The organism is Nocardia rosealba (genome assembly GCF_020216065.1).
GTDB classification, from domain to species: Bacteria; Actinomycetota; Actinomycetes; order Mycobacteriales; family Mycobacteriaceae; genus Nocardia; species Nocardia rosealba.
Genome location: NZ_JAIWNA010000004.1, coordinates 397,216 through 453,584, shown reverse-complemented (window position 1 = coordinate 453,584; position 56,369 = coordinate 397,216). Strand labels below are relative to the sequence as shown.

General features: G+C 68.6%; 54 protein-coding genes and 1 other RNA gene (2 of these 55 only partly in view). 28 read left to right on the top strand and 27 right to left on the bottom strand.

The genetic code is table 11. The features are described from left to right. Positions 1-616, top strand: the end of a protein-coding gene (locus tag LDL21_RS19010; protein WP_225281171.1) for an N-acetylglucosamine-6-phosphate deacetylase. 668 nt of this gene lie to the left of the window's left edge; only the last 616 of its 1,284 coding nucleotides appear in the window; the start codon falls outside the window, past its left edge; the stop codon is at positions 614-616. After that, positions 616-1,395, top strand: coding sequence for a glucosamine-6-phosphate deaminase (gene nagB, locus LDL21_RS19005; protein ID WP_225281170.1), 780 nt, complete (start codon positions 616-618; stop codon positions 1,393-1,395). Before LDL21_RS19010 ends, nagB begins: the two co-directional genes overlap by 1 nt. 2 nt (positions 1,396-1,397) lie before the next feature. On the opposite strand, the gene LDL21_RS19000 is transcribed toward nagB, so the two are convergent. Further along, positions 1,398-2,039, bottom strand: coding sequence for an HD domain-containing protein (locus LDL21_RS19000; RefSeq protein ID WP_225281169.1), 642 nt, complete (start codon positions 2,037-2,039; stop codon positions 1,398-1,400). 71 nt (positions 2,040-2,110) lie between these two features. Further along, complete coding sequence (locus LDL21_RS18995) at positions 2,111-2,773, bottom strand: class I SAM-dependent methyltransferase (RefSeq protein WP_225281168.1); 663 nt, start codon at positions 2,771-2,773, stop codon at positions 2,111-2,113. A 98-nt stretch (positions 2,774-2,871) separates the two neighbouring features. Between LDL21_RS18995 and LDL21_RS18990 the strand changes: the two genes are divergently transcribed. Beyond that, positions 2,872-3,453, top strand: coding sequence for a TetR/AcrR family transcriptional regulator (locus tag LDL21_RS18990; RefSeq protein ID WP_225281167.1), 582 nt, complete (start codon positions 2,872-2,874; stop codon positions 3,451-3,453). Here the strand turns inward: LDL21_RS18990 and LDL21_RS18985 are convergent. Then, positions 3,386-3,682 carry a hypothetical protein gene (locus tag LDL21_RS18985; protein ID WP_225281166.1) on the bottom strand — a complete coding sequence of 99 codons (297 nt, stop codon included), beginning with the start codon at positions 3,680-3,682 and terminating at the stop codon, positions 3,386-3,388. The two genes, LDL21_RS18990 and LDL21_RS18985, sit on opposite strands and share 68 nt — an antisense overlap. A 134-nt stretch (positions 3,683-3,816) precedes the next feature. On the opposite strand from LDL21_RS18985, the gene LDL21_RS18980 reads away from it, so the two are divergent. From LDL21_RS18980 to LDL21_RS18970, 3 genes are all read left to right on the top strand, one after another. Then, a complete protein-coding gene (locus tag LDL21_RS18980; protein WP_225281165.1) occupies positions 3,817-4,770 on the top strand; it encodes an NAD(P)H-dependent flavin oxidoreductase in 954 nt (317 codons plus the stop codon). A 38-nt stretch (positions 4,771-4,808) separates the two neighbouring features. Next, positions 4,809-5,363, top strand: a complete 555-nt coding sequence (locus tag LDL21_RS18975) for a TetR/AcrR family transcriptional regulator (protein WP_225281164.1) — start codon at positions 4,809-4,811, stop codon at positions 5,361-5,363. 73 nt (positions 5,364-5,436) lie between these two features. After that, positions 5,437-7,146: an alpha/beta fold hydrolase gene (locus LDL21_RS18970; RefSeq protein ID WP_225281163.1), complete on the top strand. Its 1,710-nt coding sequence runs from the start codon at positions 5,437-5,439 to the stop codon at positions 7,144-7,146. On the opposite strand, the gene LDL21_RS18965 is transcribed toward LDL21_RS18970, so the two are convergent. Both LDL21_RS18965 and glnA (LDL21_RS18960) read right to left on the bottom strand, forming a co-directional pair. After that, on the bottom strand, positions 7,143-8,795 hold the full coding sequence (locus tag LDL21_RS18965) for a CocE/NonD family hydrolase (RefSeq protein ID WP_225281162.1): 1,653 nt from the start codon (positions 8,793-8,795) through the stop codon (positions 7,143-7,145). The two genes, LDL21_RS18970 and LDL21_RS18965, sit on opposite strands and share 4 nt — an antisense overlap. A gap of 185 nt (positions 8,796-8,980) precedes the next feature. Next, positions 8,981-10,417 carry a type I glutamate--ammonia ligase gene (gene glnA / locus LDL21_RS18960; protein ID WP_067487357.1) on the bottom strand — a complete coding sequence of 479 codons (1,437 nt, stop codon included), beginning with the start codon at positions 10,415-10,417 and terminating at the stop codon, positions 8,981-8,983. Positions 10,418-10,670: 253 nt separating this feature from the next. Here glnA (LDL21_RS18960) and LDL21_RS18955 point away from each other — a divergent pair, with 253 nt between their 5' ends. Together LDL21_RS18955 and LDL21_RS18950 are read left to right on the top strand one after the other, a co-directional pair. Next, the gene (locus LDL21_RS18955; RefSeq protein ID WP_181697951.1) at positions 10,671-11,123 is read left to right on the top strand and encodes an RDD family protein; all 453 of its coding nucleotides are present in this window, start codon (positions 10,671-10,673) and stop codon (positions 11,121-11,123) included. A 39-nt stretch (positions 11,124-11,162) separates the two neighbouring features. Then, a complete protein-coding gene (locus LDL21_RS18950; protein ID WP_225281161.1) occupies positions 11,163-11,546 on the top strand; it encodes a DUF2568 domain-containing protein in 384 nt (127 codons plus the stop codon). A gap of 52 nt (positions 11,547-11,598) precedes the next feature. Here the strand turns inward: LDL21_RS18950 and LDL21_RS18945 are convergent, their stop codons facing one another. Beyond that, positions 11,599-12,345, bottom strand: coding sequence for a DUF4191 domain-containing protein (locus LDL21_RS18945; protein ID WP_067487348.1), 747 nt, complete (start codon positions 12,343-12,345; stop codon positions 11,599-11,601). Between the two features lie 100 nt (positions 12,346-12,445). Here LDL21_RS18945 and LDL21_RS18940 point away from each other — a divergent pair, with 100 nt between their 5' ends. Genes LDL21_RS18940 through LDL21_RS18930 form a run of 3 tightly spaced genes read left to right on the top strand, consistent with a single transcriptional unit; the run spans position 12,446 to position 15,213 of the window. Continuing rightward, on the top strand, positions 12,446-13,897 hold the full coding sequence (locus LDL21_RS18940; RefSeq protein WP_225281160.1) for a M20/M25/M40 family metallo-hydrolase: 1,452 nt from the start codon (positions 12,446-12,448) through the stop codon (positions 13,895-13,897). Then, positions 13,894-14,727 carry an alpha/beta hydrolase gene (locus LDL21_RS18935; protein ID WP_225281159.1) on the top strand — a complete coding sequence of 278 codons (834 nt, stop codon included), beginning with the start codon at positions 13,894-13,896 and terminating at the stop codon, positions 14,725-14,727. The genes LDL21_RS18940 and LDL21_RS18935 overlap by 4 nt, the downstream gene beginning before the upstream one ends. Positions 14,728-14,751: 24 nt before the next feature. Continuing rightward, entirely contained in the window at positions 14,752-15,213 is a 462-nt protein-coding gene (locus LDL21_RS18930) for a 6,7-dimethyl-8-ribityllumazine synthase (RefSeq protein WP_181697955.1), read from the top strand. 1 nt (position 15,214) lies between these two features. Here LDL21_RS18930 and LDL21_RS18925 read toward each other — a convergent pair whose 3' ends face one another. Next, positions 15,215-16,666 (bottom strand): neutral zinc metallopeptidase, encoded by a 1,452-nt coding sequence (locus LDL21_RS18925; RefSeq protein ID WP_225281158.1) that lies wholly within the window; start codon positions 16,664-16,666, stop codon positions 15,215-15,217. A gap of 74 nt (positions 16,667-16,740) precedes the next feature. Beyond that, a complete protein-coding gene (locus tag LDL21_RS18920) occupies positions 16,741-17,691 on the bottom strand; it encodes an endonuclease/exonuclease/phosphatase family protein (protein WP_225281157.1) in 951 nt (316 codons plus the stop codon). Between the two features lie 94 nt (positions 17,692-17,785). Between LDL21_RS18920 and LDL21_RS18915 the strand changes: the two genes are divergently transcribed. Further along, the gene (locus LDL21_RS18915; protein ID WP_225281156.1) at positions 17,786-18,043 is read left to right on the top strand and encodes a hypothetical protein; all 258 of its coding nucleotides are present in this window, start codon (positions 17,786-17,788) and stop codon (positions 18,041-18,043) included. Here the strand turns inward: LDL21_RS18915 and LDL21_RS18910 are convergent. Together LDL21_RS18910 and LDL21_RS18905 are read right to left on the bottom strand one after the other, a co-directional pair. Next, positions 18,040-20,556 (bottom strand): GmrSD restriction endonuclease domain-containing protein, encoded by a 2,517-nt coding sequence (locus LDL21_RS18910; protein WP_225281155.1) that lies wholly within the window; start codon positions 20,554-20,556, stop codon positions 18,040-18,042. The genes LDL21_RS18915 and LDL21_RS18910 overlap by 4 nt on opposite strands. Positions 20,557-20,671: 115 nt before the next feature. After that, a complete protein-coding gene (locus tag LDL21_RS18905) occupies positions 20,672-21,667 on the bottom strand; it encodes a hypothetical protein (protein WP_181697960.1) in 996 nt (331 codons plus the stop codon). Between the two features lie 221 nt (positions 21,668-21,888). On the opposite strand from LDL21_RS18905, the gene LDL21_RS18900 reads away from it, so the two are divergent. After that, entirely contained in the window at positions 21,889-22,092 is a 204-nt protein-coding gene (locus LDL21_RS18900; RefSeq protein WP_056821080.1) for a cold-shock protein, read from the top strand. Positions 22,093-22,151: 59 nt separating this feature from the next. Here LDL21_RS18900 and LDL21_RS18895 read toward each other — a convergent pair whose 3' ends face one another. The 3 genes from LDL21_RS18895 to LDL21_RS18885 form a co-directional block, all read right to left on the bottom strand. Next, positions 22,152-25,163 carry a bifunctional [glutamine synthetase] adenylyltransferase/[glutamine synthetase]-adenylyl-L-tyrosine phosphorylase gene (locus LDL21_RS18895; protein ID WP_225281154.1) on the bottom strand — a complete coding sequence of 1,004 codons (3,012 nt, stop codon included), beginning with the start codon at positions 25,161-25,163 and terminating at the stop codon, positions 22,152-22,154. Between the two features lie 76 nt (positions 25,164-25,239). Continuing rightward, the gene (glnA, locus tag LDL21_RS18890) at positions 25,240-26,580 is read right to left on the bottom strand and encodes a type I glutamate--ammonia ligase (RefSeq protein WP_067487327.1); all 1,341 of its coding nucleotides are present in this window, start codon (positions 26,578-26,580) and stop codon (positions 25,240-25,242) included. A gap of 113 nt (positions 26,581-26,693) precedes the next feature. Further along, a complete protein-coding gene (locus tag LDL21_RS18885; protein ID WP_443678045.1) occupies positions 26,694-28,235 on the bottom strand; it encodes an alpha/beta hydrolase in 1,542 nt (513 codons plus the stop codon). A 203-nt stretch (positions 28,236-28,438) separates the two neighbouring features. Between LDL21_RS18885 and panB the strand changes: the two genes are divergently transcribed. The 4 genes from panB to LDL21_RS18865 all read left to right on the top strand — a co-directional run bounded on the left by panB (position 28,439) and on the right by LDL21_RS18865 (position 31,645). Continuing rightward, a complete protein-coding gene (panB, locus tag LDL21_RS18880; protein WP_225281196.1) occupies positions 28,439-29,296 on the top strand; it encodes a 3-methyl-2-oxobutanoate hydroxymethyltransferase in 858 nt (285 codons plus the stop codon). Positions 29,297-29,399: 103 nt separating this feature from the next. Next, positions 29,400-29,831 (top strand): hypothetical protein, encoded by a 432-nt coding sequence (locus tag LDL21_RS18875; RefSeq protein ID WP_181697964.1) that lies wholly within the window; start codon positions 29,400-29,402, stop codon positions 29,829-29,831. Next, complete coding sequence (pip, locus tag LDL21_RS18870) at positions 29,831-30,793, top strand: prolyl aminopeptidase (RefSeq protein ID WP_225281152.1); 963 nt, start codon at positions 29,831-29,833, stop codon at positions 30,791-30,793. The genes LDL21_RS18875 and pip overlap by 1 nt, the downstream gene beginning before the upstream one ends. Positions 30,794-30,796: 3 nt before the next feature. Next, complete coding sequence (locus LDL21_RS18865) at positions 30,797-31,645, top strand: CHAD domain-containing protein (RefSeq protein ID WP_225281151.1); 849 nt, start codon at positions 30,797-30,799, stop codon at positions 31,643-31,645. Between the two features lie 156 nt (positions 31,646-31,801). On the opposite strand, the gene LDL21_RS18860 is transcribed toward LDL21_RS18865, so the two are convergent. Next, positions 31,802-33,259, bottom strand: coding sequence for an RNB domain-containing ribonuclease (locus tag LDL21_RS18860; protein ID WP_225281150.1), 1,458 nt, complete (start codon positions 33,257-33,259; stop codon positions 31,802-31,804). A 19-nt stretch (positions 33,260-33,278) separates the two neighbouring features. After that, the gene (locus LDL21_RS18855) at positions 33,279-33,611 is read right to left on the bottom strand and encodes a hypothetical protein (protein ID WP_067487308.1); all 333 of its coding nucleotides are present in this window, start codon (positions 33,609-33,611) and stop codon (positions 33,279-33,281) included. A 394-nt stretch (positions 33,612-34,005) separates the two neighbouring features. Between LDL21_RS18855 and LDL21_RS18850 the strand changes: the two genes are divergently transcribed. Next, positions 34,006-34,371 (top strand): hypothetical protein, encoded by a 366-nt coding sequence (locus LDL21_RS18850; protein WP_225281149.1) that lies wholly within the window; start codon positions 34,006-34,008, stop codon positions 34,369-34,371. Positions 34,372-34,436: 65 nt separating this feature from the next. Here the strand turns inward: LDL21_RS18850 and rnpB are convergent. Next, positions 34,437-34,846, bottom strand: an RNA gene (gene rnpB, locus LDL21_RS18845) — RNase P RNA component class A. Between the two features lie 36 nt (positions 34,847-34,882). Here rnpB and LDL21_RS18840 point away from each other — a divergent pair. Next, on the top strand, positions 34,883-35,770 hold the full coding sequence (locus tag LDL21_RS18840; RefSeq protein ID WP_225281148.1) for an alpha/beta hydrolase: 888 nt from the start codon (positions 34,883-34,885) through the stop codon (positions 35,768-35,770). A gap of 61 nt (positions 35,771-35,831) precedes the next feature. Here the strand turns inward: LDL21_RS18840 and LDL21_RS18835 are convergent, their stop codons facing one another. The 5 genes from LDL21_RS18835 to LDL21_RS18815 form a co-directional block, all read right to left on the bottom strand. Next, on the bottom strand, positions 35,832-36,536 hold the full coding sequence (locus tag LDL21_RS18835) for a S1 family peptidase (protein WP_225281147.1): 705 nt from the start codon (positions 36,534-36,536) through the stop codon (positions 35,832-35,834). A 98-nt stretch (positions 36,537-36,634) separates the two neighbouring features. Next, positions 36,635-37,957 (bottom strand): bifunctional RNase H/acid phosphatase, encoded by a 1,323-nt coding sequence (locus tag LDL21_RS18830; RefSeq protein WP_225281195.1) that lies wholly within the window; start codon positions 37,955-37,957, stop codon positions 36,635-36,637. 17 nt (positions 37,958-37,974) lie between these two features. Further along, the gene (locus tag LDL21_RS18825; protein WP_181697970.1) at positions 37,975-38,712 is read right to left on the bottom strand and encodes a zinc ribbon domain-containing protein; all 738 of its coding nucleotides are present in this window, start codon (positions 38,710-38,712) and stop codon (positions 37,975-37,977) included. Positions 38,713-38,821: 109 nt separating this feature from the next. Next, positions 38,822-39,937, bottom strand: a complete 1,116-nt coding sequence (locus tag LDL21_RS18820) for a Nif3-like dinuclear metal center hexameric protein (protein ID WP_225281146.1) — start codon at positions 39,935-39,937, stop codon at positions 38,822-38,824. A 95-nt stretch (positions 39,938-40,032) separates the two neighbouring features. Then, the gene (locus LDL21_RS18815) at positions 40,033-41,187 is read right to left on the bottom strand and encodes a pyridoxal phosphate-dependent aminotransferase (RefSeq protein ID WP_504805444.1); all 1,155 of its coding nucleotides are present in this window, start codon (positions 41,185-41,187) and stop codon (positions 40,033-40,035) included. A gap of 71 nt (positions 41,188-41,258) precedes the next feature. Between LDL21_RS18815 and LDL21_RS18810 the strand changes: the two genes are divergently transcribed. Then, positions 41,259-41,762: a low molecular weight protein-tyrosine-phosphatase gene (locus LDL21_RS18810; protein ID WP_225281144.1), complete on the top strand. Its 504-nt coding sequence runs from the start codon at positions 41,259-41,261 to the stop codon at positions 41,760-41,762. Continuing rightward, a complete protein-coding gene (locus tag LDL21_RS18805; RefSeq protein WP_225281143.1) occupies positions 41,762-42,619 on the top strand; it encodes an SURF1 family cytochrome oxidase biogenesis protein in 858 nt (285 codons plus the stop codon). Before LDL21_RS18810 ends, LDL21_RS18805 begins: the two co-directional genes overlap by 1 nt. Before the next feature lie 3 nt (positions 42,620-42,622). Here LDL21_RS18805 and LDL21_RS18800 read toward each other — a convergent pair whose 3' ends face one another. After that, positions 42,623-43,540 (bottom strand): cobalamin biosynthesis protein, encoded by a 918-nt coding sequence (locus LDL21_RS18800; RefSeq protein WP_225281142.1) that lies wholly within the window; start codon positions 43,538-43,540, stop codon positions 42,623-42,625. Positions 43,541-43,650: 110 nt separating this feature from the next. Between LDL21_RS18800 and sigJ the strand changes: the two genes are divergently transcribed. From sigJ to LDL21_RS18785, 3 genes are all read left to right on the top strand, one after another. Next, entirely contained in the window at positions 43,651-44,589 is a 939-nt protein-coding gene (sigJ, locus tag LDL21_RS18795; protein ID WP_225281141.1) for an RNA polymerase sigma factor SigJ, read from the top strand. Positions 44,590-44,787: 198 nt separating this feature from the next. Beyond that, positions 44,788-45,648, top strand: coding sequence for an SDR family NAD(P)-dependent oxidoreductase (locus LDL21_RS18790; protein ID WP_225281140.1), 861 nt, complete (start codon positions 44,788-44,790; stop codon positions 45,646-45,648). Between the two features lie 51 nt (positions 45,649-45,699). Continuing rightward, positions 45,700-46,194 (top strand): nuclear transport factor 2 family protein, encoded by a 495-nt coding sequence (locus LDL21_RS18785; RefSeq protein ID WP_225281139.1) that lies wholly within the window; start codon positions 45,700-45,702, stop codon positions 46,192-46,194. Here the strand turns inward: LDL21_RS18785 and ald are convergent. Next, positions 46,191-47,303: an alanine dehydrogenase gene (gene ald, locus LDL21_RS18780; RefSeq protein WP_225281138.1), complete on the bottom strand. Its 1,113-nt coding sequence runs from the start codon at positions 47,301-47,303 to the stop codon at positions 46,191-46,193. The two genes, LDL21_RS18785 and ald, sit on opposite strands and share 4 nt — an antisense overlap. 60 nt (positions 47,304-47,363) lie before the next feature. Beyond that, positions 47,364-47,963 carry a hypothetical protein gene (locus LDL21_RS18775; protein ID WP_225281137.1) on the bottom strand — a complete coding sequence of 200 codons (600 nt, stop codon included), beginning with the start codon at positions 47,961-47,963 and terminating at the stop codon, positions 47,364-47,366. A gap of 185 nt (positions 47,964-48,148) precedes the next feature. Between LDL21_RS18775 and LDL21_RS18770 the strand changes: the two genes are divergently transcribed. Then, positions 48,149-48,664 carry a gamma carbonic anhydrase family protein gene (locus LDL21_RS18770; RefSeq protein WP_225281136.1) on the top strand — a complete coding sequence of 172 codons (516 nt, stop codon included), beginning with the start codon at positions 48,149-48,151 and terminating at the stop codon, positions 48,662-48,664. Positions 48,665-48,977: 313 nt separating this feature from the next. Continuing rightward, positions 48,978-49,595 carry a TetR/AcrR family transcriptional regulator gene (locus LDL21_RS18765; RefSeq protein WP_225281135.1) on the top strand — a complete coding sequence of 206 codons (618 nt, stop codon included), beginning with the start codon at positions 48,978-48,980 and terminating at the stop codon, positions 49,593-49,595. On the opposite strand, the gene LDL21_RS18760 is transcribed toward LDL21_RS18765, so the two are convergent. Next, positions 49,589-51,583: an N-6 DNA methylase family protein gene (locus LDL21_RS18760; RefSeq protein ID WP_225281134.1), complete on the bottom strand. Its 1,995-nt coding sequence runs from the start codon at positions 51,581-51,583 to the stop codon at positions 49,589-49,591. The genes LDL21_RS18765 and LDL21_RS18760 overlap by 7 nt on opposite strands. 265 nt (positions 51,584-51,848) lie before the next feature. Here LDL21_RS18760 and LDL21_RS18755 point away from each other — a divergent pair, with 265 nt between their 5' ends. Beyond that, positions 51,849-53,660, top strand: a complete 1,812-nt coding sequence (locus tag LDL21_RS18755) for a vWA domain-containing protein (RefSeq protein ID WP_225281133.1) — start codon at positions 51,849-51,851, stop codon at positions 53,658-53,660. A 195-nt stretch (positions 53,661-53,855) separates the two neighbouring features. Next, the gene (locus LDL21_RS18750) at positions 53,856-54,545 is read left to right on the top strand and encodes a nitroreductase (RefSeq protein WP_225281132.1); all 690 of its coding nucleotides are present in this window, start codon (positions 53,856-53,858) and stop codon (positions 54,543-54,545) included. A gap of 76 nt (positions 54,546-54,621) precedes the next feature. Here the strand turns inward: LDL21_RS18750 and LDL21_RS18745 are convergent, their stop codons facing one another. Together LDL21_RS18745 and LDL21_RS18740 are read right to left on the bottom strand one after the other, a co-directional pair. After that, positions 54,622-55,077 carry a winged helix-turn-helix transcriptional regulator gene (locus LDL21_RS18745; protein ID WP_225281131.1) on the bottom strand — a complete coding sequence of 152 codons (456 nt, stop codon included), beginning with the start codon at positions 55,075-55,077 and terminating at the stop codon, positions 54,622-54,624. A gap of 82 nt (positions 55,078-55,159) precedes the next feature. After that, positions 55,160-56,369, bottom strand: partial view of an acyl-CoA carboxylase subunit beta gene (locus LDL21_RS18740; RefSeq protein ID WP_067487425.1) — the 3' portion only. 236 nt of this gene lie beyond the right edge of the window; 1,210 of the gene's 1,446 nt are visible here — the last part of the coding sequence; the start codon falls outside the window, past its right edge; it ends in the stop codon at positions 55,160-55,162.

Genomic DNA, 56,369 nt, shown 5'->3' with positions numbered 1-56,369 from the left:
TACGGCTCCGCAGCCCCTCGACAGCTCCGGAGCGACCCGAACCGAAGCCGGCGGCGCAGTGCGGTTCGGTGGCGAACCGATCACCGCCACCCACCTCTTCAACGGGATGCCCGAGCTGCATCACCGTAGGCCCGGACCCGTTGCCGCTTGCATGGCCGCCGCCGGCCGCGGCGAGATGGTCGTCGAGTTGATCGCCGACGGTGTGCATCTGGCGCCCGAGACCGTCGCGATGGTGTTCGATACCGTCGGCGCCGACCAGATCGCCCTGGTGTCGGACGCGATGGCGGCCGCCGGGATGAGCGACGGTGATTACCGGCTCGGCGCCCTGGATGTGCAGGTGCGGCACGGGATCGCTCGGCTCGCCACCGAGGACGGTTCGCCGGGCGCTATCGCCGGCGGCACGGCAACACTGCTCGAGGTCGTGCGGTGGTCGGTCGAGCATGCGGGTATCCCCCTCGTCGATGCGGTCAGGGCTGCCACGCGCACGCCTGCGCGGGTGCTCGGACTCGAGGCCGAGCGCGGCACGTTGCGGGCGGGTGCGCGGGCCGATGTGCTCGTGGTCGATCGGCAATGGCAGGTGCGGCGGGTGTTCGTCGCCGGAACGGAAGGAAGCTGATGGAAATCGTGATCCGCGCGGACGAACACGAAGTGGCCTCCACGGTCGCCGATATCGTCGGCGGCTATGTGCGCCAGGGCAATGCGATCCTCGGCCTGGCCACCGGGTCGTCGCCGCTCGGCAGTTACCGGGAACTGGCGCGCCGCTACCGCGACGGCGAACTGGATTTCACCACGGCCAGCGGGTTTCTGCTCGACGAGTACGTCGGGCTGCCGAAAAGCCATCCGCAGTCGTACTTCTCGGTGATCCGGTCGGAATTCGTCGATCATGTGAACCTCGATCCTGCGCGTGTGTTGAGCCCGAACGGGGAGGCGGGCGACATCGCGGGCGAAGGCAGGCGTTATGACGCCGCGATCGCCGCCGCCGGCGGGGTGGACGTGCAGCTGCTCGGCATCGGCACCGACGGGCACATCGGCTTCAACGAGCCCGGTTCGTCGCTGACCTCACGGACCAGGGTGAAGACGCTCACCGAGCAGACCCGCCGCGACAATGCCCGGTTCTTCGACGGCCCCGACGACGTTCCGCATCATGTCCTCACCCAAGGACTCGGCACCATCTGCGAAGCCCGGCACCTGGTGATGATCGCGCTGGGCGCGGGGAAGGCCGACGCCATCGCGGCCGCAGCCGAGGGACCGCTGTCGGCCTTCTGCCCGGCCTCGGTGATGCAGTGGCATCCGCATGTCACCGTGGTGATCGACGAAGCCGCCGCGAGCAAGCTGAAGCTGGCCGATTACTACAAATACGCCCTCGCAAACAAGCCTGTGTGGCAGTCGTTCTGAGGTCAGGCGCGTTCGGCCAGGATGCGTTCGGCTTCACCCGGGCCGCACTCGAAGGCGGCGCGCACGGCGGCCACCGCCTGTGCGTGTTCGCCCGCCGCGACGAGCCGGTCGATCTCGGCCCATTGCGCGGACGGCGCGGCCACCTCGGGGTCTAATCGGCGGTCGAGACGTTCCCACATGCGGGCGACCGTCGGGTCGTCGGCGAGCAATCCGCCGAGATGCGCTTTGAAGGTGGGGTGTTCGGTGCGGTACATGCCCATCCAGCTGGAGGCGGGTGGGCTCGCCTCGGCATTGGCCGTGCGGTCGGCGAGTTTGAGGATCACGGCGCGGGGGTGGGCGGTGATCTTGGTGTAGGCGTCGAGGTTTCGCGCCTTGCGGTCGGAACCCACGCCGGTGACCGCCCAGACGAGATCGAGAACCGCACGCCCGAAACGGGATTCGACCTCTTCGGCGGTGACCGGGGTGTCCTCGATGACGTCGTGGAGCCAGGCCGCCACCGCGAGATCGCCGCCGAAGTCGAAGTCGTCGAGCACGCCGCGCACGGCCGCGAGATGGGTGACGTACGGCCGCTCCCCATAACGCTGGTCACCGTGCGCCGCGACGGCGAATTCCCGTGCCTGCGCTTCGCGCTGATCGAACTCCATGCGACACCCCCGTGCTCGATTGCGATCCTGTTGCCCCGACCCTAGCCGAGGGCACCGACAAGTCGGGCCGATCAGCGCTGAGCGGTGCCGGGTTCGGGTTTCACACAGGTGAGAATGCCGGTCTGATAACGGCTCTGGGTGTAGCCGAGCTCGGTGAATCCGATGGCGGCCAGCTGCTCGCGGTAGCGGCGGATATCGACAGCGTCGAAGCCGCCGAACATCGGTGCGAGCAATCGGCGCATCCGTGGCGACGGTGAGGCATCGGCGAGCAGCAACCGACCACCGGGACGCAGCACACGCCACATCTGCGCCAGCGCCTCCACACGGTGTTGCTCCGGGATGTGATGCATGACGAAAGTGCTGGTCACCACATCGAATTCGGCATCGCCGAAAGGCAATCGCTGTGCGGGGCCCTGCTCGTAGCGGTGATGAGGGGTGTGATCGCGCCGCCGGTTGTCATCGATGGCGGCCGCCGACGGGTCGACACCGACAGCAGCACCGGTCGAGCCCGTCGCGATACCGAGAGCGCGGACGAGTTTCCCTGGGCCGCAGCCGATATCGAGCACACGATCACCGGTACGGACACCTGCGGCTGTGACGAGCTCGGTGAGTAGCGCGCGATGCCTGCCGAGGAAGAACACGCTGGTGAATACGTTGTAGCGGCGCAGGCCCGCGATGAGCAGGCCGTCGCCGTCGTCGACGAACATGGGAGTGAGAAGCTGATTTCCTGTCATGAGCCTATGGTCGGGCGAGGTCGTGGCCGCGGCCAGGCGCAAGATATGGCGATCTGTCCGTTTCCGCACAGATCCGGGAAATCCGTCCGGGAGGCACGATGTCCGAGCACACCGATCGCCGCGTCCGGCGCACCCGCGACGCCCTGCACCGCGCGCTGATCGAGCTGATGATCGAGCGTGGCTACGAGCGGGTGACGGTGAGCGACATCATCGAACGCGCCGACGTGGGCCGGTCCACCTTCTACGCCCACTATCGGGACAAGGACGACCTGCTGCTGGTGAGCTGCACCGAATTCCTGCGCCGCGAAATCGCGAACACCGCCGCCGGGGCCTCCCCGCTCGGCCGGCTGCGGGTGCTGTTCCAGCTCGCGGGCCGGTATCCCGAGGTGTACCGGCCGCTGGTCGGGCCCAAGGCGGCGACCACCGTGATCCATGCCTACCGGCGCGGATTGGCGGACCTGATCGCCGAACTGTTCGAAGAATGGCCGACGACCACTGTCGCCTTCGTGTCCTGGGGACTGCTCGGCCTCACCGCGGAGATCATCGACCCGGCCGATCCGCTGCCCGCCGCGCGGGCATGGCAGCAGTTCGAGAAGCTGGTGGTGAACGGGATCAGTAGCGGCGCAGATCCGGCCACGGCGGACGACGCAACAGGGCAAGCGCCAGGATCACGCCGGTGAGCAGACCGATCCACTCCCCCAGTTGGGCAATGCGATTGGCGTCGACCGCCGGTGACCAGTGCGCCCGGCCTTCGTGAATGACGAAGACACCGACGGGCCGCGCGGGCCTGCCGAAGCCGCCGCCGCGAGCGACGGTGATGACGGTGGCACCATCGGCCGTGTCGGTTGGCTCGCCGAAGACCGTCGGCGGTTCGGTGATCGCCTGTTCCAGTCGATCTCTGATCGTCATCCGGACCCCCGTTGGTGTCGATGCGGCAGTGCCGTCGAACATACGCGCACTGGCCGACAGGTCGCGTTCATTCGGGCTGTCATGATGGGAACTGCCGCGCCCGGCGCCCGTCCGGGACGAGAGGAGCCGCGCTGATGACCCCCGATCCGGTCCTGTCCACCGCCTGGTCGCGCTCGCTCGGGCTGCGGGTCCCGATCGTGAACGCGCCGATGGGCGGCGCGGCGGGGGGCCGGCTCGCGGCCGCAGTGTGCGAGTCGGGTGGACTCGGCATGATCGGGATGGGCAGTGCCGGATCGGCGCAGGCACTGCGCCGCGAACTGAGCGAGGCAGGCGGCGCCCCGGTGGGGATCGGACTGGTCGACTGGGTACGCACACGCGAAGCCGACCTGCTCGACACCGCTCTCGCCGCCCGGCCACGTGCACTGTCGATCAGTTTCGGAGCGGACTTCTCCTGGGTGCCCGAGGTACAAGCGGCGGGCATTCTCGCGATCACCCAGGTCTACGACGTGCCCGGCGCGCATCGAGCACAGGAGGCGGGCATCGACGTGATCGTCGCGCGCGGCAGCGAAGGCGGCGGGCACGGCGCCGACCGACTGGCGCTCATGCCGCTGCTCGACGCGGTCCTCGAGATCGCGAGCGTGCCGGTGCTCGCCGCAGGCGGCATCGGTTCCGGACGGACACTGGCCGCGGTTCTGGCCGCCGGGGCGTCGGGCGCGTGGCTCGGTACCTGTCTCGCCGCGGCCGAGGAGTCGCTGCTGGGTGAGAACGCGCGGCGGGCCATGCTCGCCGCCGACTCCACCAGCACCGTGGTGACCACCGAATTCGACGAGGCACTCGACCTGCCGTGGCCGCCGATCTATCCGGCGCGGGTGCTGCGCAACGAATTCACCGATCCGTGGACCAGAGCCGAAGGCGACGAGAACCCGCCCGGTGTCGACGATCTGCGTACCGCCATTGCCGCCGACGACCCACGGATCGCACCGGTCGACGCGGGGCAGGGCGTCGGGCTGGTCACGCATGTGGAACCGGTCGCCGAAACCATCGCGCGCCTTTGCGCTGAGGCCGCGGAGCTGCTCACGGCAGACTGATCCTTGCGAAAATATGTTGACCGGTCTAGTTTTGTCTCGTGGGCGCAAAAGGAGCCGAAACCCGGTGCAAACTGATCAGGACCACCCGGTCACTGATCGAATCACGCGGCTACTTCGGCACCGGCCTGAAGCAGATCGTCGAGGACAGCGGAGCGCCACGCGGGTCGCTGTATTTCCACTTCCCCGGCGGCAAGGACGAACTGATCTCGGCGGCACTCACCGACAGCGGCACCGAGATGGCGCAGCTGATCCGCGCGATCGAGGCGGCCGACGCGCGGGAATTCGCCCACACCATGCTCCGGCTGCTCGGCGACCAACTGGAGGCCTCCGACTGGACCATCGGCTGCCCGGTCGCGGCCGTGGCACTGGATACCGCGTCGACCAATGACGCTGTGCGACAGACCTGCTCGGACACCTACCGCCTGTGGGAGGACGCCATCCGGGAGCGGCTGACCGCGTTCGGCCACCCCGAGCCCGAACGCCTCGCCACGGCGTCGCTCGCCCTGATCGAGGGCGGACTGGTGCTGGCCAGAGCGCACCGCGATCGTCGACCCCTCGATCAACTGGCCGACACCATCGACCTCCTCGTCTGACCCCGCGGCGCCCGCAGCGGGGTTCTCTTATGACCACAAAATATGCCAATCGGTCTACTGAAAGTAGGACATCATGGTTCATACCGATTCGATCGTTTTCGGGGCTGCCGGATTCATCGGCCGCTCACTGGTCGCGGAACTACTGCGCACCGGGCACACCGTCACAGCCGCTGTGCGCGCCGGGAGTGAACACCGCCTGTCCACATGGCTGGCCGAACAGGGCGTGGACACCGCAGACCTGACGATCACCACCACCGATATCGCCGAACCCGATCTCGCACTGGGCGACTCGATCGAAGGGGTACGCGATGTGTACAACGCGGCCGCGTTGATGAAGTTCGGGCTCGACGCCGACGTGGCCCGTCGGGTCAATCTCGACGGTGCGCTGCACGTGCTGGAATGGGCAGCGCGACAGCCGGATCTGCGTCGTATCGTGCACATCACCGGCTACCGCGTGGAGGCCGGACACACCGACTACCGTTCCGGTGCCTACGAGGCCTCGAAGGTCGAAGCCGATGCTCTGCTGCGAAAAGTGGCTGCTCACAAGAACATTCCATTGACCTTCGCCAACCCGTCCAGCGTGGTCGGTCCGGGGCAGTACTTCGGGCCGGCCGACATGATCGACTTGCTGTGGCGTGGCAAGCTGCCCGTCCTGCCCGGGTCGGCCGACACGTTCATCCCGGTCGTCGACCTGGATTACCTCACCCGTTTCATCGTCGGCCTGCCCACCCTGCCCGACACAGCCGGACGTTCCTACCCGATCCTCGACGCCACGACGCCGAATCTTCCCGAGCTGATTCGACTCGTCGCCGACCACTTGCGTGTCCGCGCACCGCGCTTCACTGTCCCCGCCGAACTGTTGCGGCGATTGCCCCGGGCGCTCACGGGGACCGATCCCGAGACGCTGTCGTTTGTCAGCAGCGACCGATACGACACTTCCGCAGGCGACGAAGTCGCCGCACGGCTGGGAATCGAACAACCACCGGTGGGTGATCTACTGCGGGCCTACGCCGACCGGATCGTCGCCACTCGCAACGGAGCCGTCGAGGGGACGTCGGCTTCCGGTTTCCGAGCGGGAACGTGGCTCAGTGGTGCCCACACCGAGCCTGATTATGTGCTGCTGCACGGAATTCCGCTCGACAGCGATTCCTGGTCCGGTCTCGCCGACGCACTGGAAGGTTCTGTCCTCGCCGCGGATCTGCCGGGCCTCGGCCGCTCGGCCCCCTCGGGGATGTCGACCGCCGAGTGGATCGACGATCTCCTCGTGCCCGTACACAGCACACCTGTGCTCGTGGGCCACTCACTCGGCGCCGGCGCGGCTGTCGAATACGCCCTCCGCCACCCGGACCGGGTTTCGCGACTGGTGCTGATCGCACCCTGGTTCCTCCAGTCCCAGCTGCCGTGGATCACCGCTTCGCCCGTCGCTGCCGCTGTCGCGAAGCGGCTTCCGGCCGCGAAACTCGCAGCGCGCCTCGGTATTCCGAACGGTGCGGCGATCGAGTCGGCGGTCGCCGGCCTGCGGCGCAACGGAGTGGCACAGCGAACGTTCGCGATCATGCGGTCGGTACGCCAGGACCGATTCCGTGCCGACCTGGCCGCGAAACTCGCCGAGGTCCGGGTTCCGGTCGATATCGTCGTCGGTGCCGACGACCCGCTGACCCAACCGACCACCCACCGAGTCACCACCATCGCCAGTGCCGGGCACTACCCGCAGCTGACCCATCCCGACCAGGTCATCCGCGTGATCAAGGGCTCGGAAATGGCTGTCGCCCAGCGCCCTTAAGCAGGTAGTTCGACTCGCACGGCCGGATCGTTCAGCAGCGCCTGCCCGAGTTCGACGGTTTCGGCACCGCGCCACCGCGCATGCCAGGTCGGCACACCACCGGACAGGTTCAGCTCGCGGGCGGCGGTGAGCAACGGCAGTTCCACCCGCGCCGCCTCGACGGTGACGCGCGCATTGGTCGGCGTATGCGACCACACGTCGTCGACCACATCGGTGATGCGCGCGCCCAACCGGTGCCCGACAGCCAACCGCGCGTCCTGCCACAGCAGCCGGACCTGGGTTTCGGTGCGAACCGGGGCGATCCCCCGGCTCATCACCGTCGCGCGACCGTCGGGTGCGATGTCGTAGAGCTCGAGCGCGACCGTCGCCTCGGGCGGGCCGGACAACGTCAGGGACGCGGTGGGGCGGCCCGCCAGGTGCACCGGCTGGGTGACCGGATCCGAGATGGACCAGATCTCCCGGTCGGCACCGGGCAGCAGACCGCGATCGACGTAGGTTCCGGTGCGCAACTGGACCGTCGTGCGCCGCGTGTCGACCGGCGGCCACACGTCTTCGCTGCGCCACCCGCCGTCGAACTGGCCGACGGTGACCGGCGGGCCGGGCACCTCGACGTCGGCGCCGGCCACGTGCCGGTCCAGGAATGCGTACAGTTCGGCGGCGAAATGCGGTGTGCCGCACTTCTCCCGGCAATCGGAGTGGCCCCACTGTCCGAACCAGGCACGATGCTCGCCCGGGCCCCGCGCTTCCCAGGCCTCGATGACCCGGTCGGCGCGGGTATTGGCGTCGAGGAAGCCCTGACCGAGGAACAGCGGAGTGGTGTTGCCGCGCAGGTCCTCGACCATGTCGCGTTCCCGCCAGCCGGGGTCGGCACCGTTGTGGTTCATGGTGAGCCCGAGATAGCTGTCGGCGCAGGCCTGGGTCATCTGGACGGCGTTGGCCTTGTACTCGTCGCTGTCGGCCCAGTGTCCGGGGGTCGATGCGATGGCCAGGTGCTCGCCGCCTGCCATGTCGGCGGGGCGCACACCGTCTTCGGTCAGCGGTTTGCCACCGAACTTCCACGAGGTGCCCTGCATGTACAGGTACGAATACGGGTCGACGACCGGCGCGAACGCCGCGACCGCCGCGAGCCCCTTCGGCTTCTCGGCCAGCGCCATCATCCCGGTCCAGCCCTCGTAGGAGGTGCCGACCATGCCGACCCGGCCGGTCGACCACGGCCTGCTCGCCGCCCACTCGACCGCCGCGACCACATCCGAGCGCTCCCCCGGACCGCCGTAATCAGGGCAGCCGTTGGACCCGCCGAAGCCGCGCAAATCCACGATCACATAGGTGTATCCGGCGCGCAGCGCCCACTCGACCGGCAGATTCTCCGTCGACGGGCCACCACCCGGGCGCGGCACGCTCAGATACGCCAGGTGCGCACGGTACGGACTCGCCGTCAGCAGAACAGGGGTGCGGGCGTCAGCCGCCAACCCGGCGGGCCGCAACACATCCGCGTGCAACCGAGTGCCATCGGCAGCGGTGAAATACTCCTGCGTCCAGCTGAACTCGACCTCGATCGGTGGCTCATCCGCCGACACCGGCGTCGCCGCGACACCGAACATCAACGCCACGCCGACCACGGCCCGAGCCACCACAACACCCCATCGCACCCGAGCACTATGACCGCTACCGCCCACCCCGTCCAGCCCCGACATCCGGGGGCGCACAATCGACCGGTCACCGGCGGCGGACCACCACAGACGAAAGTCCCCTCCGACGGTGCCGGAGGGGACTTTCGAACTGCGTACCAGCTGCGAACCGAAGGGCCGATCAGGCCCGTTCGCACAGGTGAGATTTACACGTCGTAGTAGAGCTCGAACTCGTACGGGTGCGGACGCAGGTTCACCGGCGCGATTTCGTTGTCGCGCTTGAGCTGGATCCAGGTCTCGATCAGGTCCTCGGTGAAGACGTTGCCTTCGGTGAGGTAGTCGTGATCCTGCTCGAGGCGGTCGATGACCGTCGCGAGGCTGGTGGGGGCCTGCGGGATGTTCTTGGCCTCCTCGGGCGGCAGCTCGTAGAGGTCCTTGTCGACCGGAGCCAGCGGCTCGATCTTGTTCTTGATGCCGTCCAGGCCGGCCATCATCATGGCGGCGAAGGCCAGGTACGGGTTACCCGAGGAGTCGGGCGCGCGGAACTCGATGCGCTTGGCCTTCGGGTTGTTGCCCGTCACCGGGATACGCACGGCAGCCGAGCGGTTGCGCTGCGAGTACACCAGGTTGATGGGGGCCTCGTAGCCCGGCACCAGACGGTGGTAGGAGTTGACGGTCGGGTTGGTGAACGCCAGCAGCGACGGGGCGTGGTGCAGGATGCCGCCGATGTAGTGACGCGCCAGATCCGACAGGCCGCCGTAGCCGGCCTCGTCGTGGAACAGCGGCTTGCCGTCCTTCCACAGCGACTGGTGCACGTGCATGCCCGAGCCGTTGTCACCGAAGAGGGGCTTCGGCATGAAGGTGACAGACTTGCCTTCCTGCCACGCGGTGTTCTTCACGATGTACTTGAACAGCTGCAGGTCGTCCGCAGCGCCCAGCAGGGTGCCGAACTTGTAGTTGATCTCGGCCTGACCGGCGGTGCCGACCTCGTGGTGGCCGCGCTCGAGCTCGAAGCCCGCGTTCTGCAGGTTGGTCGAGATCTTGTCGCGCAGGTCGACGTAGTGGTCGTACGGGGCGACGGGGAAGTAACCGCCCTTGTTGCGGACCTTGTAGCCCAGGTTGCGGCTGCCGTCCGGGTTGAACTCCTTGCCGGTGTTCCACGAGCCCGAGATCGACTCGATCTCGTAGAACGAGCCGTTCATGCCCGAGCCGTAGCGGATGCCGTCGAAGATGTAGAACTCGGCCTCGGCACCGAAGTACGCGGTGTCGGCGATACCGGTCGAACGCAGGTACTCCTCCGCCTTGCGCGCGATGTTGCGCGGGTCGCGGGAGTAGGCCTCACGGGTGAACGGGTCGTGCACGAAGAAGTTCAGGTTGAGCGTCTTCGCGGCACGGAACGGGTCGATCCGGGCGGTGCTGAAGTCGGGGAGCAGGAGCATGTCCGACTCGTCGATCGACTGGAAGCCACGCACCGAGGAACCGTCGAACGCGAGACCCTCTTCGGCCAGGTCGGCGGTGAACGCCTTGGCCGGGATCGAGAAGTGCTGCTGGACGCCGGGAAGGTCCGAGAAACGGATATCGACGTACTCGATGTCCTGTTCCTTGATGTACTGGATGACCTCTTCGGCCGTGCTGAACGTCACTTGTTCTCCTTACGGATCGGTTCCCAGCCCGTCACGATGCGTGGGTTCGTCGCGACCTGACGTTATGGACGCGGTGTTTCCCTACAGTCAAGGCTGTGTTTCGCCAGTGTTACGCGCATGCCGGGCGACGGTGATGTCTGCCATCCGGGCGCGACCTGCACGCCCAATCCTGCCATCTCCACCCGCGCGCGCTCACGTGACCTCCGTCAATGCGGTCGGGAGCGGGTGCTGACCCGGCTCTATCCTGGAACTCATGGCGCGCATCACCGGCACATGGCTCTCGGGCAATCCCACCGAAGGCGACGACGAGACCTCGGGTTACCCCGGCGAGCTCTACGGGTTGCCTCGCGAGGGCGCGGGGTCGCTTGCCCCGACGTGGCGGCGGGTGGTCGCGCTGTTCGTCGACTGGTTCATCGCGGTGGGCATCGCGGCCGTCATCACCGGCAGTTTCGCGTCGTCGTCGGTGCCGCTGCTGGTGTGGTTCGTGATCGGTGTGCTCGCGGTGACGCTGTTCGGGTTCACCCCCGGCCAGTACTTCCTGCGGATGCGGGTGGCGCGCATCGATGCGCCCGTGCCGGTCGGGTTCGTGCGGGCGCTGGCCCGGCAGGTGCTGGTGTTCTTCGTGGTGCCCGCGCTGTTCACCGATGCCGACGGTCGCGGCATGCACGACCAGGCCACCGGCACCGCCCTGGTCAACGCCCGCTGATCGAGCGCGAGGCGTGCGGCGCGGCCATACGATCAGGCCGTGTCACTGAATCCGGCCCTGCTGGCCGTACGTTTTCTCCTCGAACTGATCGCCATCACCTCGTTCGGAGTGTTCGGCTGGCGTGCCTTCGACTCCCCGTGGCGATATCTGCTCGTCGTGGTGCTGCCGGTCGCGGCGGCTGTGCTGTGGGGCACGCTCGCGGTCCCCGACGACCCGAGCCGCAGCGGTGACGCGCCGGTTGCCGTCCCCGGTCCGGTGCGGCTCGGCGTCGAGCTCGCTGCGCTCTTCGGCGGGGCCGCGGCGCTGTGGGCAGCGGCGCTGCCCCGGCTGGCGCTGATCTCGGCGGCTGTTCTCGTCGGCTATCACCTGTTGGCCTACGACCGTGTCCTGTGGCTGCTGACCGGCCGCACGCCCCAGGCCTGAAAAAGCGGCGAGCCCGTCACCTTGCACGGTGACGGGCTCGCGACGGGGTGGATCAGCGGCGACGGATGGCGCGCTGCATGCCCTTCATCTTCGCGCCGGGGGGCATCGGGCCCTTGGGCATCGCGGGACCGCCGCTGCGGGAGCTGAGGGCCGAGAGCCTGCCCTCGATCTGGTCGATCCGCTTGACGTCGATATTGCGCGGCAGCTTGGTGAGGAACTTCTGCAGATCCTTGAGCGGGGTCTGTCCTTCCTCGTTGCCGACGATCACCTCGTAGATGGGGGTGTCACCGATGAGGCGCCCGGTGCGCTTCTTCTCCTGCGCGATGAGCGACTTGACCCGTTGCGGCGAACCCTCGGCGACGAAGATGACGCCCGGCAGACCGATCACGCGGTGCACCGCGTCGAGCTGGGTGGTCGCGGCCACGCCGTTGGCGACCCGCCACTTGCCCTGCAAGTTCTCCAGCACCCACGCCGCCGCACCCGCCTGGCCTTCGGCCTTGCGGTAGACGTTCTTCTGCACGCGCCGCCCGAAGATGATGAAGGCGAACAGCACACCGAGCAGCAGACCGAGCGGCAGCAGGAACCACTGCATGTCGAAGATCAGGCCGATGACGAAGAACACCACCGTCGTGGCCACGAGTGCGCCGATCATCAGCGGCAGCAGCGCCTTGTCTTCCTTGCGCTGCATGTTGAACGCCTGCCACAACTGCTGACGACGTTCGCGTGATGCCTGCTTACGGGCCGCTTTAGCCGCGGCCTTGGCTTCCTTCGACGGCTTGCCGCCCTTGCCTCCTGCCATGGTGTTCAGCTTAGATGCACCGTCGCGCGCCGGTCGGACCGCATGACACTCGCGACGATTCGCCGCACTTTCGGCCGCGTGTCCGGCGAGAATGGCGCAGGTGCGCCCGATCACCGACAACAGTGCCCACTCCCCCGTCACCGACGGTGCCGACGACGAGGTGGCCGAACGGCTGGCCGCGGCCCTGCGCTGCGCGACGGTCTCGACCGACGATCCCGCCCGCAGCGCCGACGCCGAATTCGCCCGCCTGGCCGAGCACCTCGAGGCCGCATTCCCGCTGACCCACGCCGAACTCGAGCTCACCCTGTTCGGCCGCAGCAGGCTCTACCGCTGGCCGGGCGTCGAGGAGGGTGTGTCGGCGATTCTGCTGGCCCATCAGGATGTGGTCCCGGCCGACGACCCACAACGCTGGACCCATCCGCCGTTCGCCGGTGTGGTCGACGGCGAGTTCATCTGGGGCCGGGGCGCGATCGACGACAAGAGCCGGGTGCTCGCCGTTCTCGAGGCCGTCGAGTGGGCGTTGCGGAACGGCATCCGGCCGAGCCGCACGGTCTACCTGGCCTTCGGCCACGACGAGGAGGTGTTCGGTGACGGCGGCGCGGTGCGCATGGCCGAGCACCTGCGCGATCTCGGCGTGCACGCGGATCTGCTGCTCGACGAGGGCGGTGTCATCACCGACGGCGTCGCCGACGGAGTGGACCGCCCGGTGGCCAGCATCATGCTCGGCGAGAAGGGCTACGCGACGGTGCGGCTCTCGGTGACCGAGACCGGTGGGCACTCCTCGATGCCCGGGCGCCAGACCGCGGTGGGCCGGTTGGCTCGCGCGGTGGCCCGGGTGCAGGACCGGCCGATGCCGTTGCGGCTGACGCCGGTGATCGCCGACATGCTCGCCCGGATGCGCGTGGCCCTGCCCGGGCCACGCCGCAAGCTGCTCGGGCTCACCGATTCCGAGGTGCTGTCGCGGCTCGCGGCACCGCTGCTCACCCGGATCATGGCCCTGGCTCCCAGCACGGAAGCGCTCGTGCGCACGACGACGGCACCCACGGTGATCGCGGGTGGGGTGAAGGCCAATGTGCTGCCGCAGAGCGCGGAGGCGCTGGTGAATTTCCGTATCCTGCCCGGTGATTCGGTGTCGTCGGTGCTTGCGCACTGCCGCCGGGTGATCGGTGACGACGGCGTGACGGTCGAGCTCGTCGGCCCCACGTCGGAACCGTCGCAGGTCAGCGGCGCCGGACCCGCCTACGACGTCATCGCCGACATCGCCACCGATTTGGTGCCGGGCATCGTGACGACGACCGGCCTGGTGCCCGGTGCGACCGATTCCCGCCACTACGACGATTTGGTCGAAACGCGCTGCAACTTCGCGCCGATTGTGCTCGACGCCAAAGACCTGGAACGTATCCACGGAACCGACGAGCGGATCTCACGGCTCAACTACGCTCGGCTGATCGAATTCAATCGGCGTCTGATCCAGTGGCTCGCGTCGAGCGACGCTCCCGAGCAGGCCACGACCGGCCGGACAGCGCCCGAGCCGACAGGAACGCAGCAATGACAACCGAGACCGGTGACTTCGCGGGCAACGGCGGGCGGATCGCCTGGCGCGCATGGCGACCCGAGACACCTCGCGCGGTGGTGACGCTCGTGCACGGCGTGGCCGAACACTCCGGCCGTTACGAATACCTCGGCGCCGCGCTGGCCGAGGCCGGGTTCGCGGTGTACGCCCTCGACCATGTCGGGCACGGGCAGTCGGGCGGTCGTCGCGCCAACATCGATTCGATGGACGCCGCCGCCGACAATGTGGCGAGCCTGCTCGACCTCGCGAGCGCCGCCAACCCTGGGCTGCCGCGATTTGTGCTCGGGCATTCGATGGGCGCTCTCGTCGTGCTGCACCTGGCTACCCGCGCGCCCCTCGACGTGACCGGCGTGGTGGTATCGGCGCCGCCGCTCGACATCCCGCTCGGCAACCCGGTGCAGCGGGCCGCCGCGCCACTACTCACCCGGCTCGCCCCGAATCTCGGTGTGCTGAAACTGGATTCGTCACAGATCAGCCGCGATCCCGACGTGGTTCGCGCCTACGACGACGACCCGCTGGTGTTCCGCGGCAAGCTGCCCGCCCGCACCGCCGTGGAAATCCTGCGTCACACCGACCTGGTGAAACAACGCCTCGGCTCGCTCACCGCACCGCTGCTCGTACTGCACGGCACCGGCGACGCGATCGCCGCGCCGTCGAGCTCCGACGTACTCGAACGCGACGCGGGCTCGGCCGACAAGACCGTGCGCCGCTACGCGGGCTACTACCACGAGGTCTTCAACGAACCCGAGCGCGACGAGGTGATCGGCGACGTCGTCGACTGGCTCACGACCCATATTACCGACAAGTAACTTGTCGGCTAGTAGACTCCGACCATGGGAAACACCACTCCGGGCGCCGTCGCCTTCATCCGTGCCAGCTGGCACAGCTCCATCGTCACCAAGGCACACGAGGGTTTCCTCGCCGAGTACGCCGGTCTGGGCTTCGACCCGGCGGTGGTCGAGGTGTTCGACGTGCCGGGTGCCTTCGAGATCCCGTTGCACGCCAAGCGCCTGGCCGCCACCGGTCGCTACGAGGCCGTCGTCGCGGCCGCCCTTGTCGTCGACGGCGGCATCTACCGCCACGACTTCGTCGCCTCGGCGGTCATCGACGGACTGATGCGGGTGCAGCTCGACACCGACGTGCCGGTGTTCTCGGTGGTGCTCACCCCGCATCACTTCCACGAGCACAGCGAGCACGTGGACTACTACACCAACCACTTCGTGACGAAGGGAGCCGAGGCTGCCCGCGCGGTGGCGAACACCCTCAGCTCCCTCCGATCGCTGCCGGTTTCCTGACCTACTGGAACTGAGTCCAGCAGGCCTGCTCGCCCTGCAGGACGCCGGTGCGGAAGGCCTCGAGGCGCTGATATCCGCTCGGCACCACCTTGCCGTCGACGTCGCCGGCGGCGAGGCCGTCGGCGAGCAGGCCGGAGACCGCTTCGTCGAGGTCACCCGCCGACAGTCGCGGATCACTGCCCGGCTCACTGAGTTTCGTGGTGAGCGCACCCGACAGGCAGGCCGTGCGAAGGCCGGCGGTGGCCGCGCCGGTCAGCGAGACCTTCCGATCCTGTTGCAGCGCAACGGCGTAGCGGGAAACGAACACCACGGCGGCGTTGTAGTCGCCGGTGACGACCGCCGACAGCGGCTCCTCCTTACCGCTCGCGCCTTCCCCTGCCCGCTTGGCCATGGCGGGCACGTCGGTGCCGATGGTGTTGGACGACGGGCAGTACGAGACCGGTTCGGTCGTGGTCGTTTTCGCGCAGTTGCGGGTGACGCCGCTGTAGTCGAACTTCGGCACGTTCTGCACCGGCATCGACTTGCCGAGCTGGGTGGCGAGCGTGCTGAGCGTTTCCTGGTTCACCGGCAACTGCTTGTCGCGCTCGTCCTCCTCGAAGGTGACCGGCAGTCCCTCGCGGCGCTTGGCGATCTCGTCCTTGTCGATGGCCTTGCACGCCTTGGCGCCGTCGGTGTAACCCATCTGCACCGCGGTGACCCGCTCGAACGCCGAACCGTGGATGGCGTCGGGATCGTTGGGGTCGCGGTCGCGCACGGCGACGGTCGCGCCGAGGACCCCGTTGAGGCCGTCGGTGGTGTTGAGGGTGAAGTGCTTCGAATTGCCTTCGGCCACATGGCGGAGGAACACACCGGCCAGGCAGTCGGCCTGCTGTTCCTTCACCAGGCCGTCCATCAGGAAGCCGCGCAGCAGGTCTGCCTGGGCCTGGATGGCGTGCCCGTACTCGTGGGCCAGCACCATCACCACCGACATCTCTTTGTACTTGTCGACCAGCAGCGGCAACAGCACCTCACGGTCCCAGCCGATGGTGTGGTTGAGCGGGCAGTAGGCCGCGTTGACCAGCTTGTAGGTACTGCCGAAGCAGAACTCCACCGACTCGGCCTCCGAGGCACGCGCCGACCACGAGATGTACTTCGAGGCGGGCTTGAAGTCGCCGCGGAAAGTCTTGGGATACTCCCCCTGCCAGTACTCTTCGATGTCGGCGATCGCGTTCATCGCGAGCTTGTCGATGGCACCGTTGTCGGTGTTCTCGGCCTTCTTGTCGGTGTCGGGCACACCCGGGCGTGGGCCGCTCGGCCCCTCGCTCGAGGTCGCGCCCGCCACCTCCCACGGGTTGTCCTGCGTAGGTACCGCCTGGTCGCCGGCGACGGTGTTCACCGTCGAGCAACCGGTGACCAGCACCCCCACGCTCATCAGTGCCGCGGCCACGGCCACGCCGAACCGATGTCTTCTCATACGCTGTCCTCCCCGGAAAATGACGCGGACACGAAGCCTCCGCTGTCGAGCGCTCACATGGTAATCCAGAAGTGTCAGCGGTCCATTCGGAGCGTGGCGAGCACAGCGCGGTGGTCGGTACCCGGAAGGGTCAGTGTGCGAACGTCTTCGGCGACGCCACCGGCGACCAACACGTAGTCGATACCGAGCAGCGGACCCCAGCGGCGGTCGGCGGGGTAAGTGAGCAGGATGCCGTCGCCGGTCTGGTCGGCGGCCGAGGCGAACGGGCCGTCGAGCAGTGCCCGGTAGGCCGAATGATTCTGGGTCGCATTGAAATCCGCGCCGACGATCGCGGGCGCGCTGGTGGCGGCGAGGATCTCGTCGACCCGGCGCATCTCGTTCGACCACGCCACGAAGTCGAGGTTCGGCGGCATCGGATGGAAGGCGAACACCGAGATCGGGCCGCGCTGCGGGTGTTCCATGGTCGCACCCAGGTTGCTCATCACGAATCCGTCGAATTTCCGGGTGTCACGCAAGGGATAGCGGCTGTAGATTCCGGTGCCGCCGCCGCCCGCGTGGGCCGCTTCGAGGTAGAAGTGCGGAAGTTGCTCCTCCAGCCCGGCCGCGCGCAGCGCCGTGATCGCGTCGAAGGTCAGTTCCTCGACGGTGAGTAGGTCGACGTCGTTGTCGCGCACCGTCGAGACCACCGCGTTCGGGTCGGCCTTGCCGAAGAGGATGTTCGACTGCAGCACAACCACTTCCGGCCCGTCGGCGGCGCGCGCCTCAGGAACGTAGGACGGCACGACCAGCGCGCCCGCCCCCACCAGCACCGCGGCCCCCACGGCGGCACTGCGCCACCCGCGCGCGAGCAGCAGCAACACCACCCCCACCACGGCGCCGAGCATCAGCCACATCGCCCCCGAAGCCAGCAAGACCAAAGATTTCTGCTGCCAGTTCCCGACGTGCAACACGATCCCGGCCACCGCCGCGATCATTGCGCCCCACCCCAGGACGAGCAGTGCTCGATCCATCCATTCACGCATCATGCGAGCAGCCTAAGCGGGTACGCATCGGGCCTCGCTGTGGTGCCTCTGAGGATTCTCTGAGGGGCATACACTGGCCGCCGAGAAGGAGGTGGCCGTGTACATCGAACAATTCAGTGCCGCCGGGCAGCTCACCGAGCAGGCCGTCGAGAACCTGATGACCGTCGCGACGAGCCGCACCCCCGCGATCACCATGACCATCGGTACCCGGACCGTGCAGCTGCCGGTCCTGCCCGTCTGCTGGCCGGAACTCGACGTGCGCGCGGGCACCCCGATCACCGTGGAAACGGCCGACCCCGATGCCCTGCGCGAATTCGTCACGACCTTCCAGCGCGTGACCGGCGCACCGGACTAGAGCGGCATGCCCGCTTCGATCCAGTTGTAGGCCTGGATCTTTCGCGACGCCGGATCGTTGACGACCTGGTTGATGAGGTCGTTGATCTGATCGGTCGAGAGCGGATAACCGTAGTGTTCGGCCGCGCCCGCCGAGGCCCAGAGCGAAGCGAACAGGCCCGGCCCGCCCAGGATATGGGTGAGCGCGTTGGCCACCTCGTCGACGGTATCGATGACGCCGTGCACCAGGGCGATCGCGATGTCCTCGTCACCGGGGACCGCACCGGGCGCCAGGGCACCGGACTGGACCGCCCGCTCGGCGAGCCACTCACGCGGGATCAGCGGGTTGGGGCCGATGGCGTCGCCGAGGTAGTAGCGCCATTCCCCGGGGTTGCCCTGGTCGAAGGCGTGGATGTAGAAGGTGCGGGTGAGCGCCCACAGCGCGATGTAGCGCAACGCGACCTGTTCGGGACTGAGTTCCACCACCTCGGGACCGCTCGCCCGGTCCTGCTCGAGCAGCGCCCACGAGTAGGTGAACCAGACCAGTTCGGAGTTGCCGACCCAGGTGGCGGGCAGCCGTTCGGCCAGCGCGGCCACATCGGCGGCGGGACCGTCGAAGCCGGGAGCGCCGGACGCCTCGGCACGCAGGTTCTCCACGTAGCCGCGCAGGGCGTCGACGGAGGTGAACACCGCGTAACCCAGCTGGGAGAAGCGGGTGAGGTCGGCATCGGCCGGTTCGAGCAGCAGCACCACGGGCATCCCGACACCGGGCTGCAGACCCTCGGGCCAGAACGCCTCCGCCACCGCGAGTTCGCGGCCGGTGATGGGGTCGGAGACCTCGCTGTCGAGCAGCGGGAAACCGAAGCCGTCGGCGACGAGGTCCTCCACGAGGGCGTTCACCTGGTCGACGGCCGGGTCGCCGACCGTGACACCGGCGACGCCGACCGTCAGCAGCGTCGGCCGGTGCAGGTTACCCGTGCGCAGCTTCTCCAGGAACGTATCGGCCGCCCGCGAGAGCTGCATGCGCCGCGCGCGCAGGAATTCGCGATAGTTCTCCACGCGCCAGAGGTTGGGGTCGGTGGGAATCCACTGCGAGGCGAGGACGCCCGGGTTGCGCCGCTCCATCTCCGCGAAGTAGTCGGCCGGTTCACGCTCGCCCACTTCGGCTTCCGAGCCGGGACTCAAGAAGCAGAAGTTGGCGATCGCATTGATCTCGTTGCGTTCGTAGCCGTATTCGCGCAGCAGGGTTTTGGGGAACAGGTAGTGCACCTGCACCGGGGTGCGGTCGCCGAACTGTTCGATGCCGAGTTCGGTTCCGGTGCCGAGATCGCGCGAACCGTCCACGCGGGTGAGCAGGTACAGCAGCGGATAGAAACGCGAACCGCGGGTGGCGCCGGCGAAGTCGTCGGCACACAGGTCGAGCGAGCCGCCGCGCAGGCGTTCCAGGGAGGCGATCAGCGCGTCGATACCACCGCGTTCGAGGGTGTCGTAGTCCTGCTGCAGGAAAGTCTCGGTCGACCCGCTGAAGCGGCCCCACAGCGCCGAATGGATGTACCAGTACAGCACCCGGTCGCGGTGCAGGTCGTTGTCGAACTGCCCGCCGTTGAGGAACAGCAGCCGGGTGATGACCGGAATCGCGTAGCGGCCCATGAGGACTCGGTCGTGGTCGAGGCCGAGCCTGCCCGCGACGGTGTCGAGGAAGGTGTCGACCTGACGCGCCGACTCGCTCAGCGCCAGCTCGAATTCGGCGGGTTCGAGGTCGCCGAGCGCGTCGAAATGGGAGCGCCCGTTGCCGACCGCGATCACATTGCGCAGCAGCCAGTCGAGGGTGAAGGTGTAGCCGTCCTTGTCCCAGCGGATCAGGTGATCGCGCAGGTTGCCGCGCGCCTGCGGCCACTGGGCGCACAGGGTGGCCAGCGCCAGGTCGCCCTTGGAGAGTTTGGTGCCGCCGGAGTTCACCCGGTTGAAGATGTCGACCACCTCGTCGACCGTGCGATCCGAGCCGGTGATGGTCTCGACATTGAACTCGCGGTGGGTGATCTCGCGCAGCTTGTTCAACCGGTCCAGGTACAGCGCCAGCGTTTCCGGCGACTCGTCGGGGAACCTGGACATGTAGTGCATCGGGCCGAGCGCGAACAGTTCGGTGACATCGATCCACGCCGGACTGATGTCACGACCTGGCACCTGGAACTCGAAAAGCTCACGCTCGACATCGAAATGGAGGCCGGTGAACGCGACGGCGTCGCCCTCGAAGAACGACGGCGCCTTCCCGCGCACGATGCCGTAGAGGGTGGTGATGCGCTGCTGGCCGTCGAGCAGCAGCTGCCGCAGGCCCGAGCCGGCGGCCGTGCCGCGCACCGCGATGTCGTCGGATCCTGTCTCCCACACCAGCAAGCCACCGACCGGGTAACCCAGGTACAGCGACCGCATGAGCCCACGCACCTGATCGCGGTTCCACACGTACCCGCGCTGGAACTCCGGCAGCAGCACGGCCCCGGAATCGATCTGGTCGAGCAGGGTGGACAGACGTGTCACGACAGCCTTTCGATCGCGTTCCTCCTAGCGGCGAACCGCCCCATCGTCGCACGGATCGTACCGACAGGCTCCGACATCCCAGCGCCCGAACAGGACTGGCGGGTCGAGTGCCGCGCTACCCGGTCCCGGCCACCGCGGCACGGAACTCCGCCGAGGCGTAGAACGGTGCGAGCCTGCGTCGCAACAGTGCGTCGAGATAGCCGCGTTCGTCGAGCTTTTCGAGCACCGACGGGCCGAAACGCAGTGCCTCCTCCATGATGTCGGCGCGGCTCACGCCGAGCTCGGCCAGGAGTTCGGTGAGCGCGGTGTCGCCGTACTTGTCGAAGACGTGGTCGATGCCCTCGTCGAGCAGGGCGTGGAAGTAGTCGGTGTCGCGGAAGGAGCGCCAGAATTCGAAGGCGAGCACGACGATGTCCTCGACGTCGTCGGCCGAGACCACCTCACGGAAGGTGCCGACCGAATCGCCGACGTGCTTGCGCCAGGTCTCGCGGGCGGTGTCGATGAGCACCTCGTCGGCGTCGTTGCTGTTGCCGCGCAACACGAATCGCGCACCGGTGCGGGTGATGCGCCCGACGCCGTTCTCGATCACGGGCATCGCCGGTTCGGCCAGCCGCGACAGCGCACCACGTAGCGAGGCGGCCAGCCCGCCGCCCTCCACATGGCGCCCGTCGTCGACCGCGGTCACCACCGCGCGCTGCACGGCCTCCACGCAGGCGTCGACGGTGACGGGACTGTTCAGCACCATGCGCAGGACCCGGTGCGTCACCTCCATGCCCGCGATCGCGTCGACGAGGTCGTCGAAGTGGCGGGTGTCGACGACCTCGCCGACCTCGATCTCGTCGTTGACGCGATGGTTGTACAACCGCGCGGCCACCTCACCGACGAGTTCGGGGATGGCGCCCTCGACGGGGAACTGCACCGCGTACTTGTGCGCGACGGCCTTGATCTGCTCGCGGGTGACGGCCTCGGCCAGGGTGAGCACGTCGGCCTCGGCGAGCGCGCCGTCCACCTCCTCGGTGATCAGTTCGAGAAAACCCGCGGGATCGCGCAGCCGCTGCTTCTCGAAGGCCACGTGTGCGTCGAGTACCCGCATGGCGAGGTCGATGTCCATGGTGCCCAGATTGGCACACTTCGCGGCGGTGGGTGAGGGAGGCCGAAGGATGACCGAAACCGCGTGCGACACGCCCGGGGATTTCCGCAGACTCCGCCCATACGGTGGTGTGATGCAGTCGGATGCGCGGTTTGCTGACGAGTGTGGCATACTTGGACGCTGAGACTGGGCTGATCGCAAGTGATCGCCGTGGCTCACCTACGGAAAAGACTTTTAAAAACATGACTCAAGGCACTGTTAAGTGGTTCAACGGCGAAAAGGGCTTCGGCTTCATCGCCCAAGACGGAGGCGGCCCCGACGTCTTCGTGCATTACTCGGCCATCGGCGGCTCGGGCTTCAAGTCGCTCGAAGAGGGCCAGCGCGTGGAGTTCGAGGTCGGTCAGGGCCAGAAGGGCCCCCAGGCTCAGGACGTCCGCGCCATCTGATTTCGGCGTGATGCTGTAGAAAGGCCCCGCACCACTGGTGCGGGGCCTTTCTCATGTCCTCATACCCCGAAGACCCGCTCGACGACGGCCCTGGCCCGGCGCGTGATGCGCAGGTAGTTGTCGAGGAATTCACTGCCGTCGTCGTTGGGCCAGCCGGCCACGCGCGCCACCGCCGACAGCAGTCGGCCTGGACCGGGCAGCTGATCGGTCGGCTTGCCCTTCACCAGTACGAGCGCGTTGCGGGCCGCCGTAGCCGTGAGCCACGATTCCCGCAGCAGTGCAACGTCTTCCGGCTCGAGGATGCCCTCGGCTTCGATCACGTCGAGCGACTGCAGTGTCGAGGTGTTGTGCAGGCCGGGCACCTCGTGGGCGTGCCGCAGCTGCAGTAGTTGCACCGTCCACTCGATATCGGCCAGGCCACCGCGACCGAGTTTGGTGTGGGTGGCGGGGTTGGCGCCGCGCGGCAGCCGCTCGGAATCCACGCGCGCCTTGATACGGCGGATCTCGCGCACCGCCTCGGGCGACACCCCGCCTGCCGGGTAGCGCACCGGATCGATGACGTGCAGGAACCGCACACCCAGGTCCTGATCCCCCGCCACCTGGTGTGCACGCAGCAGCGCCTGCACCTCCCACGACTGAGCCCACTGGGCGTAGTAGGCCTGATAGGCCGCGAGCGTGCGAACCAGGGCGCCCTGACGCCCCTCGGGGCGCAAGCCCGCATCGACCTGCAGCGGCGGGTCGACACTGGGGGCACCGAGCAGCCGCTGCACGTTCTCCGCGACATTGGTCGCCCACTTCACCGCGGTCGTCTCGTCTTCGCCGGGGCGGGGATCGCATACGAACAGCACGTCGGCGTCGGAACCGTAGCCGAGTTCCTTACCGCCGAGCCTGCCCATGCCGATCACCGCGATGTCGGCGGGCGCGGGGGCGCCACGCTCGGCTTCCGAGGCCCGGATGACAGCGCTGAGCGCCGCCTCGAGCACGGCCACCCAGACCGACGACAGCGCCGCGCACACCTGCGGCACGTCGAGCATGCCGAGCAGGTCGGCCGAGGAGACCCTGGCCAGTTCGTGCCTGCGCAGCGAACGAGCCGCCGCCACAGCGCGTTTCGGGTCGTCGTAGCGGGCGGCGGCGGTCTGGATGCCGCGCGCCACGTCCTCGGGTTGCGGTCCGAGCAGCTGTGGCCCGCCGGGGCCGTCGGCGTACATGCGGATGGTCTCGGGGGCGTTGATGAGCAGATCGGGTAGGTACTCCGAGGAGCCGAGCACGATCATCAACCGCTGGGCGATGGCGCCCTCGTCGCGCAGTTCGCGCAGGAACCAGATCTGGTCGTCGAGCCCCTCCGACACCCGGCGGTACGCGAGCAGGCCCGCGTCGGGATTCGGTGTGTCACCGAGCCATTCGAGCAGTGTCGGCAGCAGCAGCGCCTGGATCCGGCCCTTGCGCGACACTCCACCGGTGAGCGCCTTGAGGTGCCCGAGCGCGTTCTCCGGGGCGGCGTAACCGAGGGCGGCGAGCTGGCGCACGGCGGCGTCGGGGCTCAGGCGAAGGGCGTCGGAATCCATCCGGGCCACCGCGTCGAGCAGCGGCCGGTAGAAGAGTTTGGCGTGCAGGCGGCGCACCCGCACCGCGTTGCGGCGGATCTCGGTGTCGAGCACGCCGACCGCGTCCTGACGGCCGTCGGGCCGGATGTGGGCGGCGCGCGCCAGCCAGCGCATGCCTTCCTCGTCGTCGGCGGCGGGCAGGGTGTGTGTTCGTTTCAGCCGCTGCAGTTGCAGGCGGTGCTCGAGCAGGCGGAGGAATTCGTAGGAGGCGGTGAGGTTGGCGGCGTCGTCGCGGCCGACGTACCCGCCCGCCGCGAGCGCGGTGAGCGCCTCGACGGTATTGGTGACGTGCAGCGAGTCGTCGACCCGCCCGTGCACCAATTGCAGTAGCTGCACGGCGAATTCGACATCTCGCAGGCTGCCCGCGCCGAGTTTGAGTTCACGTTCGCGCAGGTCGGCGGGCACCAGGTCTTCCACCCGGCGGCGCATGGCCTGCACGTCGGCGACGAAGTCGGGGCGTTCGGAGGCGGCCCACACCATCGGCATGAGTGCGTCGCGGTACTGCTGTCCGAGTTCGAGATCGCCGGTCATCGGCCGGTTCTTCAGCAGGGCCTGGAACTCCCAGGTGCGGGCCCAGCGCTTGTAGTAGGCCAGGTGCGAATCGAGGGTGCGCACCAGTGCACCGGCCTTGCCCTCGGGGCGAAGCGCGGCGTCGACCTCGAAGAAGGCCGAACTCGCGACGCTCATCATCTCGGCGGCCAAGCGCGTGGCGGTGGTGTCGGCGGGCTCGGCGACGAAGACCACGTCCACATCGCTGACGTAATTCAGTTCGCGCGCACCGCATTTGCCCATCGCGATCACCGCGAGGCGCACCGGAACCTCGCCGTTCTTGCAGACCCGCGCCACCGACACCGACAGGGCGGCGGTGAGCGCGGCGTCGGCCAGATCCGACAGGTGCCTGCCGACCACCTGATACGGCGGCACCGGTTCGTTCTCGACGGTGGAGGCCAGGTCGATCGCGGCGAGGAGCATGAGCTGATCGCGATACCGGTCGCGCAGCAACGCGATCGACTCGGGACCGGAGATACCGGCCCGGAACAGCATGGGGCCCGCGTTGGGGCCGGTCTCGGGTTTCGCGTCGACGGCGTCGAGCAGGTCGGCGATCAGTTCGTCGCGATCCGGAAGCCGACTGGCGCGCAGCACTTTCCAGCGCTGCGGTACGGCAACGAGGTGATCGCCGAACGCCGTCGAGGAACCGAGCAGCGCGAACAGCCTGCCGCGCAGCGTCGTTTCCGAGCGGATCGCCGAATCGAGTTCACCCCACTCGTTTCCGAGCGCTTCGCGCAACCGCACGAGCGTGGACAGAGCCAGATCGGCGTCGGGCGAACGTGACAGCGCCCAGAGCACGGGCACGCCGTCGACATTGTCCCAGCCGAGCTGGTGCAGGGAGTCCGCCGCGGTGGGTTCGAGTAACCCGAGCCGACCTACGCCGGGAACAGTGGAGCGGGCAGTCGGTGGCCGAACCATGCGTCAAAACTTACATGGTCCGGGCTACAACGACGTCACGCCGGATCGCCGAGAACCCGCGGCGCCAGCCGCCATGTCACAGGCTGAGGTATTCCTTGAGCTCCCAGGGGGTGACCTGGCTCCGATAGTCGGCCCATTCGCGGCGCTTGTTGCGCAGGAAGAAGTCGAACACGTGCTCGCCGAGGGTCTCGGCGACCAGCTCCGAGCGCTCCATCGCCTGCAGTGCCTCGTCGAGGGTGCCCGGCAGCGAGCGGAAGCCCATCGCGCGGCGCTCGGCGTCGGTCAGCGACCACACGTCGTCCTCTGCCTCGGGCGGCAGGTTGTAGCCCTTCTCGATGCCGCGCAGGCCGGCCGCGAGCAGCACCGCGAAGGTGAGGTAGGGGTTGCAGGCCGAATCGGGGCTGCGGATCTCGACGCGCCGCGACGACGACTTGTTCGGCGTGTACATCGGCACGCGGACCAGCGCCGAGCGGTTCGAACGGCCCCAGGACGCGGCCGTGGGAGCCTCGCCGCCGTGGATGAGGCGCTTGTAGGAGTTGACCCACTGGTTGGTGATCGCGCTGATCTCCGGGGCGTGCTCGAGGATGCCCGCGATGAACGAGCGAGCGGTGCTCGACAGGTTGTTCGGGTCGTCCGGGTCGGCGAAGGCGTTGGACTCGCCCTCGAACAGGCTCATGTGGGTGTGCATGGCCGAACCGGGGTACTGGGAGAACGGCTTGGGCATGAACGTCGCGCGCACACCCTCGTCGATCGCCACCTCCTTGATGAGGTAGCGGAAGGTCATCACGTTGTCGGCCATGGATAGCGCGTCGGCGTAGCGTAGGTCGATTTCCTGCTGACCGGGCGCGCCCTCGTGGTGGCTGAACTCCACCGAGATGCCCATCGACTCGAGCGCGTCGATGGCGTGGCGGCGGAAGTTGGGGGCCGAGTCGTGCACCGCCTGGTCGAAGAAGCCGCCGTTGTCGGCGGGCATCGGCTGGTAGCCGTCCTTGAGCTGGTTCTCCAGCAGGAAGAACTCGATCTCGGGGTGCACGTAGCAGCTGAAGCCCACGTCGGCGGCCTTGTTCAGCTGACGGCGCAGCACGTGGCGCGGATCGGCCCACGACGGCGAACCGTCGGGCATGGTGATGTCGCAGAACATGCGCGCCGAATGCTGGTGGCCCTTGGAGCTGGCCCAGGGCAGCACCTGGAAGGTCGACGGATCGGGCCGCGCGACCATGTCCGCCTCGGACACGCGCGCGAAGCCTTCGATGGCCGACCCGTCGAAGCCGATGCCCTCCTCGAAGGCGCCTTCGAGCTCGGCGGGGGCGATGGCGACGGACTTGAGGTAGCCCAGCACATCGGTGAACCAGAGACGTACGAAGCGGATGTCCCGCTCTTCGAGCGTCCGCAGCACGAATTCCTTCTGGCGATCCATACGGCGAGCGTAGGCACCCGGCGTTAAATCCGTGTTACATACGCCGACTCGTTTGCTATTACGTCACATCGTCCGCACTTCTCACGTGGCGTGACCGGGCGGTGTGCGCGGTCTCACCCGCCGCAGGTGAGTCCGGGCGTGGGCGTGGCGAGTTCGGTGAGGTAGGCGATGACGGCGTCGTCGAGGCACCGGTCACCGGCGACGAGGGCGGCGGTGTGCCGGTTGCCCCGGAAGGTGACGAGCGCGGCGCCGAGCTGCTCGGCCAGGTCGACACCGGCCTGGTACGGGGTGGCCGGGTCCTCGGTGGTGGAGACGACGACGATCTTCGCCACGCCGGGCGCCGATATCCGGTGCGGTTCGCTCGTGTTCGACACCGGCCAGGACGCGCACAGTTCCAGCGGTGCCGCGCCGGTGCCCTTGCCGTCGTCGAGAAATGGTGCTGCCCTGCGGTATTCGGTGTCCTGGCGGGCGACGACCGCGGGGTCGGTGATGCGCGGGTCGTCGACGCAGCGGATGGCGTTGAAGGCGTCCTGGGTGTTGGCGTAGGTGCCGTCGGCGCGACGGCCGTCGTAGAGGTCGGCCAGTTGCAGCAGGGTGTCGCCCGTGCCGCCCTGCAGTTCGGTGAGGCCACGGGTGAGCAGTGGCCACATCTCGTCGCTGTAGAGGGCCTGCTGGACGCCGGTGATGGCGTCGTTGTAGCTCAGGCCGCGCGGATCCTCGGTGCGGGCCGGGGCGGCTTGCAGCGGGTCGACGAGTTGCCGGAAGCGGGCCACCGCACCTGCCGGGTCGGTTCCGAGCGGGCAGTCGGCGCTGTTCGCGCAGTCGGCGGCGTAGGCGTCGAATACGCCCTGGAAGCCCGCCGCCTGGCGCAGCGACTCCTGCACAGGTTCCTGGGAGGAGTCGACGGCGCCGTCGAGGACCATCGCGCGCACGTTCTGCGGGTATTTCTCGGCGTAGGCGGCACCGAGGCGGGTGCCGTAGGAGTAGCCGAGGTAGGTCAGTTTCGCGTCACCGAGGGCCGAGCGCAGCACGTCCATGTCCTGGACGACTTCCCGGGTGCCGACATGGCCGAGCAGGTCGAGGCCCGAGCGCTCGGCGCAACGGCCGGCGTATTCGCGGTTCTCGGCCTCGGCCTCGGCGATGCCCGCCGGGGTGTTGTCGGTGGGCGGTTCGGCGCGTTCGGCATCGGCTTCGGGCGGGGTCAGGCAGATGATCGCGGGCAGCGAGGAGCCGACGCCACGCGGATCGAAACCGATGCGGTCGAATCGTTCGGCCAGTTCGGTGCGGTGCCCGACGGTGACCATCGACAATCCGGAGACGCCGGGCCCGCCCGGATTCATCAGCAGCGACCCGATCTTGTCTCCCCTGGCCGGGATGCGCGACAACGCGATCTGCGCGGTCGGACCGTCGGGCCGGGCGTAATCGATCGGCACGGTGACGCGCGCGCACTGGGTGCTCGGCGGCAACCGTTCCTCCGGGCTGCCGAACTCCTCGCAGGAACCCCAGTCGATGCGCTGTTCGTAGAAATCGTTCAGCCCGGGGGGTGACGGCGGCAGCGGGGTGGGCGGGGTGGCGCTGTCGCTGCCGGATCCGCATCCGGTGGCGACCAGCGCGCAGATGGCGCCGAGAACAACGACGAGCCTGCCTCGCTGCACAGTTGGCCAACCTTTCCGCGCCGGGCGGCGCAACACGACGCACCCGAACGGGCTCGCCATCACGGTAACCGAAGCGCGGGTGTGACCGATCCCACCGGCCACGCCCTTAAAACGGTTCGGGGCGAGGTGGCACACTGGATGCGTCAGAAAAACCCGGGGACCCGCTACGGGCCTCGAGGAACCAGACGAAAGTAGGGACGATGATGTCCGTATCCGATGAGCAGAGCCCTGCCTACGGTGCCGCTCCCGCTACCACCCCCAAGCCTCGCCGCAAGACCCGCGTCCAGCATCTGCAGCAGATGAAGGCCGAGGGTGAGCGCTGGTCGATGCTGACCGCCTACGACTACTCCTCGGCCCGTCTGTTCGAGGAGGCGGGCATCCCTGTCCTGCTGGTCGGCGATTCCGCCGCCAACGTCGTCTACGGCTACGACACCACCGTGCCGATCACTGTCGACGAGCTGATCCCGCTGGTCCGTGGCGTGGTGCGCGGTGCGCCGCACGCCCTGGTCGTCGCCGACCTGCCGTTCGGCACCTACGAGTCCTCGCCCCAGCAGGCGCTGGCCACCGCCACCCGCTTCATGAAGGAGGGTGGCGCCCACGCGGTGAAGCTGGAGGGCGGCGAGCGGGTCGCCGAGCAGATCGCGCTCATCACCGCCGCGGGCATTCCCGTGATGGCCCACATCGGTTTCACCCCGCAGAGCGTGAACACACTCGGCGGTTTCCGGGTGCAGGGTCGCGGCGACGGTGCCGAGCAGCTCGTCGCCGACGCGATCGCGGTGCAGGAGGCCGGTGCCTTCTCCGTGGTGATGGAGATGGTGCCCGCCGAGCTGGCCGGTCAGGTCACCCGCAAGCTCACCATCCCGACCGTGGGAATCGGCGCCGGCGCAGATTGTGACGCCCAGGTGCTGGTCTGGCAGGACATGGCCGGCTACACCATCGGCAAGACGGCCAAGTTCGTGAAGCGGTTCGGCAATGTGGGCGACGAATTGCGTTCCGCCGCAGCCGCTTACGCCGACGAGGTGCGTCAGGGCACCTTCCCCGGACCCGAACACAGCTTCTGATCCGCGCGCACCCGGCCCCGTCGTACGGCGGGGTCGGGCAGCGGCGCGGCCGACGGCGAGATGGCAGACTCGGAGTCGAAACAGCCGACTCGAAGAGGTACGCATGCATCGCCGATGGAAGACCAGTCCCGGGCTCGTTGTCACCGGTGTTCTCGCCGCCGTGACCCTGACAGCCTGTGGCGGTGCGGAAGTCACGCCCAGCGGGTCCGCGACGACCACGACCGCCGGTGCCACCACCACCAAGACGGCGACGCCGAGCACCACGCTGGAGATCAGCGACTCCTCGGCGAGCCAGTTGTGCGACATGATCCGCCCGGAGCTGTCGAACTTCCGGGTGCAGGGCCCGACCCTCGGCCGGCTCGCGCTGAACACGATGGTGCACGAGTGGGCGCTGCGCAACGGCGGCATCAACGGGCACGTGCTGGCCGACAAGGCGATGATCGACCGGGTGACGACCGAGGCCTGCCCCGATGTGCGCACCGAAACGCTCACCGCACTCGACCTGCCCGACCTCGCCGCGGGATTGGCGTTCTGATGCGCGCCCTGTACCCCGAGATCGAACCGTTCGACAAAGGTCTCCTCGATGTCGGCGACGGCCAGTCGGTGTACTGGGAGGTCAGCGGCAACCCCGACGGCAAGCCGGTGGTGTTCGTGCACGGCGGCCCCGGCGGCGGCACCGGTCCGTTGCAACGCCGGTTCTTCGATCCGGCGGTGTACCGGATCGTGTTGTTCGATCAGCGCGGGTGCGGAAAGTCGGTGCCGCACATCGCCGACGGGGCGAGCCTCGAGTTCAACACCACACCGCACCTGATCGCCGACATGGAGGCACTGCGCGAGCACCTCGGTGTCGAACGCTGGCAGGTGTTCGGCGGGTCGTGGGGTTCCACCCTCGGCCTCGCCTACGCCCAGGCGCACCCGGAACGGGTCACCGAGCTGGTGTTGCGCGGCATCTTCTTGTTGCGGCGCAAGGAGATCGACTGGTACTACAACGGCGCGGCGGGCAACATCTACCCCGCCGAGTGGGCGAACTTCCTGGCACCGGTGCCGCCCGAGGAACGCGGGGACGACCTCGTCGAGGTGTACCACCGGCTGCTGCATTCGCCGGATCCGGAGATCGCGCTCGGTGCCGCCGTCGCCTGGTCGACGTGGGAAGGCGCCACGAGTTCGCTACTGCCGCACCCGGATCGGGTCGCCGAGACCGGTGAGCCACGCTTCGCCCTCGCCTTCGCCCGCATCGAAAACCACTATTTCCGGCACGGCGGATTCCTCGACGAGGGACAGTTGCTGCGTGACATCCATCGGATCGCCGACATCCCCGGAGTGATCGTGCAGGGCCGCCACGACGTGGTGTGCCCCGCGGTGAGCGCCTGGGAACTGCACAACGCGTGGCCCGGCTCCACCCTGCACATCGTCGAGGACGCCGCGCACACCGCGCACGAGCCCGGCATCACCCACCACCTGGTCGAGGCGACCGACCTGTTCGGGAAGCGAGACTGACCCATGGCGATCGAAGCCGGACCCGCCGTCGTCGCGGCGCTGCGCGAGGACATCGACCGGCTGCTCGCCGCCGAACCAGATGTCCGCGCCGACGCCGAGGACTCGGTGCACCAGATGCGGGTGGCCACGCGCCGGTTGCGCAGCGTATTGCGTTCCTACCGCAAGCTCTTCGACAGCGACGCCGCCGCCGAGACGGTGACGGAGCTGAAGTGGCTCGCGGAACTGCTCGGGGTCGCCCGCGACGCGGAGGTCCGAGGTGAGCGGTTCGCGAAACTGCTCGACGGGTTCGGCGAGGTGCCCACCGAGGTCACCCGCCGCCTCGTCGGCGCCGCCGACGACGCCTACGCCCAGGCCCACGACGAGATCCTCACCGCCCTCGACGGCGAGCGGTACGCGGCCCTGCGCGAGGTCCTCACCACGTGGCGCACCGATCCCCCGCTCGACGATTCCCTCGCCGGCGACGACGCGGACGACGTGTTCGCGCGCGTGCTCGGCCGCGACCGCAAACGCCTGCGCAAACTGGTCTTCGCCGAGCCGAGCGCCACCCCCGCCGACCGGGTGGAGCTGCTGCACGACATCCGCAAGGGTGCCAAGCGTTTACGCTATTCCTGCGAAGCGGCGGGCGAGGTCCTCGGCACCGACGCCACCGACCTGGGCACCCGCGCCAAACGCCTGCAATCGGTCCTGGGCGACCACCGCGACGCCGTGGAATCCCGCGCAGCCATCCTCGCCGCCGCAGGCGATTCCACCGACGCCACCGTCTACGAACTCCTCGCCGACACCGAGGAAGCCGCGGCGGGCCGGGCCATCGCGGGTTATCCCGCTGCCGCGGCGTTCATCTCGACCGACTGACCACCGGCGAACCCGGCTGTCACTCACGACACCGGCCACGGCATGCCGAACTGAGTGTCGACCGAAAGGCTGTGCCGCCGTGCAGGATCGATGCCCCATCGGTCGCAGCGGGTTCGAAAACGTCGGCAGCGCGTCGACCTCGACGCGCGCCAGGGCTCACTCGATGCCGGCGGGCGCGCCGTTCCCATCGGCGGAATAGGCGAATTCGATGGTTCTCGTCGTGGGATCGGCGGTGCGCAGGCGCACGGAGACGCGTTCGCCTTCCGGTGGTTTGCCCGCGCAGCGCGCCAGGATCGGGGGTTCGGCGACGAAGATCTCCGCGTCGCGCGAACCGTTGGCCTCGCGCAGGACCAGGGCGGCGAAGTCGGTGCCGACGCGCGGGCCGAGGATGGTGGCCTCGGTGAGGTCGACGCACGCGCGGTCGACTTTGTTGGCGAGCGAATCGGTGCGGCGCAGGGTTTCCGCGGCAGGCGCCAGGCCGTCCAGCACCCACTGCGGTACCTCGGTGCCCGCGCAGTGCGCCAGGCAGATCTCGGTGGTGAAGCGGTCGGCCAGGCGGCGCAGCGGGGCGGTGACGTGAGCGTAGGGGGCGCCGATGGCGCTGTGGGTCAGCTGGTCGGCAGTGGGGTCGTCGAGGTCGGCGAGCAGGGTGTAGCCGGCGCCGCGCAGCAGGGTGGTCGCCTCCGACATCAGGACCAGCCCGGCGGGAGTGTTGGGGTCCAGGCCCGCCAGCATGCGGCCGACCGGCAGGTCGTCGGGCCAGGCGATGTCGAGGGCGGCGGCGGTGCGGCGCATCGAGGCGACGGCGGAGTCGGGCGGCGGCGGCATGGTGCGCAGCAGACCGAGCCGGGTTCCCTTGTGATCGAGCATGATTCGTGCCGCGCACATCCCGGTGAGCAGGGAGACCTGCTCGTTCCAGTCGTCGGCGGCCGTGTGCGGTTCCAGGTCGAGGCGCCAGTTGTCGCCGTGGCGCACCACGTCCTGGGCCGGCAGGCGCAGCGAGATCGCACCGCGCGCGAGACCGGCCTCGATCCGCAGCCGACCGAATTCGGGCAGCGCGGCCAGCGAGGGGTGCAGTGTTCCGGCGTCGGCGGCGGCCTGGACCTGCTGGTAGTCGAAGCGTTCACGGGAGCGCACCAGGGCACGCTCGACCGAAAAACGAAGGAGCGCGGCGTCGTTGTCGAGTTCGATGGTCCACAGCGCGACGGGCCGGTCGACACCGGGCAACAGGCTCGCGGTCCCCTCCGACAGCACGGGCGGATGCAGCGGCACGGTGCCGTCGGGGAGATAGAAGGTCTGGCCGCGTGATTCGGATTCACGGGCAAGGGCACCGCCGGGCACGATCACCGCGCCGAGATCGGCGATGGCGTAGTGCAGGGTGAAACCGGTCGCGGTTTGTTCGAGGTGCAGCGCCTGGTCCAGATCCATGGCGCTCGGTGGGTCGATGGTCACCAGTTCGAGGCCGGTGCGGTCCACCCGGGTGCCCGCGAACGCGTCGACCGCGTCGCGGGCCTCGGAGACAGCCTCGGCCGGATAGTCCGAGGCCAGCCCGAATTCGGAACGGATGGCGCCGAAATCTACCGGCGCCGAGACGATCCGCTGATGGAGTTCCATCCTGGCAGCGTAGCGATTGTTACTGCAGTGCCAGCATGGTGCCGTTGAGCTGATCGAACGGGCCGTACACGGTGAAGGTGACCCGGCCACCCGGCACCGACGACGACACGGCGGCCGCCGCGTCGAGCGCCTGACCGAACGAGGCCGCCGACGGATGCGGCAGACCGGCCACGGTCCGGCCGAACTTGTTCTGGTGCACCCAGGCGGTATCGGCCGGGCTCAGGTCGACCTGGACCCCGCCGGGCAGCGGGGTCACCGCGACCGCACCCGCCGAACCGGCACCCATCGAGGTGAGCACCGCGGCGGCTCCGGCGATCAATGCACCGGCGACAATGGAACGAACTACCCGCATGGAAATGTGACCTGCTTCCGCGATCGATGTGTGAGCCCGCACAACGGGCCCTGCCGACGGGCAACACTCTATGACCTCGCTCACGTTCCCGACGAGTTCCCGCGCATATTCACCGCCCCGTCGCGCGTCTCGCACGAATTGTTACTGTGGCGACGGCACATCCGGCACAAGCCGGAAAAGTGTTGCACCCACGTCGATAAATGGGAGTTCCGAGCGTATGTCGTCGCTGATTTACGATTACCTGTTGCCGATCCTCGGGCCTGACCAGGCCACCTACTGGGCCCAGGTGCTGATGATCAACCCGGCCTGACTCACCGTCACACGAATCAACATGTCGCCTCCCGTTAACCTGACGGGAGGCGCCTTGTTTCCTGGGCCGCTAGCATCCCGCTGCGTGAGTAGAACTACCGCCGCCCTCGCGGCAGGCACCGCCGTCTTCGCCCTGCTTCTGACCGGTTGCGGCGAGGACTCGTCCACCGCCGCAGCCCCCGCAACCACCACCACCCCGGCCGTTCAGGTCGATCCCGGTAAGGCCGGCATGTTCGTGGTGAGCTATCGCAACGCTTTCCCGAAGCTGGCCGCCGGCCGTGACGACCTAGCGGTGAGTGGGGTGCTCAACCAGACGTGCTCCGACATCAAGGCGGGCAAGGCCGAGGCCGACACCATCGCCGGAATCGTGAAGAGCTCGACCAACGGCTCCGTTTCGGCCACGGAGCAGGAAGCGCGCGCGGTCTACGACATGGCCAAGCTGATGTGCTGAAGTCCCCTCGGGACAGACGAAGGCGGCGGTCCCGTGCGGGACCGCCGTCTTCGTCGTTTCCTGGGCGGGCGAGCCGGCCTGTAAGCCGGATCCTGTCCCCGGCTCGCGCCGGGGGGCGACCATCCATCTGGACACACCGTCGCCGGGTGCCTCGAGCGGTCCACCCGCAGGCTCGGGCGAGCAGCCCTCGAACACCTGCGCAGCCGCACCGTCGCCGGTGCGGCCTTCGACCTTGCTCCGGGCGGGGTTTACCTAGCCGCCCCGGTCACCCGGGGCGCTGGTGCGCTCTTACCGCACCGTTTCACCCTTACCGCACGTTGAGCGTGCGGCGGTTTGTTTTCTGTGGCACTGTCCCGCGGGTTACCCCGGGTTGCCGTTAACAACCGCCCTGCTCTGTGGAGTCCGGACTTTCCTCGGTGGCGGGCGGCGACACCGATGTGCCCGTTCCCGTCACCGCGGTCGCCCGGCCGACTCGTCCGCTCCGCCATGGTACTCGGTACGGTTATCAGTCATGGAACGTGTCGACGTCAGTTTCCCATCGGGTGACCAGCAATGCGCCGCATGGCTCTACCTCCCCGATGGTGCGCCGAGGCCGCGTCCGCTGGTGATCATGGGACACGGGCTGGGGGCGACCCGCGAGATGGGGTTGGATCGGTATGCGCGACGGTTCGTCGCGGCGGGAATGGGGGTGCTGGCCTTCGACTATCGGCATTTCGGCGCCAGTGAGGGTGCGCCCCGCCAGGTGCTCAATATCGCCAGGCAGCGTCAGGACTGGAAGGCCGCGATCGCCTACGCGCGTAGCATCCGCGGCTTCGACGCCACCCGGATCGCGTTGTGGGGCACGTCTTTCGGTGGTGGGCACGTGCTTTCCGTCGCTCCCGACGACGACTACCTGGCGGCCGTGGTCGCCCAGGTGCCGTTCACCAGCGGCTGGGCGTCGGCGCGGGCGAAGGGACCGATCAGCCTGACCAAGGTGGCGACCGTCGCCATGACCGATCTGCTGTTGGGCCCGTTGCGCCGCAAGCCGATTCGCATCCGCCTGGCGGGCCGTAAACGCGCCGCCGCCCTGATGAGTGCCTCCGATGTGCCCGAAGGCTTCGGCAGGCTCGCCGAGGAGAGCCCGACCTACGACCCCAAAGTCGGTGCCCGCGTAGCTTTCTCCACCCTGTTCGACGCCCCCGGCCGACGCGCCAAGTCGCTGAAGGTCCCGGTGCTGTACACGATCGCCGAGAACGATTCCGTCGCACCGTCCGGCCCCACCCGCAAGGCGGCCGCACGCACCAAACACGCGGTGGTCAAGGAATACCCGGTCGGCCACTTCGACGTGTACTTCGACGACGTCTTCGAACAGGTCGTGCGCGACCAGACCGACTTCCTGGTGTCGATCCTGCGCCCCTGACAACGCATGAAAAGGGCGCAGCATCGTGATGATGCTGCGCCCCTAAGTGTTCGTGCGGCGATCAGATCGGCTGGAAGCCCGCGCCGACCCCACCCGCGCGGTTCACCACATCGAGGATCACCTCGATCGGCTGGAAGTAGGCGGGCGAGTGGATCGGGTTGGCGCCGTTGGTGCACGGCACGTCGAAGTCCACGGGGCCGAGGCCGGTGAGCCTGCCCTGGTTCATGCCGACGAGCCGGTCACCGACAACGACCGGACCACCGGAATCGCCCGGCTGCGAGCAGTACTGGTTGATCGAGTTGCCCTCGAGCTCACCCCACACCACACCGCAGCTGCGGCCGCTGGTCCGGCCGTCGGAGCACACGGTGGAGCCCGGTGCCGGTGCGGGGCCGATGCCTGCCACGGTGGTCTGGCCGATCGTGCGCGTGGGCACCACCTTGGACGCATCCAGTTGCAGCACAGCGAAATCCAGGTAGTCGCCGTCGTCGGAGAAGGCGACGGTACCGATCACGCCCGCGTGCAGCGCCTGCTCGGCGCCGACCTTGGCACCGGTCGACGCGCAGTGCCCGGCGGTGAGACCGACCAGCCGGCCCGCGTTGTCGTGGCCGATGGCCGTGAGCGAACAGCCGGAGTTGTTGTCGAAGACGATGCCCGAACCGGCACCGAGCACCACGCTCGGATCAGCCGACACGCTGCCTACACCGGCAGACGTGGTGAGCGCCCCCGCGATGGCCGCCGCGAACGCCGCCATCCGTAGAAACTTCATCAAGTACCTTTCTCGACGGCCGCGACCGGCTATGCGTCGACGTGACGCGCATCGCGAACCCGGGCGACCGTACCGCGCCCGGGTGACACGGGGCCACCTCAGAGATAGGAAGTGTCGTTGACCAGGCGCACCGAAGCGCCACCGTCGGGATAGAACTCGGCGATACACAGCGACGCCAGGTCCAGATGCAACCGGTACAGCAGCGACGGGCCGACCCCGAGCGCCAGCTGCAGCAAGGTTTTGATGGGGGTGACGTGACTGACCACGACGACGTTCTCGCCGGGATATAGCGCCACCAGGTCGCGCCGCACGCCTTCGATCCGTTCGCGCACCTGGTCGAAGCTCTCGCCACCGGGCGCGGGGATCGACGGATCGCCAAGCCAGTCCGCGTGCAGCGCCGGATCCCGCTGTGCCGCTTCGGCGAAGGTGAGTCCTTCCCACTGGCCGAAGTCGGTTTCGATGAGGCCGTCGAGAATGCGCAGGGGCACATCGAGTGCGGTAGCGGCGGCCTCGGCGGTGGAACGGGCCCGCTGCAACGGTGAGCTCACGACGGCGGCGATATCGCCTTTGGCGGCAAGCATTTTCGCGGCGCGGTCGGCTTGTTCGCGGCCCAGTTCGGTGAGCGGCGGGTTGCCGCGGCCGGAGTAGCGGCGTTGCACCGACAGCTCGGTTTGGCCGTGGCGCAACAAGAGCAGGCGGGTGGGACGGCCGATGGCGCCGGTCCAGCCCGGGGAGTAGGTGGAAACCTTTTGGGCGGCAGGCGATTCCGTCTTGTCCGCGCCACCGACGACGATCTGCTCACCTGTCGGCGTAACAGCCACCTGCTCGCCCGTCGGTGTGACAGCAGCCTTGTCGCCGGCCGGGGTCATGGTTACGTCCGACGTAGTCGATGCTTCGTCGCCGGCGACGACGCTCGGCTCCACCTCGGCTGCGGCCCGATCATCCGCCGCGCCGAGGGCGACCTGATCTCCCGGTGTGTAGCCCGCGGCGAGCGACTCGCGGACGGTGCCGACGAGGGCGCCGTCGTCCATCGCCTCGTTCGCCAGCCGGTCGGCGTGGGAGTTCTCGGCGCGCGGGATCCAGGTGAAGCTCACGCGCTCGAAACCGGACACCAACCGGCGTGCCTGTTCGGCGAGCGGAATCATGGAGGCGTGCTTGATCTTCCAGCGACCCGACATCTGTTCGACGACGAGCTTGGAGTCCATGCGCACCGTCACCACCCGCGCACCGAGTTCGGTCGCAGCCTCCAAACCCGCGATCAGCCCACGGTATTCGGCCACATTGTTGGTGGTGACGCCGACGTATTCCTTGCGTTCGGCCAGCACGCGCACATGGTCGTCGGCGAAGACGACCGCGCCGTAACCGGCCGGGCCGGGATTGCCGCGTGAACCGCCGTCGGCCTCGACGATCACCTCACGCACACCAACCGGCCCAGCGGTCACAGTCCGGATTCCTTGGTGCGCACCATGATCGCGCCACACTCGGGGCAGCGGACCACCGCATCCGGGGCGGCCTTGGCGATGCGCTGCATCTCACCGCGGTCGATCTCGATGCGGCACGCACCACAGCGGCGGGCCTGCAGCAGGGCGGCACCGACACCGTGGGCGGCGCGCTGCTTGTCGTAGACGGCGAGCAGTTCACCGGGGAACAGGCCGATCAGTGCGGCGCGGTCGTTCTCGCACCGTTGCTGCGCGACCTCGAGGTCGGCCATCGCCTCGTCGCGCAGGCGTTCGGCGTCGGCCAGGTCCTGGTCGGCCTTGCTGAGCCGGGCACCGGCGTGGTCGTGGTCGGCGGCCATCGCCTCACGCTGCTCCATCACGGTCAGCAGTTCGTCCTCGAGGACGGCGCGACGGCGTTCCAGGCTGCCCAGTTCGTGCTGGAGTTCGGACAGCTGTTTGGCGGCGACGGAGCCCGCGGTGAGCATGGCGCGGTCGCGGTCCTCGCGCTTGCGCACCGCCTCGACCTCACCCTCGAGTTTGCGGATGTCACGATCCAGGTCGTCGATGCCGATCTCGACCGCGACCGCGGCGTCCTTGTAGCCGTTGCGCTCGGCCGCCAGCCGCGCGACCTCCTGCTGCTCGGGCAGCGCGGTGCGCCGGTGCGCGATCCGCGTCAGCTCGGCATCGACAGCGGCGAGCTGCAACAGCTTGGACTGGACCGACGGTTCGACATTCAACGGGCACGAACTCCTGAACACGGTGGACGGATGGATCGATCAACCGTACCGCGCCGCACGAGGCGAACACGCCATGACCCGGATCCGCGACCGAGCGGGGTGCGGTGACTCAGCCCGTGACCGTCCACGGATCCGTGCGAAGGGTCGACACGCGGGTGGTGAGGGCGGGCAGCGCCCGGGTGACGACGGATTCGGCCTGGGCGCACCACGGGAATTCGGTGGCCCAGTGGGCGGCGTCGACGAGGGCGGGGCCACCTCGGCGGAGGTGTTCGTCGACGGGGTGATGGCGCAGGTCGGAGGTGAGATAGGCGTCGACGCCCGCGCGGATGGCGGCGTCGAGGTAGGAGTCGCCCGCACCGCCGCAGACGGCCACCCGCTTGATCGTGCGGTCGGGGTCGCCCGCGGCCCGCACACCCCAGACGGTGCGCGGTAGACCGTTGCCCACGCGGGCGGTGAACTCGCGCAGTGTCTCGGGTTCGGCGAGTTCGCCGATGCGGCCGAGGCCGAGGGACGACGGCAGGGGTGCGCGTTCGGTGACGTGGTAGGCCGGTTCCTCGTAGGGGTGGGCCGCGCGCAGGGCCGCGAGGACGGCGGTGCGCGCGGACGGCGCCGCGACGACCTCGATCGCGTCCTCGGTGACGGTCTCGACGGTTCCGACCGCGCCGATGGCCGGGTTCGCGCCGTCGACCGGCAGGAACTGGCCCGTGCCGGAGGTGTACCAGGCCGCCTCGCGGTAGTCGCCGATCGCTCCTGCGCCTGCCGCGAACAGCGCCGACATCAAAGCGGCCGTGTGGGTCTGCGGCACCTGGATGACCCACTTGTCCATCGGGGCAACCGGTTTGGGGTCGAGCGGGCCCGTGACGGTGAGGCCGACAGCGGCGGCGAGCGCGTCGGAGACGCCTGGGTCCGCGGAATCTGCGTTGGTGTGCGCGGAGAACAGTGCGCAGTCGGAGCGGATCAACCGATGCAGCAGGGCGCCTTTCGGCGTATTCGCCGCCACGGTGTCGACGCCGCGCAGCAGCAGGGGGTGGTGCACGACCAAAGCCTGTGCACCCCAGGCGATCGCCTCGTCCACGACGGCTGCGGTGGCGTCTACGGCGAACAGCACCTTCGAAACCTGTTGCGCCGGATCACCACACACCAGGCCAACCGAATCCCACGATTCGGCCAGTTTCGGTGGGTACGCCGCGTCGAGCACCCCGATCAGTTCGGCCAGGTCGGTCACCGCCGCCTCCTTCGCTCCGCTGAGACCTGCGCCGTCGTGGGCAGGTTCGACATTCGTTCGCCCTGATCGCACAAGGCCCCCGTGAGGAATCGGCATCACCACAGCGCGGCCCGCAACCCGTCGATCAGCTGATCCACCTCGTCGCGGCCGCGCACGGCGACGCGCAAATAGTCGGGGCCGAGACCCGGGAAGGTGTCGGCGCGGCGGACTGCGATGCCTCGGTCGGCGAGATGCTTGCGGACCAGGGCGCCGTCCGTGACGCGCAGGAGCAGGAACGGGCCGGCGGCCGGGGTGTGCACGTCGATGCCGAGCGCGGTGAGACGGTCGATCATGGCGTCGCGGTCGGCGGCGATGCGCTGGGCGAGGTGGTGGGATTCGGCGACGGCGGCGGGTTCGGCGGTGGCGCGGATCGCCTCGAGCTGCAGGGTGCCAAGCGGCCAGTGGGGGCGGCCCTCGGTCAGCCGGGCCAGCACCTCGGGAGCACCGAGTACGTAGCCGCAGCGCAGACCGGCCAGCGCCCACGTCTTGGTGAGACTGCGCAGCACCAGGACGTCCGGTGCGCTCAGCCCGGCCAGCGACTCGAGTTCGCCACTGATGCCCTTCGGACGTACCGCACCGGGGACTGCGTCGGCATCCGCACTCAGGGGCGCAGCGCCACCATCCACTACACGCTGGGGCGCGGCGCCACCGACCTCGGGTCGTGCAGTCGACGAACCCGCCGCCGCTCGGAGCTCGGCGACCGCGTCGGCGAAGGCTTCGTCGACGACGACGATGCGGCCGGGGCGGCGCAGGGCCTGGATCGTTTCGGCGGGGTGCAGGATCGAGGTGGGATTGGTTGGGTTGCCCAGGACGACCAGGTCGGCTTCTTCCGGTACCTGGGCAGGGTCGAGGGTGTACGGGCGTTCGAGGACGACGCGGGCCACCGGGACGCCTGCCTCACGCAATGCCAGTTCCGGCTCGGTGAAGGACGGGTGGATGACGGCGGCGAGGCGGGGGCGCAGGCGGGGCAGCATCGCGAAGCCTTCGGCGGCGCCTGCCAGCAGCAGGACTTCGTCGGGGGTGCGGCCGTGGCGGGCGGCGACGGCCGTGCGGGCGGCGAGTTCCTCGCCTGCGTCGGGGTAGCGGCCGAGGTCGGTGAGGCGGGCGGCGAGCCGGTCGCGTAGCCAGGCCGGTGGGGCGGTGCCCTGGACGTTCACCGCGAAATCGAGCATGCCCGGGCGCGCTTCCACGTCGCCGTGGTGGCGCAGCATCGCGGGGTCGACCGAGTCCTCGAACACAACTGAACACCCTACGTGGCGGTGCCTCGGCCCTACCGGCGACAATGGGAGCCGTGGGAGAGCTGCACGTGACCTTCGTCTGCACAGGGAACATCTGCCGGTCGCCGATGGCGGCGAAGATGTTCGAAGCGCATCTGTACCGTGCCGGTCTGGCGAACCGGGTGCGGGTGAGCAGCGCGGGCACCGGATCGTGGCACGTCGGCGACCCCGCCGATCCGCGCACCGCCGCGACCCTGCGCCACGCCGGGTACGCCGCCGAACACATCGCCGCCACCTTCGGCGACGAACATCGCGACGCCGACCTGATCGTGGTGCTCGACACCAGCCACGACCGGGAACTCGCCCACCGAGGCGTCCCCACCGAACAGCGCAGGCTGCTGCGCAGCTTCGACCCCGCCGCCGACGGAGTCGACGTGCCCGACCCGTACTACGGCGACCAGACCGACTTCGACCTGGTCCGCGACCAGATCGAGGCAGCCGTCCCCGGCCTGCTCGACTGGGTCCGGGCCGAACTCGAGGCCCGCGACCCGGCCGCCGCGCGACGCTGATGCGCAAACTCACCTTTCTGCTGCGGCCGAGCTGGCTGATTCTGGCGCTCGTCGTCGTCGCGTTCGCCTACCTGTGTTTCACGATCCTCGCGCCTTGGCAGCTGAACAAGAACAGCAGCACCGAGCACCGTAATCAGCTGATCGCCGACTCGGTGCAGGCCGAGCCGGTGGCTGTTACCGACATCCTCGCCGGTGATCCCGGTACCCATACCGAGTGGCGGAAGGTGATCGCCACCGGGACCTTCCTTCCGGATTCGACGGTGCTCGTCCGGTTGCGCCATCTGGACGGTGCGCCGGGGTATGCGGTTCTCGCCGCGTTTCGGCTCGATGATGGTCGTACAGTGCTCGTCGACCGTGGTCTGGTCGCTGCTGTCGACGGGACGCGGCCGCCTGCGATTGCCGAACCGCCGGGTGGGGCTCAGCGCATCGAAGCGCGGGTCCGTGCGTCCGAAGGGGTCGTCCCGGACAAAGTGCCGAGCACGCAGGACGGGTTCCGGCAGGTGTATACCGTCGACACCACTCAGGAATCCACTGTTCTCGGTATCCCGCTGACGGCTATCCCTACCGGGACCGATAAGGGTGGTTATCTTCAGCTTGCCGAGGGGCAGCCGGGGTCGTTCACGCCTGTTCCCCTTCCTCAGCTGGATGCGGGGCCGTATCTGTCCTACGGCCTTCAATGGCTGGCCTTCGGTGTGATGGCTCCGCTCGGGCTGGGGTATTTCGTGTTCGCTGAAATGCGGGCTCGGCGGCGGGAGCGTGGAGAAGTCGGGTCCGAGGTGTCCGATCAGCCTGCTTCGACTTCTCAGGAGAGCACTACGGAAGCGCGTCTCGCCGATCGGTACGGCCGCACTCGCTGACGCTCACCTGCGCAGCAGTGCCAGCGTGGCGCTGACTGCTACGGCTCCGATCTGTACTGCTTCCGACATTCGGACGGCTCTGCGGAGATCTTCGGTTTCGGGGGCGCGTCCGGTTCCCAGTGTCGGGCGTAGTTCTGCTCCGTAGCGGTATTGGGTGCGGCCTCCGAGTCGGACTCCGAGAGCACCTGCCATCGATGCCTCGACGACTCCGGCGTTGGGGCTCGGGTGTTTGCGCGCGTCCTGCCGCCAGGCCTGCCAGGCCTCCCCGGGGTTGCCGCCGACGAGGGGGGCCAGCACCACTGTGAGCAGTCCGGTCAGTCGGGCGGGGACGAGATTCGCGATGTCGTCGGTGCGGGCGGCTGCCCAGCCGAAGCGTAGGTAGCGGTCGTTGCGGTAGCCGATCATCGCGTCGAGCGTGTTCACCGCTCGATATCCGAGCAGCCCGGGAACTCCGGCCACGGCACCCCACAGCAGCGGTGCGACGGTGGCGTCGGAGGTGTTCTCGGCGATGGATTCCAGTGCGGCGCGGGCCAATCCGTCGGCGTCGAGGACCGAGGGGTCGCGTCCGCACAGCGAGGGCAGCAGTTCGCGGGCGGCGTCGATATCGCCGGCGTCGAGCCGGTCGGCCATGTCGTGGCCGGCCCGGGCCAGGCTGCGGCCACCTAGAACGGTCCAGGTCGCGAGGGTTGTCGCGAGCAGGCCGCCGCGCGCGGCTACCGCACCGAACGCGAGGACCGAGCCGACCGCAACGGTCTCGTGCAGGATTCCGGCGCGGTGGGTGTCGGCGTAGGTTCGCTGCTCCAATGCCGCTGCCGCCGTACCGAATCCGGCTACCGGATGCCAGCGGCGCGGGTCGGCGAATGCCCGGTCGAGTGCGAAACCGAGCAGCAGTCCCGCGGCGGTCGAAATCCCCTTGTGCACCGGGCGAGGTTAACCGGTGGGGCAGCGATGTCACACCGGATGCGTCTGCTTCGTCGTCTACATGACAGCATCCTGGGCGACCGCCCACTCTCGACCGAACGGCTGGCACGATGACCGACACCGCGAATCTCGACCGCGCGGAACTGGCGCGACGCTTCGAGGAGCACCGCGCCTACCTGCGCAGGCTCGCCTACAGCACCCTCGGCAGCCTGGCCGACGCCGAAGACGTGGTGCAGGAGGCGTGGCTGCGGCTGCAGCGGCAGCACGAGGCGGGCAAGGCGGACGAGATCGACAATCTGCGCGCCTGGCTCACCACCGTGACGGGCAGGCTCGCCCTCGACCAGCTCGGGTCCGCGCGGGCCCGGCGCGAACAGTACGTCGGCGACTGGTTGCCGGAACCGGAGGTCAGCACCATGGACGATCCCGCCGACCGCATCTCCCAGGACGAACGGGTCACCACCGCACTGCTGGTCGTGCTCGAATCGCTCTCACCCGCCGAACGCACGGCCTTCGTACTCCAGGACGTGTTCGGGATGTCGGGTCCGGAGGTCGCCGAGGTGGTCGGGCGCACCCCGGCCGCGGTGCGTCAGCTGGCCTCGCGTGCGCGCAAGCACGTGGAGAGCGGCACGCCGCGATTCCCGGCGTCGCCCGCCGAACAGGAGAAGGTGGTTTCGGCGTTCGCCCTCGCCTGGCGCTCGGGTGACCTCAGTTCGCTGCTCGGCGTGCTGGACGAGAAGGTGGTGCTCACCGCCGACGGTGGCGGCAAGGTGCCCGCGATCCGCCAGCCCGTGCGCGGCGCCGAGCTCATCGCCAAGATGCTGCTCGGCTGGTACCACGCGCCGTCGGCGACGGATGCCTGGGGCCGTGCGGTGCTGGTCAACGGCGCACCGGGGCTGGTGGTGTTCGACGGCAACCACATCGGTGTCTTCTCGTTCGTCGTCGACGACGGCCGCATCGTCGCCATCAATGTGGTCCGCAACCCCGACAAGCTGCGCGACCTGCCGACCGCGGGCGCACCCGACTGGTACATGGGTCGCGCCGAGGACTAGGCGCACACCTGCGCGACGTCACCTGCGAAGTCGTCGCTCCACTTCGCTGAGCGGATGGCTTGCACACACAGGGCTTTCCGGTCGCCGGGCCGTCACCTTTCCCGGCTACCGGGAAGATCCCTGTGGTACTTCCGGCCCGTCCGGTTCAGTAGTGGAAGGTGTCGCACGGAGTGGCCGGTCGGGCAGTGTAGGGAGTCGATGGTGGGTTCGGAACGAATCGTGGTGGTGACCGGCGCCAGTCGCGGCGCGGGCAAAGGCATCGCGCTCGCGCTGGGGGAAACCGGGGCAACGGTCTATGTCACCGGGCGAACGCGGAACGAAGGCGATTCCCCACTGCCGGGCACCGTGTTCGCGACCGCCGAGGAGATCACCCGCCGCGGCGGCCACGGCGTGCCCGTAGTGCTCGACCATGGCGACGATGCCCAGGTCGAGTCCTTCTTCGCGGGTCTTCGCGACGAGCACGGACGGCTCGACATCCTGGTCAACAACGCTCTCGCGGTACCCGACGGCCTGACCGAGAAGGGGCCGTTCTGGGAAAAGCCGCTGACCTTGCTCGACCTGCTGGATGTAGGTATGCGCTCGAGCTACGTCGCCACCTACTACGCCGCACCGCTGCTGGTGGCCAATGGCGCGGGGTTGGTCGTGAACACGTCGTCGTTCGGCGGCACCTGCTACATGCACGGACCCGCATACGGTGCGGGCAAGGCGGCGGTGGACAAGATGGCGCACGATATGGCCGTCGACTTCCGTCCGTGGAACGTGGCGGTCGTCTCGATCTGGATGGGTCTGCTCGCGACCGAGCGCACGCTCGCCGCGTTCGCCGCGAATCCAGGTGCCTACGACGGTCTTGCCGCGACAGCCGAATCGCCGGAATTCACCGGTCGTGTCATCGATGCCCTCGCGCGTGATCCCAAGTTGATGGACCGTACCGGCCGGGTGCTCATCGGCGCCGAGATCGCACAGGAACTCGGCGTCGAGGACACCCGGGGCCAGCAGCCGCCTTCGCACCGGCCATTCCTCGGTAACCCTCCGGTGTTCTCCGACGCGGTCGTCGACTGACCTCGCGAACCCGACCATTCGCTCACCACTCCACACCCGGGCAGGCAACCGATGGATCTCGCACAACGCATCGACACCCTCGAACAGATCGAAGCGATCAAACAACTCAAGCACCGGTACTGGCGAGCCTGTGACAACAAGGACCCGAAGACGATGCGGGACTGCTTCATCCGGTCCGGCGCCGACCTGGACTACGGCCCAATCGGCACCTTCCACGACGCAGGGCCGCTGGTCGAAATCTTCACCCGCATCGCGTTGCACAAGGTCGACGGCAAACACGTCGTCCTCGACATGCATCACGGCATCCACCCCGACATCACCGTCACCGGGGAACACACCGCGACAGGCCGGTGGACCCTGCGATTCCGCCAGGTCAATCTGATCGACAACACCGAGTTCGTCTCGACGGGCGACTACGACGACGACTACGTGATCGAGGACGGCCGCTGGAAGATGTCACGCAGTCATTTCACGGAGCGCTGGTCGATCACCCGCCCGCTCCTGGCGGACTCCGTCATCACCGAGGGAATCTTCGCGGAGCCCTAGACCCCGAGCGAATACCCGTGCGCGGCGGCCACTTCCGCCGACAGCAACTTCCCGTCCACCGCGGTGAGCCCGGCCGACAAACCCGGGTCGGCGGTGCACGCCCCACGCCAGCCGTTGTCGGCGATGGCCAGCGCGTAGGGCAGGGTGGCGTTGGTGAGCGCGACGGTGGAGGTGTGCGGGACCGCACCCGGCATGTTCGCGACACAGTAGAAGAGCGAATTCCCCACGGGGAAGGTGGGATTCGCGTGCGTCGTCGGCCGGGTCGACTCGAAGCAACCGCCCTGGTCGACGGCGATGTCGACGAGTACCGAACCCGGACGCATCCGCGCGACCAGCTCGTCGGACACCAGTTTCGGCGCCTTGGCCCCTGGCACGAGCACCGACCCGATCACCAGATCGGCGGCGAGCACGGCCTTCTCGATCTCGAGGGCGTGCGAGGCCAGGGTGCCGACCCGCCCGGCGAACCGGGCGTCGAGTTCACGCAACCGGGCCAGATTCGTATCGAGCACGCTCACCCGCGCACCCATCCCCACCGCGACGCTCGCCGCATTGGTGCCCGCCACGCCACCGCCGAGCACCACCACGTCGGCGGGCCGAACCCCGGGCACGCCGCCGAGCAGCACGCCTTCCCCACCCATCGGCGCCATCAGGTGATAGGCACCGACCTGCGCGCTGAGCTTGCCCGCCACCTCGCTCATCGGCGCGAGCAACGGCAACGAACCGTCGGCCGCCCGGACCGTCTCGTAGGCGATGGCGGTGATCCCCGACGACAGGATCGCGTCGGTACAGTCCTTCGACGCGGCCAGATGCAGATACGTGAACAGCACCTGCTCGCGCCGCATCAGCGAATACTCCTGCGCGATGGGTTCTTTCACCTTCAACACCAGGTCGGATTCGGCCCACACCTGGTCGGCGCTTGCCGCGATCCGCGCACCGGCGGCCCGGTAGTCGTCGTCGGCGAAGCCCGAGCCGACGCCCGCACCCGCCTGCACGAGCACCTCGTGCCCGTGGGCGGCGAGCTCCGCGGCGCCGGCCGGAGTCACTGCGACCCGGAATTCTTGCGGTTTGACCTCGGCCGGAACACCGGAAGTTACGCCCGTTGCCGTCATTCACCCAGACTAGATCCTGTTTCGACGGGCCGCAGTCGAATTCGAGGCGTGTCCGGATCCCTACCCGGCAGGCGCCGCGACCACCGGGCTCGACGTGGTCTCCGACGCGCCGGCCGTCGCGGATGTCGACGGCGGCTGTTCGGTCGTGGTCGCCGGTGGCGGCGTCGTGGTGACGGGCGCGGCGGTTGTGGTCGGCGGGTCGGTCTGCCCGCATTCGTTGCCGTGTCCACACTGGTCGGTTCCGCAGAACCGCTCGCCCGGCGGGCACCCCGGCCCCGTCTCGCCGCACTCGCCCGGCCCGCAGCTGTCGGTACCGCATTCCGGGCCGGGCACACAGGTGTGCCCGGGCGGGATCTCGGCCTGCGCGGGCGGCGCTGCCGCTGGTTGCCCGGGCGCTTGCGGCACCGGGGCGGCAGGACCACCGGCATCCTGGTCCGGTACGCCCGGGTCGGTCGCGGCAGCGGGTGCGCTCGTCGATGTCGCCGGCGTACTCGTCGGTGCCGACGTCGTCGCGGTCAGCGACGTGCTCGGTACCGGGGTCCCGTCGGCGCCGCCGCCTTCCGAGGAGCATCCACTCACCACGAGCACCGGGACGACGAGCGCCAACAGCAGGCGCGACATCGCACGCAACCGGATACCCGTCCATCTGTGCAGCAACACTGCGTTCTCCTCCGGACGAAGTCCCACGACTGTCGCGGCGACTCGAATTCTTATGGTCGCTAACGGTTTTCGCGTTACAGCGGGGAATCGAGCGTCAACGCGCCGACCCCGGGCCACAGCGCCCGAGAATCGGTGCCGCGCTGCCCGCCGCGCCCGGTGCCGACGCGCAGCGCGATAATCGCCGCATGATCATCAAGGTGAGCGGGTTCGCGCCCGAGATCGACGAGTCAGCATGGATCGCGCCGAACGCGACCGTGATCGGACGGGTGCGCCTGGGCGCCGAGGTCGGCGTCTGGTACTCGGCGGTACTGCGCGGCGACCTCGAACAGATCACCGTCGGCGACCGGACCAACATCCAGGACGGGTGCGTGCTGCACGCCGATCCCGGCTTCCCGCTCACCGTCGGTTCCGGTGTGTCGGTGGGGCACAACGCGATTCTGCACGGGTGCACCATCGGCGACGACGTGCTCGTCGGCATGGGCGCCACCGTGCTCAACGGCGCGGTGATCGGGGCGGGCACCCTCATCGCGGCCAACGCGCTCATCCCCGAGGGCGCCCAGATTCCGCCCGGGTCGCTGGTCGCCGGGGTGCCGGGCAAGGTGCGTCGCGAGCTCACCGAGGCACAGCAGGACGGCATCAAGCTCAACGCCGCGGTGTACCTACACAATCTCGCCACACATCGGGACGCCGAAGTGTTGTGACGCATCACACTGAGCAAATGACCAGTAGGGAAACCTGATAACATTTGCCCTGCGTATCGCGACCGGTCCACCGAGTCTTCAGGGCCGGCACCGGTACGCGGGGCAGGAGGTATCACGGTGGCATACGCGCAGGTAGGTGTGCACCGATCCGGGGGCAGGCTCAGCGTGGCCGATATCGCGGCACAACCAGGCGGTATCGAGGCACTTCAGTGCCGTGTTCACGAATTACGTTCCCGGGGTGTGCATTTCGCGGCGAACGCGATCGAGCAAGAGATGGTCGCGCTGGATCTCCCACCACGGGGATAATGGGCTGATGCCCACTGTCTCGACCATCCTCGCGCGGATCCTGGAAAAACCCGTCACCGACGGGGAGAAACTGCTCGACAGCGCGCTGTCGGCGTTTCTGGATTTCGGGATCAAACGGACAAGCATGGGCGAGATAGCGCGCCGCGCCGGCATCAGCCCGGCCACCCTGTACCGACGGTTCGAATCCAAGAACGACCTGGTCGAAGCGGTTGGCGTGCGTGAGGCGCAGCGCTATGTCGGCGAGATCGACGAGCGGGTCCGCGCGGTCACCGAACCCGAGGACCGGCTGGTCGAGATCTTCGTCGCCTTCGTCACGACCATCGCGGGCAACGAGCTGCTGCGGCGGTTGCTCGGCACCGAGCCGGAGATGATCCTGCCCAAACTCACCACCGACGCCGGTCCCATCCTGGCGGTGGGGCGCGAATATCTCGCCGACAAGCTGCGTGAGGTGCAGGCGGGCTCCCCCGACTTCGACCCCGACCTGGTCGCCGAGATCATGGCTCGCCTCGCCTTGTCGCTGGCGCTGACTCCCGACGGGCTGATCCCGCTGGACGACGCCGAAGCCGGACGTGAATTCGCCCGCCGCACCCTGCTGCCGATGGTCGGCATCCGTCCCACCTACTGAGCGGGCACCCCGAACGCCTCGGCGACTGCTTCGTCGACGGCGGCATCGGATACCGGCACACCGCCCTCCATGAGCTCGCGCACGCGACGCACGATCTCGACGGCGGCCGGGCTGCCAGGATCGGGCAAGGGCAGCCGGGCGACGTACTGGGTGATCCAGCGTCGCCTGCCCGAATACAGACGATTGCCGCAGACCGCGTCGTAGAACCGCAGGCCCAGCGCCGAATTCGCCACGCCCATCAGGAGATACGCCAACTCGGTCGCGGACTTGCCTGCGTCGAGGTCGGTGAGCGAGATCCAGTAGCAGTCGCCGTTCACCACGGCACCGGAACGATCGAGGGCGAAGCGGGGCCGTTCGCTGATATCGGGGAAGACGAGTTTCGGCGCGCCCCACAGGTGTGGTCGTTGCGGTACCCAGATCTCGTACCACTTGCGGCCGCCGTCGAGAACATAGCGTCGACCGGACAGCGCCTCCTCATGGGTGCGCAGATACTCTGCTGCGCAGGGAAATTCGGCCAGATCGACCGGGGTGCGCCGTGTTTTCCGCAGGTCGTAGGGGTAAAGCACTCTGGTGCCACGATCCTTCTTGATCTGCCACCGTTCGAGGTCGTGGTGAGTGATCAAGGGCTGCAGCAGTTCTCGTTCGGGCGTCGGGTCGAGGTCGTCCCAGTGGTCGGAGATGAACACCCGATCGGCGGTCGTCTTGATACCCACCCGGATTCGCGCCGTCTCGCCGAAGGTGTGCCAGGTTCGGTCGGCGATCTTGTCGAGCCAACGGTCGACGGCCGGGCGCGACATCCGCCAGACCGTCTCCCCGTGCGGACGTTCGTGATCACTGATCACCTGGCCGGCCGACGGCCCGTTCGCCGCTTCCCGCCCCTGCGATGCCAACGTCCCCACTTCAACCGCGAATACGCGTCCCCCAGCACCGACCAGGCAGTCGGTCTCCCCGGCTAGCGCGTCGAACAGCTCTGTACCGCAGCCTGTTTCGTCGCCAGTTCGCTCATAGACGGAGACGTACCGGCAACCGGCCGAGCTCTCGGCAACGTTCGCCGGATCGCTTCGCTTCGCGAATCCGCCGGCGGACAGGGAATCTGTGGGCACGATCGCGGGCGCCGCAGCACCGCCCGCCGCAGTGCCGGACGCCGCAGCACCGCCTGCCGCAGTGCCCCCCGTCGCAGTGCTGGACACCGAGGTGGAAGCTGCGGCATATGCGCGCGTTCCGCGGTTCTGATGCGCGTTGTCGGCGCCTACACCGCTCGCACCGTCACCGGCTGGGATCGTGCCTTCGCCGGGAAACACGCGGGCATGCGCGACGCTCGCGGCTGATCTGGTGGCGATGGTGATCGCGGGGAGGACGGCAGCGGAGAAGAGTTTGGTGTCGCCGAGGTCGTAGAGCTCGACCGGGGTCAGGTCGGCGGTCAGGATGCGGCGCAGGTTGGCACCCGCTCGGGTGGTGAGAAACCTGTTGGCACAGAGCAATCCGAGCACGCCACCCGGCGCGAGGAGACGCGGCGCCAAGGCAACGAAGGGATGCGTGAGATCGATACGCCCACGGAGCCCGAATTTTCGGCTGAGCAGTTGCGCGGTGGCCCCGCCGAGCTGCTGCGTGCGCACATACGGCGGGTTGCTGATGATCAGATCGAAGGAGCCCTTCGCCAGACGCGGCGCCTTCGCCAGGAAATCCCCTGCCCGGCAGTGGATCTCGACCCCCTCGGCCGCGGCCCGCGCCACCGTTTCACCGACGGCGGCACGGTCCAGGTCGTACCCGGTGAGCCGGACCGCGACACCCGGTGCGCACGACACCATCTCCCGATGCACCGCGAGCAGCAGCTCCCCGTCCCCGCAGGCCGGGTCGAGCACCCGCAACTCGGCGCCGCACGGGGCGTACAGCAGCGCCCGGCGCGCCAGAAACCGCGCCAGCTCCGGCGGGGTGTAGTGCCTGCCGTGCCGTTTGCGCTCCTGCGCATCGCGGGACTGCAACGCCATGAGTCCGATTGTGCCCCGCCACGCCCCGATTGCGCGTCAGGCGCGGGCTGCCATCGCCCCCGGCCACAGTCGGCCGCCCCGAACCGGCGCGGCGTCGACGCCTCCTCGCCGCGTTGCGGGGAACCTGCGTGGGTTGCCACCGGCATGAACCGCACTCGGCCCGACTGCGCGTCATCGATGGCTCTTCGTGCATGGTGTGACCCGGCCGCGCCCGTGGGAATCGGGTCAGGACCGGGGCGGCGACTCGCGGTAGGGTCGGCTCGCTATGTTGAAATTCCGCACCGCCGCGATCGCTGCGGCGGCTCTTGTTTTATTGCCCGTACCGGCGCAGGCGGATCCCGCCGAATACGCGCCGACCATGATCATCCTCGACGCCTCCGGCTCGATGGAACGGCCGGATCGCGGCGGAACCATGATGGACGCGGCCAAACAGGCGGTGCGCAGCTTCGTGGATTCGGCGCCCGCGCAGGCCTCGGTCGGCCTCACCACCTACGGCACCGGCACCGGCAACACCGAGGCGGAGAAGGCTCAGGGCTGTCGCGATGTGCAGGTGCTGCACCAGCCGAACACCCTGGACAAGGCCGCGCTCACCACCGCCGTCGACGGCATCCAGGCGCGCGGTTGGACGCCGATGGGCACCGCGCTGCGCCAGGCCGCCGACGCGCTGCCCGATTCGGGGCCGCGCTCCATCGTGCTGGTCTCCGACGGTGACGACACGTGCGCACCGCCCGACCCGTGCGAAGTCGCCGCCGAACTGAAGCGCGCCGGCGTCGATCTCGTCGTGCACGCGATCGGTTTCGCCGTCGACGACAAGGCCCGCGCTCAGCTCACCTGCATGGCTCAGGCGACCAGCGGCACATACACCGACGCCGCCGACGGCGCCGCCCTCGAACGCGTCCTGCCCCGCGTGAGTTCCACCGCCCTGCGTAGCTACCAGGCCACCGGAACACCCATCACCGGCTCCACCGAGTACGGTTCGGCGCCGGTGGCGAAGGCGGGCCAGTACCTCGACACGATCGGTCAGCACGAGAAGCGGTACTACGCCGTCGATGTGCCCGAAGGCGCAACCGCCCACTTCACCGGCATCGTGTCGTTCCCCCGCGCGAAGGACGTCTCGACCACCGAGGACATGAACGCCCTCGAACTGCGGGTGCGCGATCGCGAGGGCGCCGATTGCGGGAAGCGCGAACGCGAGCTCGAAACCCGCTCCAGCGACGGTGTCGCCCTCACCGTCGCCACCACGTTCGACGGCGCCGCCGAGGCAGGCGGCACCTGCAGTGGTGGCGGCCGCTACTACTTCGAGGTGAACTGGGACCTGGCCTCGACGGGTGCGCCCGCTCGCCTGCCGATGGAGATCCTGATCGGCATCGAACCAGGCGTCGCCGATCCCGGGCCTGCGGCAACCCCGACGCCCGTCACCTTCACCGACCCGGGCGGGCCGGTCCAGCCGGTGACCGGCGGTGGCTCCTTCACCGTCGCGGCGACCTTGCCCGGCAGCGGAAAGTTCGGTGACACTCTGCAATCCGGTGAGTTCGTCTTCTACCGGGTCCGCCTGGACTGGGGGCAGGGCCTGGCCTATCGCGTGCAGTTCGCCGACACCGGCGGCGCGAACAACACCTCGGCGGCGAACGTGGAGACCGTGCTGTACTCGCCGCTCGGCCGTGAGATCGCCACCGACACCAACGCCTACACCGGCAGATCCAGTGCCGAGCTGTCGGTGGAGTCGGTTCCGGTCCGCTACACCAATCGAGAGCAGTCCGACTCCGCGGTGAACCAGCAGGCGATCGCGGGCTGGCACTATCTCGCGGTGAAGGTCGGCCAGCCCTCGAGCGCGGATACGATGCCGCCGACGCCGGTGCAACTCGACGTCAGCGTCTCGGGCGCGGCCGAACCCGGCCCGGCCTATCGCGGCGGCGGTGACGTGCTCGGCGAGCAGAGCCAGGACCAGCTGGTGACAGTGGACGGATCAACGGCCACCACCCGCCCGTGGACTCGGTACGCACTGGTGGGCGCGGGCATTGTGTTGCTCGTCGGTATCGGCGTCGCCGTGGTCGTGGTCGTGCGCCGCCGAGCCTGATCCCTCCCGGATCCCTTCTCGCGCCCCCGCCGCGCCGGTCGGCGGCCATGACCGTCGGCCGCCGACGGACTCGCCGATCAGAACCCGCCCCCGCCCGAATCTTCGTGGCGCGGGCGGGTTCCGCGTTTCCGCCCCGACTGCTAAATTGGTCTCAAAATGAGACTAGTTCTCACGACCTACCGAGGGAGCCGCGCGATGGCGCCGACCGATCACCCCGATTTCGCCGCCCTACGGCGCCTGGCCGACGAACGCTGGACCTGCCGCCAGTTCAAGCCCGATCAGGTCGACCGCGCCACGATCGAACAACTCCTCACCCTCGGACAGCGCACCCCGTCGTGGTGCAACACCCAGCCCTGGCAAATCGTCGTGACCGCGGGCGACGGCACCGACCGGTTCCGCAAGGAACTGCTGGCCCACATCCAAACCGCCGCCAACACACCGGATTTCGAATTCCCGGCCGCCTACGAAGGCGTCTACCGTGAGCGGCGCCGCGCCTGCGGTTTCCAGCTCTACGACAGCGTCGGCATCGTCAAGGGCGACCACGAGAAGACCATGCGCCAGATGGTCCGCAATTTCGAACTCTTCGACGCACCGCACGTCGCGATCGTCACCTCCGAGGCCGACCTCGGCGTGTACGGCGCCATCGACTGCGGGCTGTGGTTGGAGAACTTCCTGCTCGGCGCCCAGGCGCTCGGCCTCGGCGCCGCGCCGCAGGCGGCCCTCGCCTCCTACTCCCCTTTCATCCACGAGTACTTCGACATCCCCGACACCCGCAAGGTCGTCTTCGGCGTCTCCTTCGGCTACCCCGACGTCGACCACCCGATCAACGGCTTCCGCACCGCCCGAGCGCCCCTCGACGACCAGGTCACCTGGCACACCTCCTGAATTCGAGATCACCACGCTCCGGTGGCGGCATCGCGCGAGAGGCAACGCCACCAGAGCGTGGTGATCGGTTGACCAGTCAGGCGACGCCGGCGATGCCGGGGCCCGCCTGCGGATCGATATCGCGGGCGGTGACCTCGGCGTGGCACGCGTCGCAGGTGAGGTGGACGTGGGCTTCGCCGGTGCAGTCGTGGTGGCGGTATTCGACCGGTGGGCCTTCGGGGGCCATGTAGGTGTCGCCCCAGTCGCGGATGGCCATCAGGATCGGGTAGATGGCGTGGCCTTTTTCGGTGAGGCGGTATTCCTCGTAGGCGCCGTCGTCGACGGGGCGTTTGACGAGGATCTCGTGCTCGACGAGGCGATCGAGTCGGTCGTGCAGGCGGCTGCGGGAGATGCCGAGCGCGCTCTGGAAGGCGTTGAACCGGCGGACGCCCGCGAAGCAGTACTTCAGGATCAGCAGGGTCCAGCGGTCACTGAGGATCACCAGGGGCCGCGTGATGGAACACGGGGCATCGGCAAGGTCCTCATAGCGCACTCTGCCATTATGCGCCGCGGCGCTGCGTGGACAGGAAAACGGCCGCCTCGACGACGAGGCGGCCGTTTCCGGTCAGGTCAGCTCACAGCGGGATGTTCTTGTGGTGACTCTTGCGGGCAGGCGCCGAGGCCAGCGCCGCGGCGAGGGTGCTGCGGGTCTTGGCCGGGTCGATCACCTCGTCGACCACGCCGATCGCGACGGCGCGTTCCACTCCGCCCGCGATCCGCTCGTGCTCGGCGGTGAGCCGCTCGTGCAGCGCCTCACGCTCCTCTTCCGGTGCGGCGGCCAGCGCCTTCTTGTGCAGGATCCCGACCGCGGCCTTGGCGCCCATCACGGCGACTTCCGAACCGGGCCAGGCGAACACGGCGGTGGCACCGAGGGCACGCGCGTTCATGGCGATGTAGGCGCCGCCGTAGATCTTGCGGGTCACCAGGGTGACGCGCGGAACGCGAGCCTCGGCGAAGGCGTGCAGCAGCTTGGCGCCGCGGCGCACCACACCCTCGAGTTCCTGACCGACACCCGGCAGGTAACCGGGAACGTCGGTGACCACGATCAGCGGAATACCGAACGCATCGCACAACCGCACGAAACGCGCGGCCTTCTCGGCACTTTCGGAGTTCAGGCAGCCACCGAGACGCAGCGGGTTGTTGGCGAGCACACCGACGGTGCGCCCACCGAGGCGGCCGAGACCGGTCACCATGCTGCGCGCGTAACCGCCCTGCAGCTCCTCGAACGACGACTCGGTCGCGCCGTCGGGCGACTCCACATTGTCGAGCAGCTCGTGGATGATCGGCTTCACGTCGTAGGCGCGCTTGGCCGATTCCGGCATCATCGCCTTGAGGTCGACATCGCCGTGCGCGGCGGCGACCAGGTCGAACTCGCCCTGCTCGGCGAACATCGACACCAGCCTGCGGGCCCGGTGCAGCGCGTCGGCCTCGTCGTCGGCGGCGATATGGCAGACGCCGGACTTCTTGAAGTGTGTGGTGGGACCACCGAGGGTCTCCATGTCGACGTTCTCGCCCGTCACCGAGCGGACCACGTCGGGACCGGTGACGAACACGCGGCCCTCGGGCGCCATGATGACCACATCGGTCAGCGCGGGGCCGTAGGCGGCGCCGCCGGCGGCGAAGCCGAGCACCACCGAAATCTGGGGAACGAGCCCGGACGCACGGACCATGGCCTCGAAGACCAGCCCGACCGCGTGCAGCGCCTCGACACCCTCGGCCAGGCGTGCGCCGCCGGAGTGCCACAGGCCGACCACGGGGATGCCGGATTCGATGGCTGTGTCGATC

Excerpts from the sequence above, each read along its gene's own strand:
- LDL21_RS18925 (WP_225281158.1), bottom strand. The coding sequence starts at position 16,666 with ATGAGAAGACATCGGTTCGGCGTGGCCGTGGCCGCGGCACTGATGAGC.
- pip (WP_225281152.1), top strand. The coding sequence starts at position 29,831 with ATGCGCGCCCTGTACCCCGAGATCGAACCGTTCGACAAAGGTCTCCTC.
- LDL21_RS18790 (WP_225281140.1), top strand. The coding sequence starts at position 44,788 with ATGGTGGGTTCGGAACGAATCGTGGTGGTGACCGGCGCCAGTCGCGGC.
- LDL21_RS18900 (WP_056821080.1), top strand. The coding sequence starts at position 21,889 with ATGACTCAAGGCACTGTTAAGTGGTTCAACGGCGAAAAGGGCTTCGGC.
- LDL21_RS18770 (WP_225281136.1), top strand. The coding sequence starts at position 48,149 with ATGATCATCAAGGTGAGCGGGTTCGCGCCCGAGATCGACGAGTCAGCA.
- glnA (WP_067487327.1), bottom strand. The coding sequence starts at position 26,580 with ATGGATCGCCAGAAGGAATTCGTGCTGCGGACGCTCGAAGAGCGGGAC.
- LDL21_RS18955 (WP_181697951.1), top strand. The coding sequence starts at position 10,671 with ATGGCGCGCATCACCGGCACATGGCTCTCGGGCAATCCCACCGAAGGC.
- LDL21_RS18755 (WP_225281133.1), top strand. The coding sequence starts at position 51,849 with ATGTTGAAATTCCGCACCGCCGCGATCGCTGCGGCGGCTCTTGTTTTA.
- LDL21_RS18935 (WP_225281159.1), top strand. The coding sequence starts at position 13,894 with ATGACAACCGAGACCGGTGACTTCGCGGGCAACGGCGGGCGGATCGCC.
- LDL21_RS18865 (WP_225281151.1), top strand. The coding sequence starts at position 30,797 with ATGGCGATCGAAGCCGGACCCGCCGTCGTCGCGGCGCTGCGCGAGGAC.
- LDL21_RS18815 (WP_504805444.1), bottom strand. The coding sequence starts at position 41,187 with ATGCTGCGCCACCACGGCGACGTGGAAGCGCGCCCGGGCATGCTCGAT.
- LDL21_RS19000 (WP_225281169.1), bottom strand. The coding sequence starts at position 2,039 with ATGGAGTTCGATCAGCGCGAAGCGCAGGCACGGGAATTCGCCGTCGCG.
- LDL21_RS18980 (WP_225281165.1), top strand. The coding sequence starts at position 3,817 with ATGACCCCCGATCCGGTCCTGTCCACCGCCTGGTCGCGCTCGCTCGGG.
- LDL21_RS18805 (WP_225281143.1), top strand. The coding sequence starts at position 41,762 with ATGCGCAAACTCACCTTTCTGCTGCGGCCGAGCTGGCTGATTCTGGCG.
- LDL21_RS18760 (WP_225281134.1), bottom strand. The coding sequence starts at position 51,583 with ATGGCGTTGCAGTCCCGCGATGCGCAGGAGCGCAAACGGCACGGCAGG.
- LDL21_RS18785 (WP_225281139.1), top strand. The coding sequence starts at position 45,700 with ATGGATCTCGCACAACGCATCGACACCCTCGAACAGATCGAAGCGATC.
- LDL21_RS18875 (WP_181697964.1), top strand. The coding sequence starts at position 29,400 with ATGCATCGCCGATGGAAGACCAGTCCCGGGCTCGTTGTCACCGGTGTT.
- LDL21_RS18750 (WP_225281132.1), top strand. The coding sequence starts at position 53,856 with ATGGCGCCGACCGATCACCCCGATTTCGCCGCCCTACGGCGCCTGGCC.
- LDL21_RS18855 (WP_067487308.1), bottom strand. The coding sequence starts at position 33,611 with ATGCGGGTAGTTCGTTCCATTGTCGCCGGTGCATTGATCGCCGGAGCC.
- LDL21_RS18895 (WP_225281154.1), bottom strand. The coding sequence starts at position 25,163 with ATGGTTCGGCCACCGACTGCCCGCTCCACTGTTCCCGGCGTAGGTCGG.
- LDL21_RS18995 (WP_225281168.1), bottom strand. The coding sequence starts at position 2,773 with ATGACAGGAAATCAGCTTCTCACTCCCATGTTCGTCGACGACGGCGAC.
- LDL21_RS18840 (WP_225281148.1), top strand. The coding sequence starts at position 34,883 with ATGGAACGTGTCGACGTCAGTTTCCCATCGGGTGACCAGCAATGCGCC.
- sigJ (WP_225281141.1), top strand. The coding sequence starts at position 43,651 with ATGACCGACACCGCGAATCTCGACCGCGCGGAACTGGCGCGACGCTTC.
- LDL21_RS18905 (WP_181697960.1), bottom strand. The coding sequence starts at position 21,667 with ATGGACATCGACCTCGCCATGCGGGTACTCGACGCACACGTGGCCTTC.
- LDL21_RS18920 (WP_225281157.1), bottom strand. The coding sequence starts at position 17,691 with ATGATGCGTGAATGGATGGATCGAGCACTGCTCGTCCTGGGGTGGGGC.
- LDL21_RS18985 (WP_225281166.1), bottom strand. The coding sequence starts at position 3,682 with ATGACGATCAGAGATCGACTGGAACAGGCGATCACCGAACCGCCGACG.
- ald (WP_225281138.1), bottom strand. The coding sequence starts at position 47,303 with ATGACGGCAACGGGCGTAACTTCCGGTGTTCCGGCCGAGGTCAAACCG.
- LDL21_RS18945 (WP_067487348.1), bottom strand. The coding sequence starts at position 12,345 with ATGGCAGGAGGCAAGGGCGGCAAGCCGTCGAAGGAAGCCAAGGCCGCG.
- LDL21_RS18860 (WP_225281150.1), bottom strand. The coding sequence starts at position 33,259 with ATGGAACTCCATCAGCGGATCGTCTCGGCGCCGGTAGATTTCGGCGCC.
- LDL21_RS18765 (WP_225281135.1), top strand. The coding sequence starts at position 48,978 with ATGCCCACTGTCTCGACCATCCTCGCGCGGATCCTGGAAAAACCCGTC.
- LDL21_RS18930 (WP_181697955.1), top strand. The coding sequence starts at position 14,752 with ATGGGAAACACCACTCCGGGCGCCGTCGCCTTCATCCGTGCCAGCTGG.
- LDL21_RS18810 (WP_225281144.1), top strand. The coding sequence starts at position 41,259 with ATGGGAGCCGTGGGAGAGCTGCACGTGACCTTCGTCTGCACAGGGAAC.
- panB (WP_225281196.1), top strand. The coding sequence starts at position 28,439 with ATGTCCGTATCCGATGAGCAGAGCCCTGCCTACGGTGCCGCTCCCGCT.
- LDL21_RS18970 (WP_225281163.1), top strand. The coding sequence starts at position 5,437 with ATGGTTCATACCGATTCGATCGTTTTCGGGGCTGCCGGATTCATCGGC.
- nagB (WP_225281170.1), top strand. The coding sequence starts at position 616 with ATGGAAATCGTGATCCGCGCGGACGAACACGAAGTGGCCTCCACGGTC.
- LDL21_RS18990 (WP_225281167.1), top strand. The coding sequence starts at position 2,872 with ATGTCCGAGCACACCGATCGCCGCGTCCGGCGCACCCGCGACGCCCTG.
- LDL21_RS18835 (WP_225281147.1), bottom strand. The coding sequence starts at position 36,536 with ATGAAGTTTCTACGGATGGCGGCGTTCGCGGCGGCCATCGCGGGGGCG.